The organism is Klebsiella sp. C360 (assembly GCF_048822415.1).
Taxonomy (GTDB): Bacteria; Pseudomonadota; Gammaproteobacteria; order Enterobacterales; family Enterobacteriaceae; genus Klebsiella; species Klebsiella quasipneumoniae.
In genome coordinates, this window is sequence record NZ_JBMEZZ010000009.1 from 110,621 (window position 1) to 159,722 (window position 49,102).

Below are 49,102 nucleotides of genomic sequence, written 5' to 3' on the forward strand. Positions count from 1 at the left end.
CCAACGACTGAGCGACCTTGAACATCAGGTGGCGGCCATCCAGCGGCCACAGTCCACCGCTGCGGCGGAGAAATAAACTATGGATCTGTTGATCATTTTGACCTACGTGGCCATCGCTTGGTCGATATTTAAAATCTTCAAAATACCGGTTAATAAATGGACGGTTCCCACCGCGGCGCTGGGGGGCGTATTTATTGTTAGCGCGCTTATTTTATTAATGAACTATAACCACCCTTACACCTTTCTGGCGCAAAAGGCGGTAATATCTATTCCTATTACGCCGCAGGTGACCGGGGTTGTCAGCAGCGTCACCGACAAAGCGAATCAGCGCGTCGAAAAGGGCGAGGTGTTATTTACCATTGACCCGGCGCGCTACCAGGCGCGGGTCGATCGCCTGCAGGCCGACCTGGTGACAGCGCTGCACAGTATTAACACCCTCAAGGCGCAGCTCTCTGAAGCCCAGGCCAACACCACCCGCGTGTCGGCGGAACGCGATCGCTTATACAAGGACTATCAGCGCTACCTGAAAGGGAGCCAGGCGCGGGTGAATCCGTTCTCGGAAAGCGACATCGATAACGCCAGGCAGAATTATCTGGCCCAGGACGCGCTGGTCAAGGCGTCGGTGGCGGAGCAGGCGCAGATCCAGAGCCAGCTGGATAGCATGATCAACGGCGAACAGTCGCAAGTGGCCAGCCTGCGCGCCCAGCTGGCGGAGGCGAAATATAATCTCGATCAGACCACCGTGCGGGCGCCCAGCGATGGGTATATCACTCAGGTGTTGATCCGTCCGGGGACCTACGCCGCCTCGCTGCCGCTGCGGCCGGTGATGGTGTTTATCCCCGAGCAAAAACGGCTGATCGTCGCCCAGTTCAGGCAAAATTCGCTGTTAAGGCTGGAGAAAGGCGACGACGCGGAAGCGGTGTTTAATGCCCTGCCCGGACAGGTGTTCCACGGTAAACTGGTGAGCATTTTACCGGTGGTGCCCGGGGGGACCTATCAGGCGCAGGGGGCGTTGCAGTCGCTGACCGTGACGCCGGGCAGCGATGGCGTGCTGGCGACCATCGAGCTCGATCCGAATGCCGAAATTGATGCGCTACCCGATGGCATCTACGCTCAGGTGGCGGTCTACTCCGACCATTTCGCCCACGTTTCGGTGATGCGTAAAGTGCTGCTGCGCATGACCAGCTGGATGCACTACCTCTATCTCGATCATTAATGCGATCGGCGGCAGGTTGAGCGGGAGGCTCACCTGCCTTTTACCTCGCCCTGAGCCATACTCATATCTTTGTTGGCGATAAGGAGCAGGCTATGAAACTGATCGGCAGCTACACCAGTCCCTTTGTGCGCAAAATATCGGTGATCCTGCTGGAAAAGCGCATCCCTTTTGAGTTTGTCAACGAATCCCCCTACAGCGAAAGCAACGGCGTGGCGCGCTATAACCCGCTGGGCAAAGTGCCGGCGCTGGTGACGGATGACGGCGAATGCTGGTTTGACTCCCCGGTTATCGCCCAGTATCTCGAGCTGCTGGGCGTGGCGCCGCCGATGATCCCCGCCGATCCCAGAGCCGCTCTCAGGATGCGCCAGCTAGAGGCGCTGGCGGATGGGGTGATGGAGGCCGCCCAGGCGCTGGTGCGCGAAAAGGCTCGCCCCGCGGCCCAACAGTCAGAGCAAGAGCTGCTCCGCCAGCGGGAGAAAGTGGCGCGCGGCCTCGACAGGCTGGAAGCCTGCGCGGCGGACGGGACGCTGCGCGGCGACGAGGTCAATCTGGCGACCATCTCCACGGCCTGCGCCATCGCCTACCTGAACTTTCGCCGGGTGGCGCCGGGCTGGTGCGCCACCCGGCCGCAGCTGGTGAAGCTGGTGGATGCGCTGTTCCAGCGCGCCAGCTTTGCGCGCACCGAACCGCCGCGGACTTGACCCAGACAGGTAACAGTTTGCGCAAGGAGGCGTTACAATCGCCGCTGATTGTTGACTCCCTCTCCCGTCGGGAGGGGGGAAAATAACTTACCGCCAGGCCCATTGATGACTACCGAAATTCGTGCGCTTTATACCCGGCTTCCGGCCATTGACCGCTTACTCCGCGACCCCGCTTTTTCCTCCCTGCTGACGCAGCACGGCCATTCGCAGGTGGTGACGCAGCTGCGCCAGATGCTGGACGAGGCGCGGGAACAGATCCGCCAGTGTCAGACACTGCCTGACTGGAGCCATGACTGGCTGAGCGCCTGCGCGCAGCGGCTGACCGCCAGAAGGCAGAGCGCCCTGCGTCCGGTGTTTAATCTCACCGGTACGGTGCTGCACACCAATCTCGGGCGCGCCATCCAGGCTGAGGCGGCGGTGGAGGCGGTCGCCAGCGCGATGCGCGCGCCGGTGACGCTCGAATATGATCTCGACGACGCCGGGCGTGGCCATCGCGATCGCGCCATTGCCGATCTGCTGTGCCAGATCACCGGCGCGGAAGATGCCTGTATCGTGAACAACAACGCGGCGGCCGTTCTGCTGATGCTGGCGGCTACCGCCAGCGGCAGGGAGGTGGTGGTCTCCCGCGGCGAGCTGGTGGAGATCGGCGGGGCGTTCCGCATCCCCGACGTGATGCGCCAGGCGGGTTGTCAGCTGCACGAAGTGGGCACCACCAACCGCACCCATGCCAAAGACTATCGCCAGGCGGTGAATGACAATACCGCCCTGCTGATGAAGGTCCACACCAGCAACTACAGCATTGAAGGCTTTACCAAAGCCGTCGACGAAGCGGAGCTGGCGGTCATCGGCCGCGAGCTGGACGTCCCGGTGGTGGCCGACCTGGGCAGCGGGTCGCTGGTGGATCTCAGTCAGTATGGCCTGCCGAAGGAGCCGATGCCGCAGGAGATGATCGCCGCCGGGGTGAGCCTGGTCAGTTTCTCCGGCGACAAACTGCTCGGCGGCCCGCAGGCCGGAATTATCGTCGGCAAACGCGCGCTGATTGCCCGCCTGCAAAGCCATCCGCTGAAGCGGGCCCTGCGCGCGGATAAAATGACCCTCGCGGCGCTGGAAGCCACGCTGCGCCTCTATCAGCATCCGGAAGCGCTGCGGGACACCTTACCGACGCTGCGCCTGCTCACCCGCCCGGCGGACGAAATCCACCGGCAGGCCGAACGTCTGCAGCCTGCCCTGGCGGCACACTATGCTGATTTTGCCGTCAACGTGGCAGCCTGCCAGTCGCAGATTGGCAGCGGCTCGTTGCCTGTCGACCGTCTGCCTGGCGCGGCGTTGACCTTTACCCCGCATGACGGCCGCGGCAGCCGGCTGGAGGCGCTGGCGGCCCGCTGGCGCGCGCTGCCGTGCCCGGTGATTGGCCGCATTTATGACGGTCGGCTCTGGCTGGACCTGCGCTGTCTGGAAGATGAAACCCGGTTTATGGAGATGTTGTTACGATGATTATTGCCACCGCTGGACATGTTGACCACGGCAAAACGACGCTGCTGCAGGCGATAACCGGCGTGAATGCCGATCGTCTGCCGGAAGAGAAAGCGCGGGGAATGACGATCGATCTCGGCTATGCCTACTGGCCGCAGCCGGACGGGCGGGTGCTGGGATTTATTGACGTGCCCGGGCACGAAAAGTTTTTGTCCAACATGCTGGCGGGGGTGGGAGGGATCGACCATGCGCTGCTGGTGGTGGCCTGCGATGACGGCGTGATGGCGCAAACCCGCGAACACCTGGCGATCCTGCAGCTGACCGGAAAGCCGACGCTGACGGTAGCGCTCACCAAGACGGACCGCGTGGCGGCCGCCAGGGTGGCGGAGGTTCAGGCGGAGGTCGAGCAGACCCTGCGCGAACTGGGCTTTGACGCCGCCGCTTTCTTCCCCACCGCGGCGGTGGATAACATCGGTATTGCCGAACTGCGCAGCCATCTGCTGCAGCTTGCGGAGCGCCCCCATCCACAGCAGCGGCGTTTTCGCCTGGCGCTGGATCGCGCCTTTACCGTCAAAGGGGCGGGGCTGGTGGTCACCGGGACGGCGCTCTCCGGCGAAGTTCGGGTCGGGGATACTTTGTGGCTCACCGGCGTCAACACGCCGATGCGCGTCCGCGGCCTGCATGCCCAGAATCAAGCGGTTGAGCAGGCGCACGCCGGGCAGCGCATTGCGCTGAATATTGTCGGCGATGCGCAGAAAGAGGCATTGCACCGCGGTGACTGGCTGCTCTCCTCACCGCCGCCGGAGCCTGCAGAGCGGGTGATTGTCGAACTGCAGTGCCATACGCCGCTCAGCCAGTGGCAGCCGCTGCATATTCACCACGCTGCCAGCCACATCACCGGCCGGGTGTCGCTCCTGGAGGGCGGCCTGGCGGAGCTGGTGCTGGATACTCCGCTGTGGCTGGCGGATAACGACCGGCTGGTGCTCCGCGATATCTCCGCTCGCTTAACGCTGGCCGGCGCACGGGTGGTGACGCTGGATCCCCCGCGCCGCGGCAAGCGTAAACCGGAGTATCTGCAGTGGCTTCACGCCCTGGCGGCGGTCGGCGCTGACGATGCGCAGGCCCTGGAGCTGCATCTGCAGCGGGACGCCGTCCGGCTTGAGCGCTTCGCCTGGGCGCGGCAGCTGAGTGAAGCCGGAATGGCGGCCTTGATCCAGCGACCGGACTATCTGCAGGCCGGACAGCGCCTGCTGAGTGCGCCGCTTGCCGCCCGCTGGCAGCGAAAATTGCTGGATGCCCTGGCGCGCTACCATGAGCAGCATCGCGACGAGCCGGGCCCTGGCCGGGAGCGCCTGCGCCGCATCGCGCTGCCGATGGAAGAGGAAGCGCTGGTGCTGCTGCTGATTGAGCAGATGCGCGAGAGCGGATTAGTCCACAGCCATCACGGCTGGCTGCATCTGCCCGAGCATAAAGCCGGGTTTACCGACGAGCAGCAGGCGGTCTGGCGGAAGGTGGAGACCCTGTTCGGCGATGATCCCTGGTGGGTGCGCGATCTCGCGCGCGAAGTCCATGTTGAAGAGTCCCTGATGCGAGCGGTGCTGCGCCAGGCGGCGCAGCAGGGGATGATTACCGCGATCGTCAAAGATCGTTACTACCGCAACGATCGCATTGTGCAGTTCGCCCAGCGGGTGCGCGAGCTGGATCAGCTGCGCGGCTCAACCTGCGCGGCGGATTTTCGCGATACCTTAAACGTAGGGCGGAAGCTGGCGATCCAGATCCTCGAGTATTTCGATCGGATTGGCTACACCCGTCGTCGCGGCAACGATCATATCCTGCGCGATAAAGCATTGTTTCTCTAATCATTAACGCCTGCTCCCCGGCGGACAGCGAACGGTGTGTTGCCGGGGAAGAGGGGGTCGCGTTGTGCCTGGCCTTATTCGGCTTCCCGAACCCAGATACGCATTTCGCCTTCTCCGCGGTTTGCCCAGCTAAACCAGGGAATAAAGGTCAACGTCTGTGAATGGGGGGTGGCCAGAGGGTGATCGTAGCTCCACAGCTTCTGCGCATCGGCGTTTTCTGCATGTTTTCTGTAGCCTGGGGCCTGAATCAACATTTTGTGAGCAAACAGCCCCTTTCCTTCAAACACCGTGAACCTGGCATCGCGTGGCAGCAGTAGGTTATGCAGCGCCTCACCGTTATCAGCTTGTTCAAGACAATAAACCAATGGACCGCGTTGCAGCGCCACCTGGCCTGCCTGGTGGCGAACCAGCGGATTACCATATACCCGGCGAACCGGCATCGGCAACGTTAGCATCAGAGTGTCGCCTTCCTGCCAGAGATGTTGGATATGCAGATAGCCCTGGCGTATATCCTGCGTGACCGGCGCGCCGTTCAGGGTGAGCTGTGCCCCCTCGCACCAGTCCGGGAGACGCAGCGCCAGCGTATGGTTCAATGCTGACGGAGACTCGATGACAATTTTGACCTGTTCCTGCCAGGGATAGTCACCGCTGATACGCAGACGTAACGTCTTTTCTCCTACCGGGATCTCAGCCTGATTACCGACGTAGAGATTGATATACAACGCCTCTTCGCGTGGCGTATAGATATAATGTCCCAGCGAGGTCAGGAGACGAGCGATATTCGGTGGGCAACAGGCACAGCCGAACCAGCGCTGACGAACAGGCTTAACATGGTCATAAATATGATTGAATTTTAAAGCCTTGGGCTGCACTTCCAGTGGGTTGACGTAGAAGAAATGTTTACCGTCCAGCGCCATACCGCCCAGAACGGTATTGTAAAGCGCGCGCTCCATCACATCAGCATATTGGCTGTCGGCTTCCAGTTCCAGCATGCGGCGCGCGAACATCATCAGCCCGATAGAGGCGCAGCTTTCCGCATAAACGGTATCATTCGGCAGATCGTAATCGCTGCTGAAGGCTTCCCCGCTGCTCTGTGAGCCAATGCCGCCCGTAATATACAACTGACGCTGGACCATGTTTTTCCATAACCGCAGGCAGTCCTGGCGTTTGCCTTCGTTCTTGCTCAGGCGTGCAAGGTGCGCTACGCCGGCCATTAAATAAACAAAGCGAACCGCGTGACCCACAGCGGTGGTCTGTTCGGCAAGCGGCAAATGCGCCTGGCTGTAGGGTTTATCCATCACCATCCACGCCGGCCCATAGGTATTCCAGAAGGAGGTTTTGCCGCGTTTTTCATATTCGATGTCATAGAAATGCGGCTGTGTCCCACGCTGTTCAACGAAGTAATTAGCCAGCGCCATATAGCGTGGTTCCTGAGTCACATCGTACAAACGCATTAACGCCAGCTCTATTTCAGGGTGTCCCGGGTAGCCGTGCAGCTGATTGCCGTCCGGACCAAAGACGCTGTCGATATGATCGGCGAGGCGACATACCACCTCCAGCAGGCGGCGTTTACTGGTTGCCTGGAAGAATGCCACCCCAGCCTCAATCAAGTGACCGGCACAGTACAATTCGTGGCATTCGGCGAGATTAGTCCAGCGTTCCCCGGGCGCTTTCACCGTAAAATAGGTGTTCAGATAACCATCTTCACATTGCGCGGCGGCAATCAGCTCAATCACCTCGTCGGCGGTTTTTTCCAGTTCCGCATCTGGCTTCTGACACAATGACCAGGCGACTGCCTCCAGCCATTTCGCCACATCGCTGTCCTGGAACACCATTCCGTAGAATTCCCCTGCCTGCTGACCTGCGGCGATACGGAAGTTTTCTATCGCATGGCTGGGTTCAGCCTCGGCGATCCGGTCATTGAGGGCATCCCACTGATAGGGAATGACGACATCACGCACCAGTTGCTGATACTGACCCAGAAACGGATCGTTAACTTTCAGTTTGTGCAGATCGACTTCCATGATTTCTCCTTAAGACTGAATGTGACGTGCGCGCAGATCGGTTGCAATGCGCGACATCATGGGATTGTTGAGCTTACAGGCGCGGATAGCGAAGGCCAGCAACAGATGGAACAGCGCGGGCAGCAGGGTTTCCATCGCCGTGATCCCCGATAGTGAGGATGGAGTCTGGTTGCTGGCGCCGGGTTGATAAGCAACGTAGATAAATACCAGGCTGATAATGCCCGCACTGGAGGCCCATGCCAGCTTGATAAAGAACAGGTTGAAAGCAAAGTTCATCCCTGACGAACGGACACCCGTCTTCCATTCACCATAATCATCAGAGAAGGCCATCAACGAAAAATGCAGCGGTAGGGTAAAGCCCAGGATGATGCCATTGCCGAGAATGACCGCCAGCCATAGCGTTTGCCAGGACGGACCGGTTGGCAGGAACCACATCCCCACCGCCAGTAAGGCCAATACCAGATTGGTGTAGTAATAGAGCTTGACGGTATCAACGTGGCGCGACAGCCAATTGACGATCGCGGCGCCCAGAATCGAGGAAAAGGTGACCATGGTGAAAAACAGCGATGTATAGCCAGTAGAGCCGCCCAGTACATAGGTAATAAAGTACATGTAGCCGCCACCGCGAATGTTAAACACGTTGATCAACAGGAATGACATCGCCAGCATGAGTAACAACTGATCGTTTTTACGCAGACCGGCGATATGTTCGCGCAGGGTGAATTTGCCGAGCATCTCCAGGGAAACACGCTCACGTACCCAGAAAAAGCAGCACAAAAACATCACCGCCGCGATGGCGCAGAGTACGCCGACACCATACTGATAACCCTGGGCGGTATTCCCCTGACCGAGCGCTTTAACCAACCATGGCAGGCCCACGGAGACCAGGAATCCTGCCACGCCGCACAGTACAAAGCGCCATGCCTGGCAGGATATCACCTCGCTATGGCGAGTGGTCATCGTATTAATGAGCGCGCAGTAGGGGACGTTAATCGCGGTATAGCTGACTGAAAGCAGCAGGTAAGTGCCGAAGGCCCAGGCGATTTTTACCCCCATGCCGGCATCCGGCACGGTAAAGGTCAGCACCCCGATCGCTGCAATAGGAACCGCAATCCATAGCTGCCAGGGGCGAAAACGTCCCCATCGGCTTTGGGTCCGATCGGCGAGGACGCCCATGATCGGATCGGAAATAGCATCAAACACGCGCAGCGCAAGGAACAGAGTACCGACCAGCGCCGGGGTGAGCCCAAAGACGTCAGTATAGAAAAAAGTGAGAAAGTTCATGATCAGGCAGGTGATGACCGTTCCACCGGCGTCGCCCAGACCATAGCCTATTTTTTCACGGAGAGATAATTTGGCGTCCTGCACGTGCTTCGTGAGGTCGCTTGTCGTAATCGGAGCCGTAGTCATAAATAACTCCCGAAGATGATGTTCAGAATTATTCCGCTGTCTGACCGGCGGACATTTTTTGTCTTTTGCAAATACATTAATTATTTTGCACCGAATAAACGAGGCAACAAGGGAAGGGAAAAGTATAAAAAGAGGACGATTCCGACTTCGTCATAAAAGTGTGATTCCGATCCGGAAAGGCGTTAATTTATGATTAATAATCAGTTGGAAAGAGATTTTTTATCGTTTCGTTAGCGGAAAATTAAATATATATGCTTGAATTATCCATGCCTCTCCCGATTCGCGTACAAAATGGCGGCTTATTTATTTCCCGTGGCGTCGGCAGTCATCCGGCGCGTAAACTGCAGTCCTGGGAAATTATTTTTGTCGAAAAGGGGACGTTAACGATTTGCGAGGAGGGTGAAATATTTAACGTTAATGCAGGGGAGAGTTTACTGCTGTGGCCAGAACGTTCTCATGTTGGGGTGGGGGAATTTCCCGCCGACCTGAAATTTTATTGGCTGCATTTTGAAGTACTGACGGAGAGTGTCCGGTCTCTGCCGCCTGCGCTGCTTAACGTTCCGCAACATACCCGCGTCAGCGATCCACAATACATTATTTCGCTGTTTCGCCAGTTTCTTCGTGAACAGGAGAATATTCACCGCAGCCTGGCGCTGGAGCTCCTGTTATTGCTGATACTGCAGCAGATTGCCGCGGCGGCAAGCGAAAAACCGGACGACAGTCCCGGCGCTGCGCTGGCCTGGAAAGCGCAGCAGATCATCCATACCCGTTACCACTTGCCTGTTTCAGCATCGACGCTGGCGAAAGAGCTGCACTGTAATGCGGACTATTTAGGACGCGTCTATCGTCACGTTTTTCGCGTGACGTTGACCGAAGCGCTGCATCGTCAGCGGGTCAGAGCGGCGGAAAAGCTATTGATCAGTGATTCACTGTCGTTGACCGAAGTCGCGAGCCAGTGCGGCTTTAATGACGTCGGTTATTTTCGCAAGATCTTTCGCAAGCACACCAGCCTCACGCCTGCAGCCTGGAAGCGCCGCTACTGTAAGGAGCACATTAATTCAGCGTAATGAAAAATCACTTGTGCTAGTGACTAAAAACAGCGCTGATTCCATTCAGGATCAAAGCGCGGGCAGGGATTATTCTGGCACCCTGCGGTTTTATCCCCAGGGAGCAGAGGATGAACCGGTTTCTTATTGCCAATGCCCAGCAGTGTATTGGCTGTCGTACCTGTGAAGTGGCCTGCGCGGTGGCGCACCAGCAGGCGCAGGATGTCTCCATGCTGTCGACAGGCCATTTCACGCCGCGTATCCGGGTGGTGAAAAGCGGCGAGATATCAACGGCGACGGCCTGTCGGCAGTGCGAGGATGCGCCTTGCGCCAGCGTCTGCCCGCAGGGGGCGATTCGTCGGGAGGAGGACGTTTGGTGGGTCGATCAGCGCCGCTGCATCGGCTGTAAAAGCTGCATGGTGGCCTGCCCGTACGGCGCAATGACCGTCACGGTGGTGAACCAGCAGGCGCAGGCGCTGAAATGCGATTTATGTCACCACCGCGCCGAGGGGCCGGCCTGCGTAGCCGCCTGCCCGACGCAGGCGCTGCGGGTGATGGCTCCCGCGGAGCTGGAGGCGCTATGCGCGCAAAAACGCCAGCGGCTGGCGCTGGCGTGAGCGGGTCCGCTAACGGGCGTTTCCCGTCAGCGGCGTCAGGGATTAGGTTTCCTGTTCGCGCCAGGCGAATTCAACCTCTTCGGCGAGAATTTTCACCCCGGCCTCGATTTTTTGCGGGTCCGGCACATAGTTCATGCGCATGCACTGGTGGGTATGCGGCCACGGTTTATCGAGTCCCGGGAAGAAGAAATCCCCCGGCACCATCAGCACGCCGCGCTTTTTCAGCCGCTGATACAGCAGCTCGGTGGAGATCGGCAGATCCTTAAACCACAGCCAGAGGAAGATCGCCCCCTCCGGTTTGTGAATAAGGCAGCGCTCCTCCGGCAGATAGCGGCGAATAATGGCGATGGTCTCCTGCACCCGCTGGTAATAGAAGGGTTTGATCACTGTCTCTGACAGGCGCAGCAGATCCTGACGTTTAATCATTTCACACATCATTGCCGGCCCGATACCGCCGGGCGCGAGGCTGATAATGCCGTTCATGTTGCTGATGGCGGTGATGATTTTCTCGTTGGCGATGATAATCCCGCAGCGGCTGCCCGGCAGGCCCAGCTTGGACAGGCTCATACACAGCACGATGTTCGGATTCCACAGCGGTCGGGCGTCGCTGAAAATAATGCCCGGGAACGGCACGCCGTAGGCGTTATCAATCACCAGCGGGACCCCATGCTGATTCGCCAGCGCATCCAGTTTGATCAGCTCTTCATCAGTGATGACGTTGCCGGTCGGGTTGGTGGGACGCGAGACGCAGATCATCCCGGTCTCTTCCGTCACCTGCAGATGCTCAAAATCAACGTGGTACTTGAACTGGCCTTCCGGCAGCAGTTCGATATTCGGCCGGGTGGCAACGAACAGATCCTCTTCCAGGCCGGCATCGGCATAGCCGATATATTCCGGCGTCAGCGGGAACAGCACCTTACGGGTGGTGCCATCTGCCCGACGGCCTGCGAACAGATTAAACAAGTAGAAAAATGCGCTCTGACTGCCGTTTGTTAGCGCAATATTCTGTGGTTCGATCTCCCAGCCCAGCTCGTCGCGCAGCATCTTCGCCAGCAGGCTCAGCAGCTCGCTTTTGCCCTGCGGACCATCATAATTACAAAGCGCATCAAGGGCTTTGCCATTATCCAGCATGTCGGAGAGCAGCTGCTGGAAGTAGTCATTCATCTCCGGGATCTGAGCGGGGTTGCCGCCGCCCAGCATAATAGCGCCCGGCGTGCGCAGACCGTCATTAAGGTCTTCCATCAGGCGGGTAATGCCTGAATGACGGGTGAATTTGTCGCCGAAAAGGGAAAATGTCATCGCGAATCGTCTGTCGGTGGTTCTGGAAAGTGGCTAACCATAACGCCAGCGCCAGCGTGGTGCAAATCGAAGGGAAGGGGGGTGTTTTTGTTTTTATCCTGTGAATCGATTTTTTATCAGCGTATTGTGCTGACTGGCTCCCCGCCGGGCAGGGAGCCACTCCTGCTTTACTGCTGTTGTCCGGCCCAGATGACCATCACTTTGTCTTCACCGCTCTCGCGCACGAATCCGTAACCCCGCGGCATCGACAGCGTTGTCTGTTTGCCCATGCCGATCGCCGGATGGCGCGCGCGGAACTGGCCGATCTTCTGCCAGTGGGTAACGCTGCGGGCCGCTTTACCGTTGACATCCTGCCAGTTCATCTCTGAACGGGTGCCCTGTAGCGGGTCCGAGCCGGTGGGGCCGAACGGGCGCGACGACTCGTCACCATAGAAGATCTGCACGGCGCCAGGGGCCAGCAGCAACAGCTCTGCCGCCGTGGTGCCGCCTTCGCGGAACAGGCGCGTATCGTGCGAGGAGAGGTAGCTCAGGACGTTAAAGCTCTGCAGCTTGTCCGCCATTTGCTGCCAGGTGAGGTCAATGTTGGCCATGCAGTTAGCCGCTTTCGCCGCCTGGTCCTGGTAGTCGAAATTGATCATCGCATCAAAACCGTGGCGATAGTAATCGCTCTCCATCACCCCGTGTCCCCAGGCTTCGCCGGTCATCCAGAACGGCGCCGCATCCAGCGCTTTATCCGGATTGGCTTTCTTCCACTCCGCCAGCGCGGCGGTGGCCTGGGTTTTTAACTGCTGCCAGGCGTCCATCTCCACATGTTTAGCGGTATCGACGCGGAAGCCGTCGATGCCGTAGTCGCGCACCCACTGGCTCAGCCAGTGCGTCAGGTAGTCGCGCGGCGTATAGCCCGGGATCGCTTTCGCCGCAGTGTCCGGTTTATGGCTGTAGAAGTTCGGCAGGCCCGACGCCTCCTTCGATTCGGTTTTCAGATCCGGCAGGAAGGCCAGCGACATGGTGAGATCGTCATAGCCCGGGTTGTCGTAATCGCCGATATCGGTGCGGATCCACTTCTTGCCCCACCATTTCTCCCACCCGGCTTTATCGCTGAAGTTGATATAGTCGTTAAAGCTGTGCCAGGTCTGGCCCGCGCCGGGCTTCCAGTCCGTCCAGCGCTCGCCGAGGGTTTTTTTCAGCTCATCCCCTTGCAGATACAGAGAGCCGAACTGGAACTCCTGCATGTCGGCCAGGGTGGCGTAACCGGTATGGTTCATCACCACGTCGAACAGAATACGTATTCCGCGCTTATGCGCTTCATCCACCAGCCGACGGAGATCGGCTTCGGTCCCCATATTGGCGTCCAGTTTCGACCAGTCCTGGGTGTAATAGCCGTGGTAGGCGTAGTGTGGAAAATCGCCTTTCGTCCCGCCGCCGACCCAGCCGTGGATCTGCTCGAGCGGGGAGCTGATCCACAGGGCATTGACCCCCATCTGCTGCAGATAATCCAGCTTGCTGGTTAATCCCTGCAGGTCGCCGCCGTGGAAGGTGCCGATCTCCTGCATCCCGTCTTTATGTCGGCCATAGCTATTGTCGTTGGCCGGATTACCGTTCACGAAGCGGTCGGTCAGGACGAAATAGACGGTGGCGTTGTGCCAGTCGAACGGCGCCGGCGCGGCCGTCTCGGCGCGCTCGAGCAGCAGCAGACCATTGCTGCCGAAGGCGGGCTGCAGCGTGATTTTGCCGCCGCTGACGGTCGCGACATTGCCGCTGTAGAAATCGCGAACCTTGCTGCCCTCGGGGAAGGTTTTACTGACGTCGAGGGTGAGAGGTTTTCCATCCCACTTCGGACACTGGCGGATCTGCGGCGCCGCGGCGCTGGCCTCTTTTTCTTCCAGCGAAATCATCATCGTCGGCGTGCCGGAGCGAGTATCCACTTCCAGGGTATACAGACCCTGGCGGAAGATGCGCCATTGCGGCGTCGTGCCGCGACAGGGTTCCATGGAGAGCATCTGGTTGAGCTTAATGCCGCCGGAAGGCTGCCAGCACTGTTGGTCAAAATTTAGCTGCAGGGGACGTGTACCCTTCTCAACCACTTTCTGGCTGATGAAGCGACCCGTCCCTTCTTCGGTAAAAGCAGGGAAGTCGGCGGTAGTCCAGGCGGCAAAGGCCATCCCAGGCACGAATAACGTGGCAAGCGCAGCGAGTTTCATTGCGGGATCCTTGAGCGGTTTTTAGCTAGTGTGCCTTGTTGCCGCGCGAGTGAACTCCTCCCGGCGGACGTTTTACCAGGAGGATGAAAAGGGGTGAGTGACACCGCTCAAAAAATAGGCTAAAAATGAGACGAAGCTAGCATTTTCGCGCTAGCGATGCGGCGCAGAAACCGATTTCAGATGACAGCAATTCGGAATTGGACTATTTCTGTTGATGCTCTCAGTGCGTATTTTTGATACTATTAGCGATTCAGCTATCGTTTTTTTGTGAAAAACAAGGTGTTGGAATGCATATATCCGACCAGGAGACCTGATGATATCGAATCCCATACGACGATATGGGGCCGCCATACTTATGTTACTAACCTGCGTCTTTTCAGGTAGTGTGTTGGCAACAACGCACACAGCAACAAAGAGTCATAAAGCCCCAACGGTTAAGAAGATAAGTAGTACTAAGGTAAGCAGTAAACAAGAGTATTCTCGCAATAGTGTAAAGAGCAGTTCACTTCCTGACTTGCGAAAATACCCTTCCGGAACACCAAGGAAAAAAGCGTTTCTCCGGACGGTCATGCCTTATATTACCAAGCAGAATCAGGCGATTACTGCGGATCGTAACTGGCTTGTATCCAAGCAGTACGATGCTCGCTGGTCGCCGAGCGAAAAGGCGCGCCTGAAAGACATCGCGACACGTTATAAGGTGAAGTGGTCAGGTAATACGCGTCATGTGCCCTGGAACACGCTGCTTGAGCGTGTCGACATTATTCCGAACAGCATGGTCGCGACCATGGCGGCGGCGGAAAGTGGCTGGGGTACTTCCAAGCTGGCGCGTGAGAACAACAATCTGTTCGGCATGAAGTGCGGCGCTGGTCGCTGCCGCGGCGCGATGAAAGGCTACTCGCAGTTTGAGTCGGTGGAGCAGTCGGTGCAGGCTTACGTCACAAACCTGAACACCCACCCGGCCTATTCCTCTTTCCGCAAATCGCGCCTGCAGCTGCGCAAGGCGGATCAGGAAGTAACGGCCAGCACCATGATTCATAAGCTGAAGGGCTATTCGACCAGAGGGTCGAGCTACAACAACTATCTCTTCGCGATGTATCAGGATAACCAGCGGTTAATTGCCGCGCACATGTAATGTGCTTATCTACGTGATTATTCATGCCCGGCGCGCAAGCCCGGGCATTTTTCTTTGCTCTCTACATCATGACTTCGCTGTGCCGGTCACGGTACTCCTTCGGCGTCACGTCGTACTCTTTCTTAAACACCGAATAGAAATATTGCAGCGACGGGTAGCCGCACATCTGTGAAATTTCATTGATCGACAGGCTGGTGGACACCAGCAGGCTGCGCGCCTTTTCCAGTTTCTCGCTGTGGATCACCGTGTGGATGGTCTCCCCGACCTCCTCTTTAAAGCGTTTCTCCAGGTTGGAGCGTGAAATGCCGACGGCGTCGAGCACCTGCTCCACCTTGATGCCTTTGCAGGCATTGTTGCGAATGTAATGCATCGCCTGAATCACGGAAGGATCGTTTAACGACCGGTAGTCGGTGGAACGTCGTTCAACGACGCGCATCGGCGGGATCAGCTGGCGCTGCAGCGGGAGCGCCTCGTTATTCAGCAGCCGGTGGAGCAATTTTGCCGCCTGATAACCCATCTGGCGGGTGCCCTGGGCGACGGAGGAGAGGGCGACGCGCGAGAGGTAGCGGGTCAGCTCCTCATTATCGATGCCAATAACGCACAGTTTCTCGGGCACCGGGATATGCAGCAGCTCGCAGGCCTGCAGGACGTGGCGGGCGCGCGCGTCGGTGACGGCGATAATGCCGGTTTGCGGCGGCAGCGTTTGCAGCCAGTCGGCGAGCCGGTTTTGCGCGTGCTGCCAGTTTTCCGGCGCCGTCTCCAGCCCCTGGTAGACCACGCCGCGGTACTTCTCCTTCGCCACCAGCTGGCAGAAGGCATACTCGCGCTCTACCGCCCAGCGTTTACCGCTGGAGGTGGGCAGTCCGTAAAACGCGAAGCGGTGTACCCCTTTTTCCTTCAGATGAAGAAAGGCGCTTTCCACCAGCGCGGTGTTGTCCGTGGCGATATAGTGGACCGGCGGGTACTGCTCTGGCTGATGATAAGAGCCGCCGACGCCGACGATGGGGACGTTGACATCGGCCAGTAGCTTTTCGATTTCGGGATCGTCATAGTCGGCGATAACGCCATCGCCTAACCACTCTTTGATGTTTTCGATTCGTGCCCGAAAATCCTCTTCAATAAAGATATCCCACTCCAGCTGAGAGGCCTGCAGATACTCGCCGACACCCTCAACCACCTGGCGGTCATAAGCTTTGTTGGCGTTAAATAACAGCGTGATACGGTGACGCTTTTCAAACATAGATGATGTTCCTGCTCTAACCCCGGTCATACCCCTTCATTCATGATGTTGCCGATGGCCTGGCTTTCTCATTCACCCCAGCCACGTACGCGATACGCGGCTGGGATGCGCCGTCTGCAACCCGAATGCTGTTGGGTATACACTACCGGCTAATGCCCGAGATATTTCAAGCGCCTTATGGCGAAGTTTGGTGGTAGCGCAAAGAATTCAGACATTCTTCAGAGAGCGCTTCCTTACGCGCGCCGCTTGGTGGCGGAGTCCATCCACACCGCCAGCAGCAAAATGGCGCCTTTGACGATATATTGCCAGAAGGTGGCAACGTCCATCATGCTCATGCCGTTATCCAGGGCCGACATAATAAACGCCCCCATTACCGCCCCGGCGACACTGCCGATACCGCCCGCCAGGCTGGTACCGCCGATGACGCAGGCGGCGATGGCGTCCAGTTCGGCGATGTTGCCCGCCGAGGGGGAGCCCGCGCCAAGGCGCGAGCTGAGGATCAGTCCGGCAATGGCGACCATCAGGCCGTTAATGGCAAACACCGCCAGCTTGGTACGCTCGACGTTAATCCCGGACAGGCGTGCCGCCTCCAGGTTGCCGCCGATGGCGTAGATGCGGCGGCCAAAGGCGGTGCGAGTGGCCATGAACAGGCCTGCCAGCAGCAGGGCGGCGAGGATCAGTACCGGCGTCGGCACGCCGCGATAGTCATTGAGCAGCCAGATTGCGCCCAGCACAATCACCGCGGTAATGGCCTGGCGGCCAACGGCCGCGGTGGAGGACGCGGTCGCCAGACCTAACGCCTGCCGACGCATCCGTCCGCGCCACTGCCAGATAATGAACGCCGCCATGCCGACAACGCCGATGCCAAAGCCAATGCCATCGGGCAGGTAGCTTTGGCCGATCTGCGCCATCGCCGGGCTGGTGGGCGAGACGGTGGTCCCGTTGGTGATGCCGATCAGAATGCCGCGAAACGCCAGCATCCCGGCGAGGGTGACGATAAACGAGGGGACCTTGCGATAGGCCACCCACCATCCGTTCCATGCGCCGAGCAGCAGCCCCATCACCAGCGTCACCAGAATGGTGAGCGGCAGCGGCCAGCCGAGCCAGACGTCAAAGATCGCCGCGGCGCCGCCCAACAGCCCCATCATCGAGCCGACGGACAGGTCGATTTCTGCCGAAATAATCACAAACACCATGCCGACGGCGAGGATGCCGGTTATGGCCGTCTGGCGCAGCAGGTTGGAGATATTGCGCGCGCTCAGGTAGGCGCCATCGGTAACCCAGGTGAAAAACAGCATAATGACGACGATCGCGGCGATCATCACGAAGACCTGGAGGTTCAGCCCCTTCAGCGCCGGCAGGGCGGTGGGGGCGGTTGGGGTAAGTTTGATTTCAGACGACGTGTTCTTCGACATGGCGTTCGCTCCTCAGCGCGGCTTCCATCACCTGTTCCTGGGTCAGATGTTGATTAACCAAATTGGCTTTTAGCCTGCCTTCGTGCATGACCAGCACCCGATCGCTAAGACCAAGCACCTCGGGCAGTTCGGATGAAATGACAATGACCGCGATGCCCTGCTGCACCAGCTGGTTAATCAGTTTATAAATTTCATACTTCGCCCCGATATCGATGCCGCGGGTGGGTTCGTCGAGGATCAGAATGCGTGGATTCAGCAGCAGACAGCGGGCCAGAATCGCCTTTTGCTGGTTGCCGCCGCTCAGGCGGCCAATCGCCAGCTCCGGCGAGGAGGTTTTAATTTTCAATCGCTGAATGGACTGCTCAATACAGTGCTGCTCGGCGGCGTCGTCCAGGCTGCTCATCGCGCCGGTGAACTGGCTGAGCGCCGCCAGGGTAATGTTTTTACCCACCGCCATCACCGGCACGATGCCGTCTTTTTTGCGGTCTTCCGGCACCATGGCGATGCCGTGGCCAATGGCCTGCTGACAGTTAGTGATGCTGACCGGCTGGCCATCAATGAAGATCTCCCCCTGCCAGCGCCCCGGCCAGACGCCGAACAGGCACTGCACCGCCTCGGTCCGTCCGGCGCCGACCAGCCCGGCGATGCCGAGGATCTCCCCGCGATGCAGGGAAAACGAGACGTCGTTGACCCGCTTAATATGACGGTTTACCGGGTGCCAGGCGGTTAAATGTTCGACCCGCAGGATCTCCTCGCCGTGGGCGTGCGGTTCGCTGGGATAGAGCGCGGTGAGCTCCCGGCCAACCATCATGGTGATGATGTCGTCTTCGCTCATGCCGCTGGCGTCGCGGGTGCCGATATGCTGGCCATCGCGGATCACGCAGATCGTATCGGAGATCGCTTTGACCTCATTGAGCTTGTGCGAAATATAGATGCAGGCGATATCGTGGTTTTGCAGATCGCGAACGATCGCCAGCAGCGTCGCGGTCTCTTGTTCGGTTAAGGAGGCGGTTGGTTCGTCGAGGATCAGCAGGCGCACCTGTTTATTCAGCGCCTTGGCGATCTCCACCAGCTGCTGCTGACCGAGGCCGAGGTCGCCGACGCGGGTGTCGGGCGAAATGGGCAGATTGACCTGCGCCAGCAGCTTCTGGCAGCGCAGCGTCATGGTTTCATAATCCAGCAGGCCGTGGCGGGATATTTCGGCGCCGAGGAAAATGTTCTCCAGCACGGTGAGATGTTTCACCAGCGCCAGCTCCTGATGAATAATGGCGATGCCTTTACGTTCGGTATCGCGAATATGGTTTGCCTGCAGCGTTTCGCCGGCAAAAATAATCTCGCCCTCATAGCTTCCGTGCGGATAGATACCGCACAGCACCTTCATCAGCGTCGATTTTCCCGAACCATTTTCACCGCATAACGAGACCACCTCGCCAGCGTTCAGGCGCAGGCTGACATTATCCACGGCCTTAACGGCGCCGAAGGTTTTGGTGATGTTCTTCATTTCGAGTAGCCAGGCCATAAAGACTCCGCAAAAGTGATATCCGGCGGGATGAAAATGACGCCCCGTAGCGGGGCGTCAGCCATTACAGTTCACTCTTTTTATGGAAACCGTCTTTAATCACCGTGGCGTCGATATTCTCTTTATTCACTTCAATTGGCGTTAACAGGCGCGAAGGGACATCTTTTAAGCCGTTATTTAGCGTGGTGTCAGACTTCGGCTGCTTATCGTTGCCCAGCTCAACGGCGATTTCGGCGGCGTTGGTGGCCAGGGTGGTAATCGGTTTATAGACGGTCATCGTCTGGGTACCGGAAATAATGCGCTTCACGCCCGCCAGGTCAGCATCCTGACCGGAGATCGCCACTTTGCCTGCCAGCCCCTGGGCGGTTAAGGCCTGGATGGCGCCGCCGGCGGTTGCGTCATTGGAGGCCACCACGGCATCGATTTTGTTATTATTCGCCGTCAGCGCGTTTTCCATTATTTTCAGCGCGTTTTCCGGCAGCCAGCCGTCAACCCACTGATCGCCGACAATCTTAATTTTGCCCTCATCGACATACGGCTTGAGGATCTTCATCTGGCCGGCGCGGAACAGCTTGGCGTTATTATCCACCGGCGAGCCGCCCATCAGAAAATAATTACCCTGCGGCACTTTGTCGACCAGGCTTTGCGCCTGCATTTCGCCGACTTTTTCATTGTCGAAAGAAATATAGAAATCAATATCGGCATTATTAATCATGCGATCATAGGCCAGCACTTTAATACCTTCCTGCTTGGCCTCTTTAATAACGTTACTGAGCACCTGACCGTTATAAGGAATAATGACCAAGACATCGACGCCGCGGTTGATCATGTTTTCAATTTGCGACATCTGCGTTTCTTCATTGCCATTGGCGGACTGGACAAAAACTTTGGCGCCTAAGGATTCCGCTTTATTGACGAAAATATCGCGGTCTTTCTGCCAGCGTTCCAGACGCAGATCGTCGATGGCCATGCCAATCTTCACTTCTTTCGCCATCCCCGCCATGCTGGCGAGCAGGAGGGAGCTAGCGCAAAGCGTAAGGCAAAGGTTCTTTATCTTCATAATAACGATACCTTTTTTGTAAGGGTAGGTAAGACGAACGGAAAAATAATGTTTGATACATGAGGTTGCGGATACGTTACAGATTCTTAACGCGGAAAGCAGGGCTGGCAATTACCGGTTCTTATTTTGCAGTTATGAAATTTCGTTTAATGCGCAAATTATGACGGCGATCGTATTTTATTCATGCACACTCTTATTATTGCACTGGACCTCTCTGACAGGACGGCAGAAGAACGCGCCGATATTATTTTTTGCGAGCTGGCGCACGTTTGTGGATTCTCTCAATGGCGGTGTGAAATAACGTAATTGAGGAAAATGAAAGCGAAATTCTATATTGGCTTAAACCCGTCATACTTCAAGTTGTAGGTGTGTTGGTGACATTCGTTGCTTCGCCCCCTGGTTATCGGGGACTCGCGCTCCTGCCGCCTTCCTGCAACTCGAATTATTTAGGGTACCTGATTGGTTATTCGCCGCATCTCTGAATATGGAGTTCTCTATGCAGACCTATTTCGATCAACTCGATCGCGTTCGTTACGAAGGCCCGAAATCCGCTAACCCGCTGGCTTTCCGTCATTACAACCCGGATGAACTGGTGCTGGGCAAACGGATGGAAGATCATCTGCGTTTTGCGGCCTGTTACTGGCACACCTTCTGCTGGAATGGCGCCGATATGTTTGGCGTGGGCTCCTTCGACCGCCCATGGCAGCAGCCTGGCGACGCCCTGGAGATGGCCAAACGCAAAGCCGATGTGGCGTTCGAATTTTTCCATAAACTCAACGTGCCTTACTACTGCTTCCACGACGTTGACGTCTCGCCGGAAGGGAGTTCGCTCAAGGAGTACAGCAATAACTTCGCCCGGATGGTCGAGGTGCTGGCGGAGAAGCAGCAGCAGAGCGGCGTCAAGCTCCTGTGGGGGACCGCAAACTGCTTCACCAACCCGCGCTACGGCGCCGGCGCGGCCACCAACCCGGACCCGGAAGTGTTTAGCTGGGCGGCCACCCAGGTGGTTACCGCCATGAATGCCACCCATCAGCTGGGCGGCGAAAACTATGTCCTGTGGGGCGGTCGCGAGGGCTATGAAACCCTGCTGAATACCGACCTGCGCCAGGAGCGTGAACAGATAGGGCGCTTTATGCAGCTGGTGGTGGAGCATAAGCATAAAATCGGCTTTAAAGGCACGCTGCTGATCGAGCCCAAACCGCAGGAGCCTACCAAGCATCAGTATGATTATGACGCCTCTACCGTGTACGGCTTCCTCAAGCAGTTTGGTCTGGAAAAAGAGATTAAACTGAACATTGAAGCCAACCATGCGACCCTTGCCGGCCACTCGTTCCATCATGAGATCGCGACGGCCATCGCGCTGGGGCTGTTCGGTTCCGTCGACGCCAACCGCGGCGATCCGCAGCTGGGCTGGGATACCGACCAGTTCCCGAACAGCGTCGAAGAGAACGCGCTGGTGATGTATGAAATTCTCAAAGCGGGCGGCTTCACCACCGGCGGCCTCAATTTTGATGCGAAAGTGCGCCGTCAGAGCACCGACAAATACGATCTGTTCTACGGTCATATTGGCGCGATGGATACCATGGCGCTGTCGCTGAAGGTCGCGGCGCGGATGATCGAAGACGGTGAGCTGGATAAACGCGTGGCCAAACGCTACGCCGGCTGGAACGGCGAGCTGGGGCAGCAGATCCTTAACGGGCAGATGACCCTCAGCGACATTGCCCAGTACGCCGCTCAGCATCAGCTGGCGCCGCAGCATCGCAGCGGCCAACAGGAACAACTGGAAAACCTGGTCAACCATTATCTGTTTGACAAGTAATCATGCGGCGGCGCCCGGCGTGACCGGGACCGCCACCAGGATGCTCTGTTCGCGCCACGCTCAGCCGTGGCGCGCGTTTAAGGAGAGGTAGTATGTATATCGGCATCGATCTGGGGACATCGGGCGTCAAAGCCATTCTGCTCAATGAGCAGGGTGATGTGGTGGCATCGCATACCGAAAAACTCACCGTCTCGCGTCCGCATCCGCTGTGGTCGGAACAAGATCCCGAGCAGTGGTGGCAGGCTACGGACACGGCGATGAAAGCCCTGGGCGCGCAGCATAGTCTGCGCGACGTGAAGGCGCTGGGGATCGCCGGGCAGATGCACGGCGCCACCCTGCTGGATAAATCGCTACAGGTGCTGCGTCCTGCCATTTTATGGAATGACGGCCGCTGCGGCGAAGAGTGCCAGCTGCTGGAGGAAAAAGTCAGCGCTTCCCGGCAGATCACCGGCAACCTGATGATGCCGGGCTTTACGGCGCCGAAGCTCTTGTGGGTGCAGCGCCACGAGGCGGCGGTGTTCAGCCAGGTCGATAAAGTGCTGTTGCCGAAGGATTATCTGCGTCTGCGGATGACCGGCGAGCTTGCCAGCGATATGTCTGACGCCGCCGGTACCCTGTGGATGGATGTCGCCCGACGCGACTGGAGCGATGAGATGCTCGCCGCCTGCGATCTCAGCCGGGACGCGATGCCGGCGCTGTTTGAAGGCAGCGACGTCACCGGGCAGCTGCGTCCGGAGGTGGCGCAGGCGTGGAATATGCCACAGGCGCTGGTGGTGGGGGGCGGCGGCGACAACGCCGCTGGCGCGGTCGGGGTCGGCATGGCCGATGCCGGTCAGGCGATGCTGTCGCTGGGCACTTCAGGTGTGTATTTCGCGGTCAGCGAAGGGTTCCTCAGCAAGCCTGAAAGCGCAGTGCATAGCTTTTGCCATGCGCTGCCGGGCCGCTGGCATCTGATGTCGGTGATGCTCAGCGCGGCTTCCTGTCTGGACTGGGCGGCGAAATTAACCGGTCTCGCCAGCGTGCCGGCGCTGATTGCGGCGGCGCAGTCAGCCGACGAGAGCGCCGGTCCGGTGTGGTTCCTGCCCTATCTGTCGGGCGAACGCACGCCGCACAACAACCCGCAGGCCAAGGGCGTCTTCTTCGGCCTGACGCATCAGCATGGGCCGGCAGAGCTGGCGCGGGCGGTGCTGGAGGGGGTGGGCTATGCGCTGGCGGACGGCATGGACGTGGTTCACGCCTGCGGCATCAAGCCGCAGAGCATCACCCTTATCGGCGGCGGGGCGCGTAGCGCTTACTGGCGACAAATGCTGGCGGATATCAGCGGCCAGCAGCTCGATTATCGTACCGGGGGCGACGTCGGCCCGGCGCTGGGGGCGGCCAGGCTGGCGCAGCTGGCGGTGCACGGCGAAGCCGACCGCGCCGGGCTGTTGTCGCCGCTGCCGCTTGAGCAAGCGCATCGCCCGGACGATCGCCGAGTGGCCCACTATGCGCCACAGCGGGAAACCTTCCGCCAGATTTATCAGCAGCTGAAACCGCTGATGTCATAGCCTCAGTCCGTCCGGCAACGCCGGGCGGATTACTTCCCTGAATGTCCCGGCTACATCCATCCAAAAAAGCGTATTTGTTTATTCCGAAATCTCCGTTTGGCCGTGCGTAACCTGAGGCATCGCCGGGGGAGTCGGTCATAATCAGCCCCTGTCGACCAGGGAGGTGAGATGAACACAAAACGCAATATTGCCAGGGTGATGATGGCAGCAGGATCGCTGGTTTATCTGCTCGGTATCTGGCGAACCTGCCCGTTGTTTAGCGGTAAAGGTTATTTTCTCGGCGTACTGGTGATGGGGATGTTTGCCGTCCTCGCCCATCAGCGCGCCAGACGGTGGCAGGAACAGGACGACGGTTTTATTGCCTTATGCCGGTTGGTGCTGCTGCTATCGGTCGGCCTGCTGCTGGTGGGCGCCTGGTATGTGCCGGCAGGCTGGCATGAAAAAGCCGTCTATATCGCGGCATGGTTTGTCTGCTTATATGGCGCATCGGCAACCCCCGAACGGATCCGCGTCGCCTGCGCGATGCAAAAAACGGAATAAGCGCCATCCGTGGGCGCGTAAGAGGTAAAAGTAATGGAAAACAAGCACGCGACGTATTCTCCGGCCTTTCATTTAATCTCCTGGATTGCCCTGATCGGCGGCATCGCCACCTATCTGGTCGGCCTGTGGAATGCGGATATGCAGTTGAATGAAAAAGGCTATTATTTTGCTGTCCTGGTGCTGGGGTTGTTTGCCGCAGCGTCTTATCAGAAGACGGTGCGCGATAAATATGAAGCCATTCCGACCACCGCGCTGTACTACACCACCTGTCTGGTGGCCTTCGTCATCGCCGTTGGCCTGCTGGTTATCGGGTTGTGGAACGCCAGTCTGCTGCTCAGCGAGAAAGGGTTCTATGGACTGGCGTACTTTTTGAGCCTGTTTGGCGCCGTTGCGGTGCAGAAAAACGTGCGTGATGCCTGGGACCCGACCCGTGTAAGAGAGCCTCTCAGCGTGCCGGAAGAGGGGCCTGAACTGTGAGTCAGGCCCGCTCTCGGCGGCAGGTCGTTAACTGACCAGCCGCCGGCTATCAACCCGCTGCACCAGGCCGGACAGCAGCAGGCTGCCGAGCAGGGCGGCGCTGAAAATCCACACAATATCCAGCAGCGGCCAGCGGCTCAGTTCCAGATGGCTGGCGCGCAGCGCATGCACAATCAGGGCATGGAAGCCGTAAATTCCCAGAGAATGACGTGCAATACATTCGATACCGGGCAGGGGACGCGCGTTCAGCCATTTTTTGGCGAGCGTCAGCAGGGCGACCGCGCAAACGAACACCGCCGGCCCGCAGTAGAGATACCAGGTGTCGCCGAAGTCCCCGCGCCAGCGTAGCTCATGCAGCGTGCCGCGGGAGATGACCCACACGGCGGCGAGGAACAGCGCGGCGCAGAGCGGGGTCAGCCATTTTTTATCGGTATCCAGGGTGCCAATGGCCCTGCCCAACACGCCGTAGAGCACGTAATAAAAGGTGTCGCCATTGATATAGAGGTTGACCGGCAGCCACTCAATCCCGGCGGCTTTGACGCCAACCATGTTGGGGTTGGCCAGAATGCCGAGGATCGTCATCAGCGCCAGCAGCATTTTGCCGTTGACGGATTTAACCTGAATAAGCGGCGAGAGCAGATAGATAACGGCGATAGCAAAGAAAAACCACAGGTGGTAGAAGACGGGCTTCTGCAGCAAATTCTTTAACGACAGCTCGACGTTGATATGGGTAAACAGCGCGATATATAGCAGAGACAGCGCGCTATAGAACGCAATGCACAGGCCAATCCGCCAGAAATGGCGCGGCTGAGCGCTGCGTTCCCCAAAAAACAGATACCCCGAGATCATAAAAAACAGCGGCACGCTGACGCGGGAGGCGGAATTGAGCAGATTGGCGATATCCCATTGCAGCAGGGTAATCGTATGCGGATGAGTGATATACCAGCTGGTACTGTGGATCATCACCACCATCATGCAGGCAATGCCGCGCAGGTTGGTGATCCAGTGTATCTTTTCTTGCATCAGTCCCTCAAAGTCTACTGGCGATATAAGGTCTGACCCGCCTTATGCCCCGGTGTCGCACGAGATTAGTCTGAGTTTTTGATCACAGACTTGTCGCTGTTTCATGATATTCGCAAAATACCTGTAATACTGGATCTTTGCGATAACAACTTGCTGACAAGGCGGTGGAGGAGAACGTGGTGAAAGGTGTCGTTTCCATAATGCTGGCGCTGCTCCTTGCGGGCTGCAGCGAGACCGTTTCCCCGCCGGCGCAAAAGGCGCAGCGCGCGCATATTACACCGCAAACTACGCTCAATATGGCGCAGCTTTGCAAGGATCAGGCCGCTATCCGCTATAACACGCAAACGCAGTTAGTTGACGTGAACCATCTTGAACAATTCCAGGCGAGCTATGAGCTGTCGGGTCGTACCGGCAAGAATGAACGTTTCATCTGTTCCTTTGACCCCGACGGCCAGTTTATGCATCTTTCGATGCGCTGAATCGACCCCGCCTGGCGTAAATTTCGTCCGTTTTCCTGAAACTACGCCGTTTCGTACTGTATATCTCGCAGCCAGCGGGTATACTGACTCCTTCCTTTAAATCCACACGTATCCAGCACGAAATCATATGCAAAAGTTTGATACCAGGACCTTCCAGGGCCTGATCCTGACCTTACAGGATTACTGGGCTCGTCAGGGCTGCACCATTGTTCAACCACTGGACATGGAAGTCGGCGCCGGCACCTCTCACCCGATGACCTGCCTGCGCGCGTTAGGGCCGGAGCCGATGGCGACCGCCTACGTGCAGCCTTCCCGTCGTCCAACCGATGGCCGCTATGGCGAAAACCCGAACCGTTTACAGCATTACTATCAGTTCCAGGTGGTGATTAAGCCTTCTCCGGACAACATCCAGGAGCTGTACCTCGGGTCGCTGAAAGAGCTGGGTATGGACCCGACCATTCACGACATTCGCTTCGTCGAAGACAACTGGGAAAACCCGACGCTGGGGGCCTGGGGTCTGGGTTGGGAAGTGTGGCTCAACGGCATGGAAGTGACGCAGTTCACTTACTTCCAGCAGGTGGGCGGCCTGGAGTGTAAGCCGGTGACCGGCGAGATCACCTACGGCCTGGAGCGTCTGGCGATGTATATCCAGGGCGTCGACAGCGTCTACGACCTGGTCTGGAGCGATGGCCCGCTGGGTAAAACCACTTACGGCGACGTGTTCCACCAGAACGAAGTGGAGCAGTCCACCTATAACTTCGAATACGCCGACGTCGATTTCCTCTTCTCCTGCTTCGAGCAGTATGAGAAAGAGGCCCAGCATCTGCTGGCGCTGGAGACCCCGCTGCCGCTGCCGGCCTACGAGCGCATTCTGAAAGCGGCTCACAGCTTCAACCTGTTGGATGCGCGTAAAGCCATCTCCGTCACCGAGCGTCAGCGCTATATCCTGCGCATTCGCACCCTGACGAAAGCAGTGGCGGAAGCGTACTACGCTTCCCGTGAAGCGCTCGGCTTCCCGATGTGCAACAAGAATAAATAAGAGGCGGCCATGTCTGAGAATACTTTTCTGGTGGAAATCGGCACTGAAGAGCTGCCACCAAAAGCGCTGCGCAGCCTGGCGGAATCTTTTGCTGCGAACGTGACCGCGGAGCTGGATAACGCCGGCCTCGCGCACGGTAAAGTGGAATGGTTTGCCGCCCCGCGTCGTCTGGCGCTGAAGGTGGCCAACCTGGCGGCGGCGCAAGCCGATCGCGAAGTGGAAAAACGCGGCCCGGCCGTTGCCCAGGCGTTCGATGCCGAAGGCAAGCCAAGCAAAGCGGCCGAAGGCTGGGCGCGCGGCTGCGGTATTACCGTCGATCAGGCCGAACGTCTGACTACGGACAAAGGCGAGTGGCTGCTGTATCGCGCCCATGTGAAGGGCGAAAGCACCGAAGCGCTGCTGCCGAACATGATTGCCAGCTCGCTGGCGAAGCTGCCGATCCCGAAACTGATGCGCTGGGGCGCGTCTGACGTCCACTTCGTGCGCCCGGTTCACACCGTCACGCTGCTGCTGGGCGACAAGGTGATCCCGGCTACTATCCTCGGTATCCCGTCCGATCGCGTGATCCGCGGCCATCGCTTTATGGGCGAGCCGGAATTCACCATCGACCATGCCGACCAGTACCCGCAGATCCTGCTGGAGCGCGGTAAAGTCATCGCCGATTACGAACAGCGTAAAGCCAAAATCAAAGCCGATGCGGAAGAGGCGGCGCGTAAGATTGGCGGTCAAGCCGATCTGAGCGAAAGCCTGCTGGAAGAAGTCACCTCGCTGGTGGAATGGCCGGTGGTGCTGACGGCGAAGTTCGAAGAAAAATTCCTCGCGGTGCCGTCTGAAGCGCTGGTTTACACCATGAAGGGCGACCAGAAGTACTTCCCGGTTTACGACAACGCCGGTAAGCTGCTGCCGAACTTTATCTTCGTCGCCAACATCGAGTCGAAAGATCCGCAGCAGATCATCTCCGGTAACGAGAAGGTGGTCCGTCCGCGTCTGGCCGACGCCGAGTTCTTCTTCAACACCGACCGTAAAAAACGTCTGGAAGACAACCTGCCGCGTCTGGAAACCGTGCTGTTCCAGCAGCAGCTGGGTACGCTGCGCGACAAGACCGATCGCATTCAGGCGCTGGCGGGCTGGATTGCCGAGCAGATTGGCGCTGACGTGAACCACGCGACCCGCGCGGGCCTGCTGTCCAAGTGCGACCTGATGACCAACATGGTCTTCGAGTTCACCGACACCCAGGGCGTGATGGGGATGCACTACGCGCGCCACGATGGCGAAGCGGAAGATGTGGCCGTGGCGCTGAACGAACAGTATCAGCCGCGCTTTGCCGGCGACGCGCTGCCGTCTAACCCGGTGGCCTGCGCGGTGGCGATTGCCGATAAGATGGACACCCTCGCGGGTATCTTCGGTATCGGCCAGCACCCGAAAGGCGATAAAGACCCGTTTGCGCTGCGCCGCGCCGCGCTGGGCGTCCTGCGTATCATCGTCGAGAAGAACCTGAACCTCGATCTGCAAACGCTGACCGAAGAAGCGGTGCGTCTGTACGGTGAGAAGCTGACCAACGCCAACGTGGTTGATGACGTGATCGACTTTATGCTGGGCCGCTTCCGCGCCTGGTATCAGGACGAAGGCTACGGCGTCGACACTATCCAGGCGGTACTGGCGCGTCGTCCAACCCGCCCGGCGGATTTCGATGCGCGCATGAAAGCCGTATCGCACTTCCGTACCCTGGAAGAGTCCTCCGCGCTGGCGGCGGCGAACAAACGTGTCTCCAACATCCTCGCGAAATCCGACGAGACGCTGAACGACATCGTTCACGCTTCCGTGCTGAAAGAAGCGGCGGAAATTAAGCTGGCGGGCAATCTGGTGGTGCTGCGCGACAAGCTGCAGCCGTACTTCGCCGCAGGCCGCTATCAGGATGCGCTGATTGAGCTGGCCGCCCTGCGCGAGCCGGTGGATGAGTTCTTCGAGAACGTGATGGTCAACGCCGAAGACAAAGATGTCCGCATCAACCGTCTGACGCTGCTGTCCAAACTGCGTGAACTGTTCCTGCAGGTGGCGGATATTTCTCTGCTGCAGTAAGCGTAGCGGTAATAATAAAAAACCTGCCTCAGGGCAGGTTTTTTTATACCTGAAATATAAGTAGTCGAACCGCTAATAATTCAGTCATTGATATTTTAATTATTTACATTGATCAATAAAAAATATTTTAAGAATATATAAACATAATTCCGTGAGGTATTTACGCTAGAATGGCGGCGGGTGCTTGAGACGGTGTGTCTCAGGTATTCAGCGGGAGACACACAGAGAAAAGCCCCACCTGATAGTAATCAAAGTGAGGCTCCCCTATGCATCAACACCATAAGAGTAGCCTCTTACTTGTTGAAAATCAACACGGGAGGCGAGGAATGCTGCGAAACTATCTGTTGTTTGGCTTAATAGTGATTTGCTTCACTGTTTTATTATTGACCTGGATGGTTCGTGATTCGCTATATGAATTACAGCTCAGGCAGGGAAATAGTGAGCTGGTGGCATTCTTAGCCTGTGATAGTAAACAGTAAGAGCATCTGGTGGGGATCTATCCCCACTATGCTTGCAGTGTCAGGCATTCTCAATGCACCCTTTCATTGTTCACCAAATAAATCATTTGCCTCCTGATATCAGGAGGCCTTTTTATTTTTAAACGATTGTTGAATTAAACGGGCTTGAAATTCATAGCGGAGTGTGGCTATCCTATGCCCCGACGAATCCCTCGTCTCACTGGAGCGCGCCCTACAAATGAACAAACACGACTGATGAACTTCACGCCTTACCTCGCAGACGTTGCGGGTAGGGGAGTATTGATTTCATTCAGGAGTGCTTATGGCTCATTGCGCCCACATCCCCGCTTTTGTTTTACATCAGGTCACCTGTCAGTTTGCGACGGGGCAGACCCTGTTTGGTCCTCTCAACGTCTCGCTGGAACCGTCCCTTTGCGGTCTGGTCGGCCGGAACGGCGTCGGTAAGTCGCGTCTGTTGCGCCTGCTGGCGGGCCTTGATTCTCCTGCCGGTGGCCATATCGAGCGCGCGGCTTCCATTGCCTGGGTGGCGCAGCAGCCGACGCTTACCCCGGAGACCACCCTCGCTACGCTGCTGGGCTATGCGCCGGTCTTTGACGCCTTGTTCCGCCTTGAACAGGGTCATGGACTGGTCGACGATTTCGAGCTATTGGATGGCCACTGGGATCTCCCCGATCGGCTGAGTTTAGCTTTCCGTGATGCCGGTCTCCCGCCGTTCTCTGCCGATCGTCCCGCTTTTTCACTCAGCGGCGGCGAGCGGATGAAGGCCCTGCTGTGCGGCGCCTTCGTCTCGGGCGCCGATTATCTGCTGCTGGATGAGCCCACCAACCATCTGGACAGTGAGGGGCGAGAGTGGCTCTATCAGCAACTGGAAAACTGGCACGGCGGAGCTTTGATCGCCAGCCACGATCGTCAACTGCTGGCGCGGATGCCGAGGATCATCGAGCTGACGCCGACGGCGCTGCGCAGCTACGGCGGCAACTATGACGAATATCAGCGGCAGCGCGAGGCGGAGCAGCAGGCGGCGCGCGCGGCGCTGGACCATGCGACGACCGAGCGGCGACGCACCCGCGCGCGAATGCAAAAAGAGCATGATGCTGCCCAGCGGCGCTCGGCGCAGACACTGCGTACCGTTGATACCCTGAATATCGCCTCTTTCGAACGCGTGAAGTACAAAGGCGCGGCAAAAGAGCGTCCGGGAACGCTGCGCCGTCAGCATCGTGAACAGAACAGCAGTCTGAATGGCGCTGTGCAGCAGGCGCGAGAGCGGGTGGAAGAGGATACGCCGGTGATGTTCACCCTGCCAGGCAGCGAAGTGGCGGCGGGCAAGCAGGTGCTGGTCGTGGAAGCATTGCAGCTCGCCCATTCCCCCGCTGCGCCGCTGGACTGGCGCGTGGATGGTCCGATGCGCGTCGCGCTGCGAGGGCCGAATGGCTGCGGCAAAACTACCTTGCTGAAAACGCTGCTGGGGCTGGAGCAGGCCGCCTCAGGCGATGTCCGGCTGTCGGTGAGCGCCGCTTATCTGGATCAACATCTGACGCAGCTGGATCTGTCGTTATCGGTGATAACGCATCTGAGCCTGGACGATACTCCGCTGGATGAGGGGCTGCTGCGGACCCGTCTGGCGCAGCTGCAGCTGGGCGCCGATAAGGTCAACCTGCCGCTGGCGGCGCTCAGCGGCGGCGAACGCCTGAAAGCGGCCCTGGCCTGCGTGCTCTGGCGACGCGATCCGGCCCAGCTGCTGTTGCTTGATGAGCCGACCAACCATCTCGATTTAGCGTCGACACAGGCCATTGAGTGTGCGCTGGCGACGTTTCCCGGCGCGTTGGTGGTGGTGTCGCATGACGAGGCGTTTCTGCAGGGGTTGAAACTCACCCACAGCCTGACGTGGGGGGAAACGGGCTGGCGCTTTGCCCGACTCTGAATGCCCGGCAGCCGCCATCGTATGCTGGCGGCGGCTGGCGACAGATAAAAAAAATCCCCGCCATCAGGCAGGGATTCTCGATTCTTAGCGGCTTGAACTTACAGAGAAGTTACGTTGCCAGCTGCCGGGCCTTTAGCGCCGCTTTCGATGGTGAAGGAGACTTTCTGACCTTCGTCCAGGGATTTGTAGCCATCGTTCTGGATAGCAGAGAAGTGTACGAACACGTCTTTAGAGCCATCGTCAGGAGTGATGAAGCCGAAGCCTTTGTCAGCGTTGAACCATTTTACGATACCAGTCATTTTACCGGACATAGTGAATTACCTTTAAAAAAATAAGTGAGCCTTGCGGCGTAGCGGTCTGGACTACAGATTTAAAGCGATAAAGGGAAAGTTCACTACGGGGGTATCTTTGGATAACCTTAGAAGGACTGCTCTATTCGACTGCTCTGTGGTCTGTACATCAAACCTGCGAGCATTAACGCACGTTCAGCACCTGATAGCAAACTTTTTTTTTACGGCGCAGCGGCAAAAGCTCCCTTACTGGCCCTTGCCGCTGCGCGCTGGATTAATCGAGTAACTGTCTTGAAAGCTGCGGATTGGCCTGAATCAGGCGCATTAATTTCAGCTCTGTGGGGGACGGTCTTACCCGTCTCGACTCCCACTCTCTTACCATGGCGACGCTCACGCCCATGGCGTTGGCGAAGTCGTCAATCTTAAGTCCAGTGCCTTTACGCAGCTGTTCAAATTCACTAAACACAGTGGACTTACGGTTTGAGGTAAGTGTCTGATTATCGTCCTTAAAAACGATGTGTTCCAGGCTGCTCAGCAGTTCAAACACGGGATCTTTATATTCCATTGAGAACTCCTTTTATCACACAGCGGAAGAGATTTTTCTAAAGCTCTTTAAGAATAGTCAGAAAAAGGCGTAAAGGATGGTAACGTCCGTGATTATTTGCCAGCAGGTTATCGAATCGGCCCCGTCAGCCAAACGGCAACGGGGCCTAAGAGAATGATTACTAACGCGATGGCGTGGCTTCGAAAATTTTTGTAAACGGATAAGAAAAAAGCGGCAAAGCCGGCGCGGGCAGCCGGCTTATCGATCAGGCTTTCTGCAGACCTCTCGCGTCCTCTGTCGCCACGGGCGCTGATTTACTGACCCGGTATTTAATCAGCAGCGCGATGGCTGACAGGAACGCCGGGATGGCCAGCAGGGTGAAAATGGTCTCAAAAGAGAGCTGGGCCTGCATCAGGAAGGCGCCGCTGAACGCACCGAGGATCCCGCCGAAGCGGCCGATACCCAGCATCCAGGCGACGCCGGTGGCGCGCCCTTGCGTCGGGTAGAAGCCTGCCGCCAGCGCCGGCATCGACGACTGCGCGCCGTTCATAATACTGCCGGCGATAAACACCATCACTCCCATCAGCGCCAGGCTGCTGGTGGAGAAGCCGACCAGACAGACGAAAACGCCGGTCAGCAGCCAGCCGACGGCCACTACCTTATTGGGGTTGATCTTGTCCATCAGGGCGCCGAGGATCAGCACGCCAATTCCGCCGCCGAGCGGGAACAGAGCGGTGATGATTGAGGCCTGACTCATTGATGCGCCGGTTTCACGGATCAGCAGCGGCAGCCAGCTGGTCAGGAGATAGAAGATCAGCAGACCCATGAAGTAGGTCAGGCACAGCATCACGGTACCCACTGCGTAGCGCGGGGAGAAAATGACGCCGATAGCCGACTTCTCTTTCACCTGGCCTGCTTCGCGCAGCTCAAATTCCACCGCCTCCGGCAGCGGCGCGATACGCCGCAGGATGGCGGCAATGCGCTGCGCCGGCTGACGCTTCACCACCAGATAGCGGGCGGACTCCGGCAGCAGGAAAATTAAAGCCACCGCCAGCAGGAGAGGCATCACGCCGCCCAGCACCAGCACGCTCTGCCAGCCATAGTGCGGGATCATCCAGGCGGATAAAAAGCCGCCCAGCGACGATCCCATCGGAAAGCCGACGAACATCAGGTTCACCAGCAGCGCCCGACGGCGCTCCGGCGCATATTCGCTCATTAACGTGGCGGCATTGGGCATCGCTGCGCCAAGGCCCAGGCCGGTCAGGAAGCGCAGCAGCGTCAGCTGGTTAAGGCTGGTGGCAAAGGCGGTGAGCAGGCTGAATCCGCCGAACACCACGATCGACATAATCAGCACTTTCTTGCGGCCGATACGATCAGCCAGCGGTCCCGCGGTTAACGCGCCGACGGCCAGGCCCACCAGCGCGGCGCTCATCACCGGGCCGAGGGCTGATTTTTCCACGCCCCACTCCTGGACCAGGTCGGAGGCGATGAATCCGATGATCGCGGTGTCGAACCCGTCCATCGCGACGGTGATGAAGCAGAGCGCGAGGATCATCCACTGGTAGCGGGTGAAGGGGTGCTCGTTGATAAAGGCCTGAATGTCGATGGTTGTCTTAGTCATACGGCTTTCCTGGCAGACTGAGCGAGGGACAGAGGTTTGTTATTATCGTCGCCTTCGCGTCATTGAGTTTGATTTGTGCGATAATCGAACGCATCGCCGTTAATCGCTCATTCATCAAATCATTGAAGCGCTGACCAGGCAATCCGGGCGCGCGCCAAAGCGTGCGATTATCGTCCGCTTCCGGGCGAGGCGCCGGTTGATGGATTTTTTGTTTAAATAATATCAATAAGTTACGTGATATGCGTCGGCCTGATTTAAAGCGCATATTTGTGATGCGCATAACAGACGCGCCAGGCGGCGATAGCGGCGTATGGAATGGCGTTTTTCCTGCGTAAGATTAGCAGTAAAGGGTATCCTGCGAGGCCGAGCTGGACTATCCTTGTCAGCGTCTGGCACGTGTGTGTCTTTGTGCGCTTTTTTTGGCTGAAAGGAGTAAAAAAATGGCGACAGGAAAGTCCTGCTCTCGCTGGTTTGCGGCTATGGCGGCCTTATTAATGGTGGTTAGCCTGAGTGGGTGTTTTGATAAAGAGGGCGATCAGCGCAAAGCGTTTATCGACTTCCTGCAGAATACGGCGATGCGTAGCGGTGAACGACTGCCGACGCTGACCGCCGATCAGAAAAAACAGTTTGGGCCGTTTGTCTCTGACTACGCGGTGATCTACGGCTACTCGCAGCAGGTGAGCCAGGCGATGGACGCTGGTCTGCGCCCGGTGGTGGATAGCGTCAATGCGATCCGCGTTCCGCAGGACTATATGACCCAGCGCGAGCCGCTGCGTCAGGCGAACGGCGCGCTGGGCGTGCTCAGCCAGCAGCTGCAGAATGCCAAAATGCAGGCTGATGCCGCGCATGGCGCTCTGAAGCAGGCTGACGATCTCAAGCCGGTCTTCGATCAAGTATACGCCAAGGTCGTCACCGCGCCAGCCGACGCGCTGCAGCCGCTGATCCCGGCCGCGCAGATCTTTACCCAGCAGCTGGTTCAGGTGGGGGATTTTGTCGCTCAGCAGGGGACCCAGGTGAGCTTTGTGGCCAACGGCATTCAGTTCCCGACCTCGCAGCAGGCCAGCCAGTATAATGCGCTGATTGGGCCGCTGGCGGCGCAGCATCAGGCGTTTAATCAGGCATGGACGGCGGCGGTGAACGCCACCCGCTAATGCCCCGTCTGGCTGACGTGAGCTGCGGCGAACGGGCTGGATGACGGACAGAATGCAAAAAGAACCCGGGGAGGGCGATGGCCGCCGCTACCCGGGTTTTTTTATGGCTTATTTTACCTGCGGATTGACGCAGTTTTTCTCGACCTTGCCGTTCAGGGCATCGATCAGGTTATCCACCGCGCAGGCCGCCATGTTGTAGCGCGTCTCATGGGTGGCGGAGCCGATATGCGGCAGCGCGACGACGTTCGGCAGGCTCAGCGGCGGCGAATCTTTAGCCAGCGGCTCGTGCTCGAAGACATCAAGGCCGGCAGCGTGAATCTCCCCCGCCTGCAGGGCGGCGATCAGCGCCTGCTCATCGACCACCGGGCCGCGCCCGGCGTTAATAAAGATGGCGGAAGATTTCATTTTGGCGAACTGCGCCTGACCGAACAGATGGTGGGTCTCTTCGCTCAGGGGCAGGATCAGGCAGACAAAATCGGCTGCCTGCAGCAGGGTATCGAGATCGCAATAGCGGGCGTTGAAGCGCTCTTCTGCCTGTGGATGCTGGCGGCGCGCGTTGTACAGGATCGGCATGCCGAACCCGAAGTGGGCGCGCTGCGCCAGCGCCATGCCGATGCGGCCCATGCCGACGATACCTAAGGTTTTATGGTGTACGTCGGTGCCGAACCAGTCTGGCCCAATGCTCTTCGTCCACTCGCCCGCTTTGACGCGCTCCGCCACTTCCACCACCCGGCGGGCGGTGCTCAGCACCAGCGCCATGATCGTGTCGGCGACGGTCTCGGTCAGCACGGTCGGGGTATGCATCAGCAGCACCCGGCGGGCGTTCAGCGCCTCGACGTCGAAGTTGTCATAGCCAACGGACACGGTGGAGGTCGCACGCAGCTTCGGCATCTTCTCCAGCAGCGCGGCGTCAACCTTTTCGCTGGAGCCCAGCAGGCCCTCAGCCTGGGCGAAGGCCTCAGCGTGCTGCGAAACGGTCTCCGGCCGCAGGTTTTTCACCTGAGTGACGGAAAAGTGCTCCTCCAGACGCTGTAGCAGGTCGTCGGGAAGCGTTTTATAGAGAATGACAGACGGCTTCATGCGAATCTCCGTAGTGTGAGTCGTTCAGGCGTGATGAGCGCCAAGTGGAAGGTTTTGATTATTAGCAGGCTTAACAATCAAAGTCAGCCATACTGAGGCGAAAAGCGCCACCCCCATAAAAATATAGGAAGCAGCGGGACTGCCGGTGGCGCCGTTCAGGTAGCCGACAAACCACGAGCCGCAGAAGGAGCCCAGGGCGCCCATGCTGTTGATCAGCGCCATCGCGCCGCCGGCGACGTTGCGTGGCAGCATTTCCGGAATAATGGCGAAGAAGGGGCCGTAAGGCGCATACATTGCCGCACCAGCCACCACCAGCAGGGTGTAAGAGACCCAGAAGTGGTTGGCGCCAACCGCCCAGGAGCCGATGAAGGCCAGTCCGCCAATCAGCAGCAGCGGCCAGACGAACAGTTTACGGTTCTGCATTTTATCGGAGGCCCAGGAGACCACGATCATGGCGATAGTCGCCGCCAGGTACGGAACCGAAGAGAGCCAGCCCACTTCCACCATCCCCATATTTTCGCCGCCGCTGCGGATAATCGACGGCAGCCACAGTACAAAACCGTACACGCCGATGCTCCAGGCAAAGTACTGAGCGCAGAGCAGGATCACGTTGCGGGAGCGGAAGGCCTCGCCATAGTTACGCACCGCTTTGATGCCCTGCTGTTCACGATCCAGTTGTTCCTGCAGCGCGGCTTTTTCACTCTCCGCCAGCCAGGATACCTGCGACGGTTTATCTTTCACCAGCACCCACCAGCAGAAGGCCCAGATCACCGCCGGCACCCCTTCGATGATGAACATTTCCCGCCAGCCGAAGGCCTGAATCAGGTAGCCGGAGACCACCGACATCCACAGGACCGTCACCGGGTTGCCGAGGATCAGGAAGGTATTGGCCCGCGAGCGCTCGGATTTGGTGAACCAGTTGCTGATATAGATCAGCATCGCCGGCATCACCGCCGCTTCGACGACGCCGAGGATAAAGCGAATGGCCGCCAGCGCCGGGATATTATGCACAATCCCGGTCAGGGAGGCGCAGCCGCCCCACAGGATCAGGCAGATAAAGATCAGTTTGCGAACGCTGCGGCGCTCCGCATAGATAGCGCCGGGGATCTGGAAGAAGTAGTAGCCGAGGAAGAACAGGGCCCCCAGCAGGGAGGAGATCCCCTTGGTGATGCCCAGGTCTTCGGTAATGCCTGCCGCGGAGGCGAAGCTGAAGTTGGCGCGGTCGAGGTACGCCAGGCTATACGTGATAAACACGATAGGCATGATGTACCACCAGCGTTTCGTTGCATTTGTTGAGCTATTCATAGGCTTGCCTCTGTCAATGAGGTGACATACGTCCGTCGAAACGGACGCTGCTGTGCCGCGCTGCAGGTAGGGTACAGGACGGCTGTTATGGTTGCGTATAAATGTTATTCGCCCAGCGCGTCGCGGGTGGGCAGCCCCTCGCTGTCGCCCTGGACCTGAATGGCCAGCGAACCGATTTTATTGCCGCGGTTCACCGCCTGAAGCAGGGTTTTGCCTTCCAGCAGGGCGCTAATGACCCCGACGGCAAAGCCATCGCCGGCGCCGACGGTATCGACGACGTTTTCGACTTTAATGGCATCAACCGTTCCCTGTTCGCCGCTGGCGCTCTTGAACCAGGCGCCGTCGCAGCCGGTTTTAATGACCACCGCCTTGACGCCGCGCGAGAGATAGAAATCGGCGATCCCCTCCGGGGTCTGCTGGCCGGTGAGGATGACGCCCTCTTTTAAGCCTGGCAAAACCCAGTCAGCCTGGAAGGCGAGACGGTTGAGTTTCTCCACCATCTCGGCTTCGCTTTTCCACAGCACCGGCCGCAGATTGGGGTCGAAAGAGAGGGTTTTGCCCTCGGCTTTCATGACCTTCGCCGCATGCTCCAGCAGCGCATATGAGCTTTCAGAGAGCGCGGCGGCCACACCGCTCAGGTGCAGATGACGGGCGCTGGTGAAGTAGTCGGCGCGAAAATCGTCCGGCGACAGATGGCTGGCGGCAGAACCTTTGCGGAAATATTCCACAATGGGATCGGTTCCATTTTCGACTTTCGATTTCATCTGGAAACCGGTAGCGAAGCGGTTGTCGATGGCGACAGCGTGGCTATCGATCCCCTCTTTCGCCAGCGATTGCAGTACGAAGCGGCCAAAGCTGTCGTTGCCGACGCGGCTGACCCAGCCGACCTTCAGACCCAGGCGCGCCAGGCCGGTGGCGACGTTCAGCTCAGCGCCGGCGACACGTTTCATAAAATGCTCCACCTCGGCCAGATCGCCGGTTTCGGTGGCGACAAACATGGCCATAGCTTCGCCGATGGTGATGACATCTAAATTTTCCACGGCTTATTCCTCGCGTAACAGGTTGACGTAGCGGCGGGTCACGGCCGTCAGGTCATGGCCAGTCAGCGGAAACTCGATTCCACGCGGCGCGTCGGCGGGAAGATTATCGAGCAGGGCCAGCCAGCGGTCGGCGGCCTGATCCGGCGGCACAGCGCGGAATTTCTCCTGATGCGGCTCCGCCGCTTTTACATGAATATAGCTGACCGCCGGCGCAAGATGGCGGGCGGCCTCTTCCGGCGAATCGCCGACCCACAGCCAGTTACCCATATCAAACGTTAAGGTGATCGGCAGCTGATGGACCCGACAGGCGGCTTTGAAGCGCTGCATCGGCGCCAGCTGGCCGCAGTCGGTCTGGTCATTCTCCACCACCAGCGCCATGCCGCTGTCGCTGAGGATATCGCGCAGTTCGTCGAGCTGCTGGTTGTGGCGGAAATGGCCAAGGGAGAGCTTCAGCCACAGGGCGTTAAGAGTCTGCGCTTCCGCGAGCAGCGTCGGGAGATGCGGGTTAAGCTCGCCGTTGTCGGCGAACAGCGCCTGGGGCGCGGAGTAGCAGGCCAGCAGGCCGTGGCGCTCAATGGTGGCGGCCAGCGTCGGCAGGGCGTTGAGCTCTTCGGCGCTGAACAGCTCGCGGCGGATTTCGACGCCGTCCGCGCCGGCATCGGCGATAAACGGCAGGACGGCGGCCTGGCCGCCTAAGGATTTAACATGGTCATTACCATACGCAGCGGTAACGACAATAATTTTTCTGGCCATCGCGCTCTTACTCCCGGCGTTTGTTGCTTAATCTCCTTATTACGCTAGATGGTATCGGTTCCATAAGAAAGGGCGAGATGTTTAATTTATGATCGGCATCACGAAGGATCGTTAACGGGAAGTTGATCCGCGGACGATAAGCTCGCCGGAGAAGACCCGCTCGCAGATGGGGTCGTTACTGCCAGCAATGCGCCGAATCACCTGTTCCACCGCCGCGTAGCCGATCTGCCACGTTGGCTGTTTGAGGGTGGTGATGCCGACGCCAGCCAGCTCCGCCCACTCCAGTTCGTCGAAGCCCAGCAGGCCGATATCGCTGCCCCAGATCAGGCCGACGCGCTTCAGGGCGCGGGCTACCTGCAGCGTCAGCGCGCCGTTGGCGGAGATCACCGCTTTGCGCATCCCGCGGTGGCGGGCGTGGAACTGGCGCAGGACGTTGTCCATCATCGCGCCGTCGTTGAGCTGCACTTCGGCGTTTTCGGCCACCACGCCGTGGTGGCGGGTGAGCGTGGCGCGGAAGGCGCTCAGGCGCTCGCGGCGGGTATTGACCGACCCCAGCGGTTCGCTAAGAAACAGGATGGCCTCAAAGCCTTTCTCCACCAGGTGTTCGGTGGCGGTGGTGGCGGCCTGGGCGTTATCAAGCCCGACCACATCGCAGGCGAAATCGGGGATTTTACGGTCAATCAGCACCATCGGCAGGGCCGACTGCTGCAGCCGGTTCAGGCCATCCTCCCGCATGCCGACCGCGTTGACGACGATGCCTTCCACCTGGTAGCTGCGCAGCAGGTCGAGGTAGTGCAGCTCCTGATCCAGCTCGTTATTGGTGTTACACACCAGCAGGGTGAAGCCCTTTTCCCGGCAGGCCGCTTCAATGCCGCTCATGACGTTGACCGAATAGGGGTTGGTGATATCGGCGATGATCAGGCCGATGAGGCGGGTTCGGCCGTGCTTGAGGCCGCGGGCCATCAGGCTGGGGCGGTAGTCGAGTTCGGCAATGGCTTGTTCAATACGTGATAACAGATCGTCGGAAAGCAGATGCTTCTCGCCGTTAAGATACCGTGAAATGCTGGTTTTGCCGGTCTTTGCGGCTTTCGCCACATCGCTAATGGTTGCACGCGCCGCTTTCGCCATGGTGGCTTCCTTTGCTGAAAATCTGCCAACACCTTAGCGCGAAAAATAGCGATATCAAGCATTTTGCCCGGCAGAGGCGCGGCCGGGCAACATGAGGATGCGCTTATTGCAGCGGGCTGAGGGTGATTTCCACGCGACGGTTCTGCGCCTTGCCTTCCGCCGTGCTGTTGCTGGCGATGGGGTTCGCCGGGCCCATGCCGGTGGTGCGAATGCGGTTGGCCGCCACGCCCTGGGTGATCAGCGCGCTGGCGACGCTGTCAGCACGCTGCTGCGACAGACGCATATTCAGGTCTTTACTGCCGGTGCTGTCGGTGTAGCCGACGACGTTAACGGCGGTTTTCTCATACTCTTTCAGCACCATGGCCACGCCGGTCAGGGTGTTGGCGCCGGCCGGTTTCAGGTTGGCGCTGTTGCTGTCGAAAGTGACGTTATTCGGCATGTTCAGCACGATGTTGTCACCATTTCGCGTCACGCTGACCCCGGTTCCCTGCATTTTGTCGCGCAGCTTCGCTTCCTGCACGTCCATGTAGTAGCCAATGCCGCCGCCCAGCGCCGCGCCTGCCGCTGCGCCAATCAGCGCGCCTTTGCCGCGGTCGTGTTTGGAGGAGGAAAGCGCGCCGACGCCAGCGCCCACTAAGGAGCCAATACCTGCGCCAATACCGGATTTGCCAGCTTCACGCTCACCGGTATAGGGGTTGGTGGTGCAGCCGGAAACGGCCAGGGTGCCGCTGACCAGAGCCGCAATCATAAGTACGCGTTTTTTCATTTAATGTCCTTAATCCTTTTTATTCTTTGCCACAGCGAACGTGACGGTTGATTATGACGCGCGAATACGTAGAAAATTCCCCGCATACCATCTCATTTTGTAAATAACATTGAACGGCGCCGATCGCGCCGTCACCACACCTGCCTTCGCTGACCAGGAGCCGCCTTTGCCAACCTCATCTGCAACCAAAACCATTTTAACCGCCGCCCACTGGGGACCGATGCTGGTGGAAACGGACGGGGAAAACGTCCTCTCCTCCCGCGGCGCGCTGGCGACGCCGTTTGCCAATTCGCTGCAAACGGCGGTGCGCGACCAGGTGCACAGCAAAACCCGCGTGCGCTACCCGATGGTGCGCAAAGGCTTTCTCGCCTCTCCGGACAAGCCCCTGGGGGTCCGCGGTCACGATGAATTTGTGCGGGTGAGCTGGGAGCAGGCGCTGGATCTGATCGATGCCCAGCATCGTCGGATCCGCGAAAGCTACGGACCGGCCTCCATTTTTGCCGGCTCCTACGGCTGGCGTTCTAACGGCGTCCTGCATAAGGCGGCCACCCTGCTGCAGCGCTATATGAGCCTGGCGGGCGGCTACACCGGCCATCTCGGGGATTACTCCACCGGCGCGGCGCAGGCGATCATGCCTTACGTCGTGGGGGGCAATGAGGTGTATCAGCAGCAGACCAGCTGGCCGCTGGTGCTGGAGCACAGCGAGGTAGTGGTGCTGTGGAGCGCCAACCCGCTGAACACGCTGAAAATTGCCTGGAACGCCTCCGACGAGCAGGGTATCCCGTGGTTCGACCGGCTGCGCCAGAGCGGCAAGCGCTTGATCTGCATCGATCCGATGCGATCGGAAACGGTCGATTTCTTTGGCGATTCGATGGAGTGGATCGCGCCGCATATGGGCACCGACGTCGCGTTGATGCTGGGTATCGCCCATACGCTGGTGGAGAATGGCTGGCAGGACGACGAGTTTCTTGCCCGCTGCGCCAGCGGCTACGAGATTTTTGCCCGCTATCTGACCGGCGAAAGCGACGGCGTGGCGAAAACCGCGGACTGGGCGGCGGCTATTTGCGGCGTCTCAGCTGATAAGATCCGCGAACTGGCGAAACTTTTCCACGAAAACACCACCATGCTGATGTCTGGCTGGGGCATGCAGCGCCAGCAGTATGGCGAGCAGAAACACTGGATGTTGGTCACCCTGGCCGCGATGCTGGGGCAGATTGGCACCCCGGGGGGCGGGTTTGGGCTTTCCTACCATTTCGCCAACGGCGGCAACCCGACCCGCCGCGCGGCGGTGCTGGGCTCGATGCAGGGGAGCGTGGCCGGAGGCGTGGACGCCGTGGAGAAGATCCCGGTCGCGCGGATTGTCGAGGCGCTGGAGAAACCGGGTGCGGAGTATCAGCACAACGGCATGGCGCGGCGCTTCCCCGATATTCGCTTTATCTGGTGGGCCGGCGGCGCCAACTTTACCCATCACCAGGATACCAATCGCCTGATTCAGGCCTGGCAGAAACCAGAGCTTATCGTCATCTCCGAATGCTTCTGGACCGCCGCCGCGCGTCATGCCGATATCGTTCTGCCGGCGACCACCTCGTTTGAGCGCAACGATCTGACGATGACCGGGGACTACAGCAATCAGCATCTGGTGCCGATGAAGCAGGTGGTCGCCCCGCGGGGTGAAGCGCGCGATGATTTCGCGGTCTTTGCCGACCTCAGCGAACGTTGGGAGGCGGGCGGCCGCGAGCGCTTTACCGAAGGGAAGAGCGATCTGCAGTGGCTGGAGACCTTCTATCAGATGGCCGCCCGGCGCGGCGCCCAGCAGCAGGTGACGCTGCCGCCGTTTGCCGAATTCTGGCAGGCTAACCAGCTGATTGAGATGCCGGAGGCGCCGGAGAATGCCCGTTTCATCCGCTTCGCCGCCTTCCGCGACGATCCCCTGGCCAACCCGCTGAAAACGGCGAGCGGTAAAATTGAGATCCACTCGCCGACCATCGCCGCCTTTGGCTACGCCGACTGCCCGCCGCACCCGATGTGGCTGGAGCCCGACGAGTGGCATGGCAACGCCGAGGCGGGGCAACTGCAGCTGCTGTCGGCCCATCCGGCACACCGTCTGCACAGTCAACTGAACTACTCCGCGCTGCGCGAACGCTATGCCGTCGCCGGACGCGAACCGTTGACTATTCATCCGCAGGATGCCCGGGCGCGGGGGATTGCCGATGGCGATCTGGTGCGGGTGTGGAACGCCCGCGGTCAGGTGCTGGCCGGCGCGGTGGTGACGGAGGGGATCCGCCCGGGGGTGATATGCCTGCATGAAGGGGCGTGGCCCGACCTGGATCCGGTGGCGGGCATCTGCAAAAACGGGGCGGTAAACGTCTTAACCAAAGATATCCCGACATCCCGTCTGGGCAACGGCTGTGCCGGGAACACCGCCCTGGCATGGCTGGAGAAATATACCGGCCCGGCGCTGCCGCTTACAGCATTTGATCCGCCGGCCAGCGCATAATCCAGGTGGGGTGCTGAGTATCATCCTGCCATGCGCAATCTTCAATGCGGAAGCCTTGCGCATGGTAGAAACTGACCGCTGATTCGTTTTTCTGATAAACCTCAAGGCTAAGCCAGGCGTAGTGCTGCTTGACTTCATCCAGCAGCGCCCGGCCAATGCCCTGGCGGATGGCGTCCGGCGCGACGAACAGCGCGCCGACGAAGCGGGACTCCAGCACGCTGACAAAGCCTTTTAGCTCTCCGTCACGCTCCCAGACCCAGGTGCTGGCGGCGGGAAGATAGACGTCCCGTACCACCGCGACGCTGTCGCGCCAGTAGCTTTCGCTGATAAAGGGATGGGCATGGATCGTACTATCCAGCCACAGGGCCAGCAGCGGTGTATTATCTTTAGCGACCCACTTGCGGATCATCCTGACCTCCCGGGTGACAGAAGCAGCCGGTGACATGGTCGTTGACCAGCCCGCAGGCCTGCATAAAAGAGTAACAGATCGTCGAACCGACAAACTTAAAGCCGCGTTTTTTCAACGCTTTAGAAAGCGCATCAGAGGCCGGCGTCGTGGTCGGGATCTCCGCCAGCGTCGCCGCGCGGGTGACCTGCGGCGCATTGTCGACGAAAGACCAGACAAAATCAGTGAACGACTCGCCATTTTCCTCCATCGCCAGATACGCCCGGGCGTTGCCGATAATGGCCTGGATTTTTCCCCGATGGCGGATAATCCCGGTATCCTGTAGCAGCCGCTCGACATCATCGTCCCCCATCGCCGCCACGCGCACCGGATCGAACTGGTGAAAAGCCTGGCGATAGTTCTGCCGTTTTTTTAACACCGTGATCCACGACAACCCGGCCTGCTGGCCTTCAAGGCAGATCATTTCAAACAGCCGCTGGGACGCTTTTTGCGCGACGCCCCATTCGGTATCGTGATACTCGATATATAACGGATCCTGACTCACCCATCCGCAACGCTGCATAGCTATTTCTCCCTTTGCGCTAAAAAAGTGGACGCCCCGGCTTGACGACTGAAAGATAAAGATAATAGTTAATACAGGGAAATCGTATCCCCAAAAAAACACAGCAATAATGCCGATTCGGCTCTTTTCTGGAGTCGCATTAATGATAATAAAGAAATGCAATGGCCTCCGGGGGTTCTTGTTCCCGGTGTGCGTATCCGTCTGGGTATCGTGTGTCTCTGGAGCGAATGCCTGGCAACAGGAATATATCGCTATCGATACAAAAAGTAATACGTCGGAACGTTATACATGGGATAGCGATCACCAACCACGCTATGAAGATATCCTCGCCGAGCGGATGAAGTCGTCTGAAACGCCGGGCGGACTGGCGTTAAACCAGGGGCTGGCGCCGCCGGACAGCAGCCGTGGGATGAGCGTCGGCTGGAATTATCTGCTGGCAAACGGCATGACCTCCGGGCCGGTGGCCAGCCTGCGCAGCGACTACAGCGCGCCGGCGACGAAAAGCGTTGGCGAGACGGGATATGTCAACACGCTCGGCTGGCGTATGGATTATCAGTCGCTGTGGGGCGTGCACCCCTGGGCTCAGGTGAGCTATAACCAGTCGCTCGCCAGCGATGCCTGGTCGCCGACCACTCGCGCCAGAGAGGGCGGCTGGAGTGATGTCACCCTGGGCGCCGATATGCCGCTGGGATCGCATGTGGCGGCATGGGCCACCCTGTCGCAGGCGGATAATGTCCCGTCGGGGGAAAATACGCTCTATCTGATGGGGGTCAGCGCCAACTTTTGAGCGGGGATTGTTACGCGTTTGAAACGATGCGGTTATTGTTAAATCTCAGTAATGGCGCATTTCTGTGAGATAGCGCACACTAACTTTTTTGCTGATATTCGCGGAATGAATGTCATGCAATGCCATTCATTCCGCCATTAATGCATTTCATTCCCTGCTGATGGCAGTTCATGCCTTTTTCCCCCACTGGATGAGGGGCCTTCGCTATTGTGGCGGCAGTTAATTTATCAGGACAACTGCTATGAACGCTGCAAACCGTCAATCGACCCGCTGGCTTACGCTTATCGGCACCATCATCACCCAATTCGCTCTCGGTTCGGTTTATACCTGGAGCCTGTTTAACAGTTCACTGTCTGACAAATTGGGCGAACCGGTCAGCCAGGTCGCCTTCTCCTTTGGCCTGCTGAGCCTCGGGCTGGCGCTCTCCTCGTCGGTCGCCGGCAAGCTGCAGGAGCGTTTCGGCGTGAAGCGCGTCACCATGGCCTCCGGGATCCTGCTCGGACTGGGCTTCTTCCTGACCGCGCACTCCAACAGCCTGATGATGCTGTGGCTGAGCGCGGGCGTGCTGGTGGGGCTGGCGGACGGCGCCGGTTATCTGCTGACCCTGTCGAACTGCGTGAAGTGGTTCCCGGAACGCAAAGGGCTGATTTCCGCCTTCTCCATCGGTTCCTATGGTCTCGGCAGCCTGGGGTTCAAATTCATTGATACTCATCTGCTGGCCACCGTCGGTCTGGAAAAAACCTTCGTCATCTGGGGCGCTATCGTGCTGGTGATGATCGTCTTTGGCGCGACCCTGATGAAAGATGCGCCAAATCATACGGCGACCACCGCGGCCAACGGCGTCGTGGAAAATGACTTTACTCTCGCCGAATCGATGCGTAAACCGCAGTACTGGATGCTGGCGGTGATGTTCCTGACGGCCTGCATGAGCGGTCTGTATGTGATTGGCGTGGCGAAAGATATCGCGCAGGGGATGGTCCATCTGGATGTCGCCACGGCGGCCAATGCGGTAACGGTTATCTCAATCGCTAACCTTAGCGGTCGCCTGGTGTTAGGTATCCTGTCCGATAAAATCTCCCGCATTCGCGTGATCACCCTCGGTCAGGTGGTGTCGCTGGTGGGGATGGCCGCGCTGCTGTTCGCTCCGCTGAATGCCATGACCTTTTTCGCCGCGATTGCCTGCGTCGCCTTTAACTTCGGCGGAACCATCACCGTCTTCCCGTCGCTGGTCAGTGAATTCTTCGGTCTGAACAACCTGGCGAAAAATTATGGCGTCATTTATCTGGGCTTTGGTATCGGCAGCATCTGCGGTTCCCTCATCGCTTCGCTGTTCGGGGGCTTCTACGTCACCTTCTGCGTGATCTTCGCTCTGCTGATTATTTCGCTGGCGCTTTCCACCACCATTCGTCAGCCGAAAGGCAGTGTCTATAGCGAGGCGCACGCCTGAAACCTACAGCGTGAAACGTGCCCCTGATTAATACCCTAAGCAAATAGTGCCAATCCAGCCAAATGTTTTGTAAATGTTTGGCTGGATCACATTCCCTCCTGATACTTTTCCCGTTCCCTGTGGTCTACTTATCGCGCTTTGTAGAGGTTTCTGATAACCAACCCTAACGCACCCTATTAGCCTACTGACTCATGCCACAGCGTCAGGCGGTGTTTTATTCTTCTTTTTCCAGGTTTGCTTGCATGAAATATATTAGAACGATGACGCAGCAGAAGCTTAGTTTTTGGCTGGCGCTGTACATCGGCTGGTTTATGAACGTCGCCGTTTTTTTTCGGCGTTTCGATGGTTATGCTCAAGAGTTCACTTTCTGGAAAGGGCTTTCCGGTGTCGTTGAACTGGTGGCCACGGTCTTTGTCACCTTCTTCCTGTTACGTCTTCTGTCGCTGTTCGGCCGCCGTATCTGGCGCATTCTGGCGACGCTGATTGTTCTGTTTTCCGCCGCCGCCAGTTATTACATGACGTTCCTCAACGTGGTGATTGGCTACGGGATTATCGCCTCGGTGATGACCACCGATATCGACCTGTCGAAAGAGGTCATCGGCTGGCATCTGATCCTCTGGCTGGCGGCGGTGAGCGCCCCGCCGCTGCTGTTTATCTGGAGCAACCGTTGCCGTCATACGCTGCTGCGCCAACTGCGTACCCCGGGCCAGCGGGTTAAAAACGTGCTGATCGTGGTGCTGGCCGGCCTCATCGTCTGGGGCCCCATCCGCCTGCTTGAGCTGCGCCAACACGATGTAGAGCGCCATTCTGAAGTGGATATGCCGAGCTACGGCGGGGTGATCGCCAACTCCTACCTGCCATCGAACTGGCTGTCGGCGCTGGGGCTGTACGCCTGGGCGCAGGTGGATGAATCCTCAGACAACAAATCGCTGATTAACCCGGCGAAGAAATTTACCTACGTCGCCCCGGAAGGGCTCGATGACACCTACGTGGTGTTTATCATTGGCGAAACCACCCGCTGGGATCATATGGGCATCCTCGGCTATAGCCGCAACACTACGCCAGAGCTGGCGAAAGAGAAGAATCTGGTCGCCTTCCGCGGCTACTCGTGCGATACCGCCACCAAGCTGTCGTTACGCTGCATGTTTGTGCGTCAGGGCGGGGCAGAGGATAATCCGCAGCGGACCCTCAAAGAGCAGAACGTCTTTGCGGTGCTGCATCAACTGGGCTTCAGCGGCAATCTGTACGCCATGCAGAGTGAGATGTGGTTCTACAGCAACACGATGGCCAACAATATCGCCTATCGCGAGCAGATTGGCGCCGAACCGCGTAACCGCGGCAAGAGCGTTGACGATATGCTGCTGGTGGATGAGATGAAGCGCGGTATGGCGCAGGGCAATGCCTCCGGTAAGCACCTGATCATCCTCCATACTAAAGGCTCGCACTTTAACTATACCCAACGCTATCCGCGCAGCTTCGCCCAGTGGAAGCCGGAGTGTGTCGGCGTCGACAACAAATGTTCTAAAGCGGAGCTGATTAACTCCTACGACAACAGCGTGACCTATGTCGATCACTTTATCGTCAGCGTCCTCGACCAGCTGCGGGATAAGAAAGCGATTGTGTTCTATGCCGCCGACCATGGCGAGTCGATTAACGAGCGCGAACATCTGCACGGTACGCCGCGCAAAATGGCGCCGCCGGAACAGTTCCGTGTGCCGATGATGGTCTGGATGTCGGATAAATATCTGGAGAATCCCGATCATGCCGCCGCGTTCGCCCATCTGCAGCAGCAGGCCGCGATGAAGGTGCCGCGACGCCACGTTGAGCTGTACGACACCATTATGGGCTGCCTCGGCTATACCTCGCCGGATGGCGGGATCAACGAGAACAACAACTGGTGTCGCGTGCCGGCTTCGAAGAAAGCGGCGAAGGAATAGCAATAGTGGCGAGATTCTCGCCGCTTGATTGATTTTTTGCTAATAAGGCATTGACGGGGGTGCATCCCAGCAGTAAGATGCGCCCCGCATTCGGTGATTGGCGCAGCCTGGTAGCGCACTTCGTTCGGGACGAAGGGGTCGGAGGTTCGAATCCTCTATCACCGACCAAATTC

At 58.4% G+C, this 49,102-nt stretch carries 43 protein-coding genes and 1 tRNA gene (1 of these 44 only partly in view); 23 read left to right on the top strand and 21 right to left on the bottom strand.

The window, feature by feature from the left end; genetic code table 11:
* The 5 genes from ACOI7D_RS21150 to selB form a co-directional block, all read left to right on the top strand.
* Window positions 1–76: the final stretch of a DUF3302 domain-containing protein gene (locus tag ACOI7D_RS21150; protein ID WP_109546817.1), read on the top strand. Its footprint begins 293 nt before the window's first position; only the last 76 of its 369 coding nucleotides appear in the window; its start codon lies off the left edge, out of view; the stop codon is at window positions 74–76.
* A gap of 3 nt (window positions 77–79) precedes the next feature.
* Window positions 80–1,216 carry an HlyD family secretion protein gene (locus tag ACOI7D_RS21155; RefSeq protein WP_023291343.1) on the top strand — a complete coding sequence of 379 codons (1,137 nt, stop codon included), beginning with the start codon at window positions 80–82 and terminating at the stop codon, window positions 1,214–1,216.
* A gap of 92 nt (window positions 1,217–1,308) precedes the next feature.
* Window positions 1,309–1,917 carry a glutathione S-transferase gene (locus ACOI7D_RS21160; protein WP_004152043.1) on the top strand — a complete coding sequence of 203 codons (609 nt, stop codon included), beginning with the start codon at window positions 1,309–1,311 and terminating at the stop codon, window positions 1,915–1,917.
* Between the two features lie 105 nt (window positions 1,918–2,022).
* Window positions 2,023–3,411, top strand: a complete 1,389-nt coding sequence (gene selA, locus ACOI7D_RS21165; protein WP_109546818.1) for an L-seryl-tRNA(Sec) selenium transferase — start codon at window positions 2,023–2,025, stop codon at window positions 3,409–3,411.
* Window positions 3,408–5,249 (top strand): selenocysteine-specific translation elongation factor, encoded by a 1,842-nt coding sequence (gene selB, locus ACOI7D_RS21170; protein ID WP_044525034.1) that lies wholly within the window; start codon window positions 3,408–3,410, stop codon window positions 5,247–5,249. The genes selA and selB overlap by 4 nt, the downstream gene beginning before the upstream one ends.
* Before the next feature lie 74 nt (window positions 5,250–5,323).
* Here selB and ACOI7D_RS21175 read toward each other — a convergent pair whose 3' ends face one another.
* The gene (locus ACOI7D_RS21175; RefSeq protein ID WP_048298561.1) at window positions 5,324–7,273 is read right to left on the bottom strand and encodes a glycoside hydrolase family 127 protein; all 1,950 of its coding nucleotides are present in this window, start codon (window positions 7,271–7,273) and stop codon (window positions 5,324–5,326) included.
* Window positions 7,274–7,282: 9 nt separating this feature from the next.
* Window positions 7,283–8,683, bottom strand: coding sequence for an MFS transporter (locus ACOI7D_RS21180; protein ID WP_032454349.1), 1,401 nt, complete (start codon window positions 8,681–8,683; stop codon window positions 7,283–7,285).
* A gap of 251 nt (window positions 8,684–8,934) precedes the next feature.
* On the opposite strand from ACOI7D_RS21180, the gene ACOI7D_RS21185 reads away from it, so the two are divergent.
* Entirely contained in the window at window positions 8,935–9,750 is an 816-nt protein-coding gene (locus ACOI7D_RS21185) for an AraC family transcriptional regulator (RefSeq protein ID WP_044525031.1), read from the top strand.
* Window positions 9,751–9,860: 110 nt separating this feature from the next.
* On the top strand, window positions 9,861–10,346 hold the full coding sequence (locus ACOI7D_RS21190; protein WP_032454347.1) for a 4Fe-4S dicluster domain-containing protein: 486 nt from the start codon (window positions 9,861–9,863) through the stop codon (window positions 10,344–10,346).
* A 42-nt stretch (window positions 10,347–10,388) separates the two neighbouring features.
* Here the strand turns inward: ACOI7D_RS21190 and avtA are convergent, their stop codons facing one another.
* The gene (gene avtA, locus ACOI7D_RS21195; protein WP_109546819.1) at window positions 10,389–11,645 is read right to left on the bottom strand and encodes a valine--pyruvate transaminase; all 1,257 of its coding nucleotides are present in this window, start codon (window positions 11,643–11,645) and stop codon (window positions 10,389–10,391) included.
* Between the two features lie 167 nt (window positions 11,646–11,812).
* Window positions 11,813–13,846: an alpha-amylase gene (locus tag ACOI7D_RS21200; RefSeq protein WP_109546820.1), complete on the bottom strand. Its 2,034-nt coding sequence runs from the start codon at window positions 13,844–13,846 to the stop codon at window positions 11,813–11,815.
* 313 nt (window positions 13,847–14,159) lie between these two features.
* On the opposite strand from ACOI7D_RS21200, the gene ACOI7D_RS21205 reads away from it, so the two are divergent.
* Complete coding sequence (locus ACOI7D_RS21205) at window positions 14,160–14,978, top strand: protein bax (protein ID WP_060589859.1); 819 nt, start codon at window positions 14,160–14,162, stop codon at window positions 14,976–14,978.
* Window positions 14,979–15,039: 61 nt separating this feature from the next.
* Here ACOI7D_RS21205 and xylR read toward each other — a convergent pair whose 3' ends face one another.
* The 4 genes from xylR to xylF form a co-directional block, all read right to left on the bottom strand.
* Complete coding sequence (gene xylR / locus ACOI7D_RS21210) at window positions 15,040–16,218, bottom strand: D-xylose utilization transcriptional activator XylR (RefSeq protein WP_023291336.1); 1,179 nt, start codon at window positions 16,216–16,218, stop codon at window positions 15,040–15,042.
* Window positions 16,219–16,451: 233 nt separating this feature from the next.
* Window positions 16,452–17,633, bottom strand: a complete 1,182-nt coding sequence (gene xylH, locus ACOI7D_RS21215) for a xylose ABC transporter permease XylH (protein ID WP_017900029.1) — start codon at window positions 17,631–17,633, stop codon at window positions 16,452–16,454.
* Entirely contained in the window at window positions 17,611–19,152 is a 1,542-nt protein-coding gene (locus ACOI7D_RS21220) for a xylose ABC transporter ATP-binding protein (protein ID WP_044525029.1), read from the bottom strand. The genes xylH and ACOI7D_RS21220 overlap by 23 nt, the downstream gene beginning before the upstream one ends.
* 64 nt (window positions 19,153–19,216) lie before the next feature.
* Window positions 19,217–20,212 (bottom strand): D-xylose ABC transporter substrate-binding protein, encoded by a 996-nt coding sequence (xylF, locus tag ACOI7D_RS21225; protein ID WP_023291333.1) that lies wholly within the window; start codon window positions 20,210–20,212, stop codon window positions 19,217–19,219.
* 496 nt (window positions 20,213–20,708) lie between these two features.
* Between xylF and xylA the strand changes: the two genes are divergently transcribed.
* From xylA to yiaA, 4 genes are all read left to right on the top strand, one after another.
* A complete protein-coding gene (gene xylA, locus ACOI7D_RS21230) occupies window positions 20,709–22,031 on the top strand; it encodes a xylose isomerase (protein ID WP_023291332.1) in 1,323 nt (440 codons plus the stop codon).
* 92 nt (window positions 22,032–22,123) lie between these two features.
* Window positions 22,124–23,578 (top strand): xylulokinase, encoded by a 1,455-nt coding sequence (xylB, locus tag ACOI7D_RS21235; protein WP_044525028.1) that lies wholly within the window; start codon window positions 22,124–22,126, stop codon window positions 23,576–23,578.
* A 168-nt stretch (window positions 23,579–23,746) separates the two neighbouring features.
* On the top strand, window positions 23,747–24,118 hold the full coding sequence (gene yiaB, locus ACOI7D_RS21240; protein ID WP_032454341.1) for an inner membrane protein YiaB: 372 nt from the start codon (window positions 23,747–23,749) through the stop codon (window positions 24,116–24,118).
* 33 nt (window positions 24,119–24,151) lie between these two features.
* The gene (yiaA, locus tag ACOI7D_RS21245) at window positions 24,152–24,595 is read left to right on the top strand and encodes an inner membrane protein YiaA (protein WP_032454340.1); all 444 of its coding nucleotides are present in this window, start codon (window positions 24,152–24,154) and stop codon (window positions 24,593–24,595) included.
* 27 nt (window positions 24,596–24,622) lie between these two features.
* On the opposite strand, the gene ACOI7D_RS21250 is transcribed toward yiaA, so the two are convergent.
* Entirely contained in the window at window positions 24,623–25,618 is a 996-nt protein-coding gene (locus ACOI7D_RS21250; protein ID WP_109546821.1) for an acyltransferase, read from the bottom strand.
* A gap of 179 nt (window positions 25,619–25,797) precedes the next feature.
* Here ACOI7D_RS21250 and ACOI7D_RS21255 point away from each other — a divergent pair, with 179 nt between their 5' ends.
* The 5 genes from ACOI7D_RS21255 (at window position 25,798) to ACOI7D_RS21275 (ending at window position 31,615) form a co-directional block, all read left to right on the top strand.
* Window positions 25,798–26,097 (top strand): YsaB family lipoprotein, encoded by a 300-nt coding sequence (locus ACOI7D_RS21255; RefSeq protein WP_072096573.1) that lies wholly within the window; start codon window positions 25,798–25,800, stop codon window positions 26,095–26,097.
* A 127-nt stretch (window positions 26,098–26,224) separates the two neighbouring features.
* On the top strand, window positions 26,225–27,136 hold the full coding sequence (gene glyQ / locus ACOI7D_RS21260) for a glycine--tRNA ligase subunit alpha (protein ID WP_023291326.1): 912 nt from the start codon (window positions 26,225–26,227) through the stop codon (window positions 27,134–27,136).
* A 9-nt stretch (window positions 27,137–27,145) separates the two neighbouring features.
* On the top strand, window positions 27,146–29,215 hold the full coding sequence (glyS, locus tag ACOI7D_RS21265; protein WP_023291325.1) for a glycine--tRNA ligase subunit beta: 2,070 nt from the start codon (window positions 27,146–27,148) through the stop codon (window positions 29,213–29,215).
* 326 nt (window positions 29,216–29,541) lie between these two features.
* A complete protein-coding gene (gene hokA, locus ACOI7D_RS21270; protein WP_109546822.1) occupies window positions 29,542–29,694 on the top strand; it encodes a type I toxin-antitoxin system toxin HokA in 153 nt (50 codons plus the stop codon).
* 301 nt (window positions 29,695–29,995) lie between these two features.
* The gene (locus ACOI7D_RS21275) at window positions 29,996–31,615 is read left to right on the top strand and encodes an ATP-binding cassette domain-containing protein (RefSeq protein WP_060589846.1); all 1,620 of its coding nucleotides are present in this window, start codon (window positions 29,996–29,998) and stop codon (window positions 31,613–31,615) included.
* Window positions 31,616–31,713: 98 nt separating this feature from the next.
* Here the strand turns inward: ACOI7D_RS21275 and cspE are convergent, their stop codons facing one another.
* The 4 genes from cspE to ACOI7D_RS21295 form a co-directional block, all read right to left on the bottom strand.
* A complete protein-coding gene (cspE, locus tag ACOI7D_RS21280) occupies window positions 31,714–31,926 on the bottom strand; it encodes an RNA chaperone/antiterminator CspA (RefSeq protein ID WP_000014594.1) in 213 nt (70 codons plus the stop codon).
* A gap of 253 nt (window positions 31,927–32,179) precedes the next feature.
* Window positions 32,180–32,470, bottom strand: a complete 291-nt coding sequence (locus tag ACOI7D_RS21285) for an HTH-type transcriptional regulator (RefSeq protein ID WP_004205010.1) — start codon at window positions 32,468–32,470, stop codon at window positions 32,180–32,182.
* A gap of 244 nt (window positions 32,471–32,714) precedes the next feature.
* Window positions 32,715–34,070, bottom strand: coding sequence for an MFS transporter (locus ACOI7D_RS21290; protein ID WP_023291321.1), 1,356 nt, complete (start codon window positions 34,068–34,070; stop codon window positions 32,715–32,717).
* Complete coding sequence (locus tag ACOI7D_RS21295; protein ID WP_109546823.1) at window positions 34,063–34,350, bottom strand: hypothetical protein; 288 nt, start codon at window positions 34,348–34,350, stop codon at window positions 34,063–34,065. Before ACOI7D_RS21295 ends, ACOI7D_RS21290 begins: the two co-directional genes overlap by 8 nt.
* 160 nt (window positions 34,351–34,510) lie before the next feature.
* Here ACOI7D_RS21295 and ACOI7D_RS21300 point away from each other — a divergent pair, with 160 nt between their 5' ends.
* Complete coding sequence (locus tag ACOI7D_RS21300) at window positions 34,511–35,221, top strand: DUF3053 domain-containing protein (protein WP_002921929.1); 711 nt, start codon at window positions 34,511–34,513, stop codon at window positions 35,219–35,221.
* A gap of 108 nt (window positions 35,222–35,329) precedes the next feature.
* On the opposite strand, the gene ghrB is transcribed toward ACOI7D_RS21300, so the two are convergent.
* From ghrB to ACOI7D_RS21330, 6 genes are all read right to left on the bottom strand, one after another.
* Window positions 35,330–36,301, bottom strand: coding sequence for a glyoxylate/hydroxypyruvate reductase GhrB (ghrB, locus tag ACOI7D_RS21305; RefSeq protein ID WP_244341725.1), 972 nt, complete (start codon window positions 36,299–36,301; stop codon window positions 35,330–35,332).
* Between the two features lie 24 nt (window positions 36,302–36,325).
* Window positions 36,326–37,606 carry an MFS transporter gene (locus tag ACOI7D_RS21310; RefSeq protein WP_109546825.1) on the bottom strand — a complete coding sequence of 427 codons (1,281 nt, stop codon included), beginning with the start codon at window positions 37,604–37,606 and terminating at the stop codon, window positions 36,326–36,328.
* Window positions 37,607–37,710: 104 nt separating this feature from the next.
* Window positions 37,711–38,646, bottom strand: coding sequence for a sugar kinase (locus ACOI7D_RS21315; RefSeq protein WP_008806889.1), 936 nt, complete (start codon window positions 38,644–38,646; stop codon window positions 37,711–37,713).
* Between the two features lie 3 nt (window positions 38,647–38,649).
* On the bottom strand, window positions 38,650–39,399 hold the full coding sequence (locus ACOI7D_RS21320) for a sugar phosphate isomerase/epimerase family protein (protein WP_049013063.1): 750 nt from the start codon (window positions 39,397–39,399) through the stop codon (window positions 38,650–38,652).
* A gap of 111 nt (window positions 39,400–39,510) precedes the next feature.
* Window positions 39,511–40,527 carry a LacI family DNA-binding transcriptional regulator gene (locus ACOI7D_RS21325; RefSeq protein ID WP_023291318.1) on the bottom strand — a complete coding sequence of 339 codons (1,017 nt, stop codon included), beginning with the start codon at window positions 40,525–40,527 and terminating at the stop codon, window positions 39,511–39,513.
* 103 nt (window positions 40,528–40,630) lie between these two features.
* On the bottom strand, window positions 40,631–41,293 hold the full coding sequence (locus ACOI7D_RS21330; protein ID WP_023291317.1) for an OmpA family lipoprotein: 663 nt from the start codon (window positions 41,291–41,293) through the stop codon (window positions 40,631–40,633).
* Window positions 41,294–41,459: 166 nt separating this feature from the next.
* Here ACOI7D_RS21330 and ACOI7D_RS21335 point away from each other — a divergent pair, with 166 nt between their 5' ends.
* Entirely contained in the window at window positions 41,460–43,790 is a 2,331-nt protein-coding gene (locus ACOI7D_RS21335) for a molybdopterin guanine dinucleotide-containing S/N-oxide reductase (RefSeq protein ID WP_109546826.1), read from the top strand.
* On the opposite strand, the gene ACOI7D_RS21340 is transcribed toward ACOI7D_RS21335, so the two are convergent.
* Together ACOI7D_RS21340 and tag are read right to left on the bottom strand one after the other, a co-directional pair.
* Window positions 43,759–44,199: an N-acetyltransferase gene (locus ACOI7D_RS21340; RefSeq protein WP_032454332.1), complete on the bottom strand. Its 441-nt coding sequence runs from the start codon at window positions 44,197–44,199 to the stop codon at window positions 43,759–43,761. The genes ACOI7D_RS21335 and ACOI7D_RS21340 overlap by 32 nt on opposite strands.
* Complete coding sequence (gene tag / locus ACOI7D_RS21345; protein ID WP_064158048.1) at window positions 44,177–44,758, bottom strand: DNA-3-methyladenine glycosylase I; 582 nt, start codon at window positions 44,756–44,758, stop codon at window positions 44,177–44,179. The genes ACOI7D_RS21340 and tag overlap by 23 nt, the downstream gene beginning before the upstream one ends.
* Window positions 44,759–44,900: 142 nt before the next feature.
* Here tag and ACOI7D_RS21350 point away from each other — a divergent pair, with 142 nt between their 5' ends.
* From ACOI7D_RS21350 to ACOI7D_RS21365, 4 genes are all read left to right on the top strand, one after another.
* Complete coding sequence (locus tag ACOI7D_RS21350) at window positions 44,901–45,545, top strand: lipase (RefSeq protein ID WP_023291313.1); 645 nt, start codon at window positions 44,901–44,903, stop codon at window positions 45,543–45,545.
* A 241-nt stretch (window positions 45,546–45,786) separates the two neighbouring features.
* The gene (locus ACOI7D_RS21355) at window positions 45,787–46,992 is read left to right on the top strand and encodes an MFS transporter (protein WP_023291312.1); all 1,206 of its coding nucleotides are present in this window, start codon (window positions 45,787–45,789) and stop codon (window positions 46,990–46,992) included.
* A gap of 242 nt (window positions 46,993–47,234) precedes the next feature.
* Window positions 47,235–48,929: a kdo(2)-lipid A phosphoethanolamine 7''-transferase gene (gene eptB, locus ACOI7D_RS21360; protein ID WP_023291311.1), complete on the top strand. Its 1,695-nt coding sequence runs from the start codon at window positions 47,235–47,237 to the stop codon at window positions 48,927–48,929.
* A gap of 91 nt (window positions 48,930–49,020) precedes the next feature.
* Window positions 49,021–49,097: transfer RNA gene (locus ACOI7D_RS21365), tRNA-Pro, on the top strand.
* Window positions 49,098–49,102 lie beyond the last annotated feature (5 nt).

What these genes read in the sequence shown, in the direction of transcription:
- ACOI7D_RS21355 (WP_023291312.1), top strand. Translation starts at nt 45,787, where the DNA reads ATGAACGCTGCAAACCGTCAATCGACCCGCTGGCTTACGCTTATCGGC.
- glyS (WP_023291325.1), top strand. Translation starts at nt 27,146, where the DNA reads ATGTCTGAGAATACTTTTCTGGTGGAAATCGGCACTGAAGAGCTGCCA.
- yiaA (WP_032454340.1), top strand. Translation starts at nt 24,152, where the DNA reads ATGGAAAACAAGCACGCGACGTATTCTCCGGCCTTTCATTTAATCTCC.
- ACOI7D_RS21180 (WP_032454349.1), bottom strand. Translation starts at nt 8,683, where the DNA reads ATGACTACGGCTCCGATTACGACAAGCGACCTCACGAAGCACGTGCAG.
- xylR (WP_023291336.1), bottom strand. Translation starts at nt 16,218, where the DNA reads ATGTTTGAAAAGCGTCACCGTATCACGCTGTTATTTAACGCCAACAAA.
- ACOI7D_RS21285 (WP_004205010.1), bottom strand. Translation starts at nt 32,470, where the DNA reads ATGGAATATAAAGATCCCGTGTTTGAACTGCTGAGCAGCCTGGAACAC.
- glyQ (WP_023291326.1), top strand. Translation starts at nt 26,225, where the DNA reads ATGCAAAAGTTTGATACCAGGACCTTCCAGGGCCTGATCCTGACCTTA.
- ACOI7D_RS21160 (WP_004152043.1), top strand. Translation starts at nt 1,309, where the DNA reads ATGAAACTGATCGGCAGCTACACCAGTCCCTTTGTGCGCAAAATATCG.
- ACOI7D_RS21205 (WP_060589859.1), top strand. Translation starts at nt 14,160, where the DNA reads ATGATATCGAATCCCATACGACGATATGGGGCCGCCATACTTATGTTA.
- ghrB (WP_244341725.1), bottom strand. Translation starts at nt 36,301, where the DNA reads ATGAAGCCGTCTGTCATTCTCTATAAAACGCTTCCCGACGACCTGCTA.
- ACOI7D_RS21350 (WP_023291313.1), top strand. Translation starts at nt 44,901, where the DNA reads ATGATAATAAAGAAATGCAATGGCCTCCGGGGGTTCTTGTTCCCGGTG.
- ACOI7D_RS21185 (WP_044525031.1), top strand. Translation starts at nt 8,935, where the DNA reads ATGCTTGAATTATCCATGCCTCTCCCGATTCGCGTACAAAATGGCGGC.
- ACOI7D_RS21175 (WP_048298561.1), bottom strand. Translation starts at nt 7,273, where the DNA reads ATGGAAGTCGATCTGCACAAACTGAAAGTTAACGATCCGTTTCTGGGT.
- ACOI7D_RS21250 (WP_109546821.1), bottom strand. Translation starts at nt 25,618, where the DNA reads ATGCAAGAAAAGATACACTGGATCACCAACCTGCGCGGCATTGCCTGC.
- xylB (WP_044525028.1), top strand. Translation starts at nt 22,124, where the DNA reads ATGTATATCGGCATCGATCTGGGGACATCGGGCGTCAAAGCCATTCTG.
- tag (WP_064158048.1), bottom strand. Translation starts at nt 44,758, where the DNA reads ATGCAGCGTTGCGGATGGGTGAGTCAGGATCCGTTATATATCGAGTAT.
- selB (WP_044525034.1), top strand. Translation starts at nt 3,408, where the DNA reads ATGATTATTGCCACCGCTGGACATGTTGACCACGGCAAAACGACGCTG.
- ACOI7D_RS21330 (WP_023291317.1), bottom strand. Translation starts at nt 41,293, where the DNA reads ATGAAAAAACGCGTACTTATGATTGCGGCTCTGGTCAGCGGCACCCTG.
- ACOI7D_RS21320 (WP_049013063.1), bottom strand. Translation starts at nt 39,399, where the DNA reads ATGGCCAGAAAAATTATTGTCGTTACCGCTGCGTATGGTAATGACCAT.
- ACOI7D_RS21340 (WP_032454332.1), bottom strand. Translation starts at nt 44,199, where the DNA reads ATGATCCGCAAGTGGGTCGCTAAAGATAATACACCGCTGCTGGCCCTG.
- avtA (WP_109546819.1), bottom strand. Translation starts at nt 11,645, where the DNA reads ATGACATTTTCCCTTTTCGGCGACAAATTCACCCGTCATTCAGGCATT.
- ACOI7D_RS21325 (WP_023291318.1), bottom strand. Translation starts at nt 40,527, where the DNA reads ATGGCGAAAGCGGCGCGTGCAACCATTAGCGATGTGGCGAAAGCCGCA.
- xylH (WP_017900029.1), bottom strand. Translation starts at nt 17,633, where the DNA reads ATGTCGAAGAACACGTCGTCTGAAATCAAACTTACCCCAACCGCCCCC.
- selA (WP_109546818.1), top strand. Translation starts at nt 2,023, where the DNA reads ATGACTACCGAAATTCGTGCGCTTTATACCCGGCTTCCGGCCATTGAC.
- xylF (WP_023291333.1), bottom strand. Translation starts at nt 20,212, where the DNA reads ATGAAGATAAAGAACCTTTGCCTTACGCTTTGCGCTAGCTCCCTCCTG.
- yiaB (WP_032454341.1), top strand. Translation starts at nt 23,747, where the DNA reads ATGAACACAAAACGCAATATTGCCAGGGTGATGATGGCAGCAGGATCG.
- ACOI7D_RS21310 (WP_109546825.1), bottom strand. Translation starts at nt 37,606, where the DNA reads ATGAATAGCTCAACAAATGCAACGAAACGCTGGTGGTACATCATGCCT.
- hokA (WP_109546822.1), top strand. Translation starts at nt 29,542, where the DNA reads ATGCTGCGAAACTATCTGTTGTTTGGCTTAATAGTGATTTGCTTCACT.
- ACOI7D_RS21200 (WP_109546820.1), bottom strand. Translation starts at nt 13,846, where the DNA reads ATGAAACTCGCTGCGCTTGCCACGTTATTCGTGCCTGGGATGGCCTTT.
- ACOI7D_RS21155 (WP_023291343.1), top strand. Translation starts at nt 80, where the DNA reads ATGGATCTGTTGATCATTTTGACCTACGTGGCCATCGCTTGGTCGATA.
- ACOI7D_RS21295 (WP_109546823.1), bottom strand. Translation starts at nt 34,350, where the DNA reads ATGCGCATCACAAATATGCGCTTTAAATCAGGCCGACGCATATCACGT.
- ACOI7D_RS21190 (WP_032454347.1), top strand. Translation starts at nt 9,861, where the DNA reads ATGAACCGGTTTCTTATTGCCAATGCCCAGCAGTGTATTGGCTGTCGT.
- cspE (WP_000014594.1), bottom strand. Translation starts at nt 31,926, where the DNA reads ATGTCCGGTAAAATGACTGGTATCGTAAAATGGTTCAACGCTGACAAA.
- ACOI7D_RS21290 (WP_023291321.1), bottom strand. Translation starts at nt 34,070, where the DNA reads ATGACTAAGACAACCATCGACATTCAGGCCTTTATCAACGAGCACCCC.
- xylA (WP_023291332.1), top strand. Translation starts at nt 20,709, where the DNA reads ATGCAGACCTATTTCGATCAACTCGATCGCGTTCGTTACGAAGGCCCG.
- ACOI7D_RS21300 (WP_002921929.1), top strand. Translation starts at nt 34,511, where the DNA reads ATGGCGACAGGAAAGTCCTGCTCTCGCTGGTTTGCGGCTATGGCGGCC.
- ACOI7D_RS21220 (WP_044525029.1), bottom strand. Translation starts at nt 19,152, where the DNA reads ATGGCCTGGCTACTCGAAATGAAGAACATCACCAAAACCTTCGGCGCC.
- eptB (WP_023291311.1), top strand. Translation starts at nt 47,235, where the DNA reads ATGAAATATATTAGAACGATGACGCAGCAGAAGCTTAGTTTTTGGCTG.
- ACOI7D_RS21275 (WP_060589846.1), top strand. Translation starts at nt 29,996, where the DNA reads ATGGCTCATTGCGCCCACATCCCCGCTTTTGTTTTACATCAGGTCACC.